This is a genomic window from Streptomyces sp. NPDC003032 (genome assembly GCF_053591415.1).
The window spans coordinates 57672-115342 of record NZ_JBSFTT010000020.1 but is presented as its reverse complement, the minus strand read 5'-3'; the positions used below and the strand labels follow the sequence as shown (position 1 = coordinate 115342).

39 protein-coding genes and 2 pseudogenes (2 of these 41 cut by a window edge) are annotated in these 57671 nt (G+C 71.3%); 29 read left to right on the top strand and 12 right to left on the bottom strand.

Translation table 11 applies throughout. The features are described from left to right. From ACWDZ7_RS26470 to ACWDZ7_RS26460, 3 genes are all read left to right on the top strand, one after another. Positions 1 to 2751 carry the 3' portion of an SDR family NAD(P)-dependent oxidoreductase gene (locus ACWDZ7_RS26470; protein ID WP_451800331.1) on the top strand. 4140 nt of this gene lie to the left of the window's left edge, so the window shows 2751 of its 6891 coding nt (coding positions 4141-6891); its start codon lies beyond the left edge, outside the window; the stop codon is at positions 2749 to 2751. A gap of 63 nt (positions 2752 to 2814) precedes the next feature. Further along, positions 2815 to 9654: a type I polyketide synthase gene (locus ACWDZ7_RS26465; RefSeq protein WP_451800378.1), complete on the top strand. Its 6840-nt coding sequence runs from the start codon at positions 2815 to 2817 to the stop codon at positions 9652 to 9654. A 21-nt stretch (positions 9655 to 9675) separates the two neighbouring features. Next, on the top strand, positions 9676 to 10371 hold the full coding sequence (locus tag ACWDZ7_RS26460; RefSeq protein ID WP_451800329.1) for a class I SAM-dependent methyltransferase: 696 nt from the start codon (positions 9676 to 9678) through the stop codon (positions 10369 to 10371). A 28-nt stretch (positions 10372 to 10399) separates the two neighbouring features. On the opposite strand, the gene ACWDZ7_RS26455 is transcribed toward ACWDZ7_RS26460, so the two are convergent. Beyond that, positions 10400 to 12646 (bottom strand): MMPL family transporter, encoded by a 2247-nt coding sequence (locus ACWDZ7_RS26455; RefSeq protein ID WP_451800327.1) that lies wholly within the window; start codon positions 12644 to 12646, stop codon positions 10400 to 10402. A 318-nt stretch (positions 12647 to 12964) separates the two neighbouring features. Between ACWDZ7_RS26455 and ACWDZ7_RS26450 the strand changes: the two genes are divergently transcribed. From ACWDZ7_RS26450 to ACWDZ7_RS26380, 15 genes are all read left to right on the top strand, one after another. Continuing rightward, positions 12965 to 13372 (top strand): hypothetical protein, encoded by a 408-nt coding sequence (locus ACWDZ7_RS26450; RefSeq protein ID WP_451800325.1) that lies wholly within the window; start codon positions 12965 to 12967, stop codon positions 13370 to 13372. An 81-nt stretch (positions 13373 to 13453) separates the two neighbouring features. Further along, the gene (locus tag ACWDZ7_RS26445; RefSeq protein ID WP_451800324.1) at positions 13454 to 14026 is read left to right on the top strand and encodes a phage tail tube protein; all 573 of its coding nucleotides are present in this window, start codon (positions 13454 to 13456) and stop codon (positions 14024 to 14026) included. An 82-nt stretch (positions 14027 to 14108) separates the two neighbouring features. Further along, positions 14109 to 14402, top strand: coding sequence for a hypothetical protein (locus ACWDZ7_RS26440; protein WP_451800322.1), 294 nt, complete (start codon positions 14109 to 14111; stop codon positions 14400 to 14402). 14 nt (positions 14403 to 14416) lie between these two features. Continuing rightward, entirely contained in the window at positions 14417 to 14800 is a 384-nt protein-coding gene (locus ACWDZ7_RS26435) for a hypothetical protein (RefSeq protein ID WP_451800321.1), read from the top strand. 67 nt (positions 14801 to 14867) lie between these two features. Continuing rightward, complete coding sequence (locus ACWDZ7_RS26430; protein ID WP_451800320.1) at positions 14868 to 15356, top strand: hypothetical protein; 489 nt, start codon at positions 14868 to 14870, stop codon at positions 15354 to 15356. A 29-nt stretch (positions 15357 to 15385) separates the two neighbouring features. Then, a complete protein-coding gene (locus ACWDZ7_RS26425) occupies positions 15386 to 16555 on the top strand; it encodes a hypothetical protein (protein WP_451800319.1) in 1170 nt (389 codons plus the stop codon). Between the two features lie 36 nt (positions 16556 to 16591). After that, positions 16592 to 17530 (top strand): phage distal tail protein, encoded by a 939-nt coding sequence (locus ACWDZ7_RS26420; RefSeq protein ID WP_451800318.1) that lies wholly within the window; start codon positions 16592 to 16594, stop codon positions 17528 to 17530. Positions 17531 to 17567: 37 nt separating this feature from the next. Beyond that, on the top strand, positions 17568 to 18614 hold the full coding sequence (locus ACWDZ7_RS26415; protein WP_451800316.1) for a hypothetical protein: 1047 nt from the start codon (positions 17568 to 17570) through the stop codon (positions 18612 to 18614). A 5-nt stretch (positions 18615 to 18619) separates the two neighbouring features. Then, positions 18620 to 19711, top strand: a complete 1092-nt coding sequence (locus ACWDZ7_RS26410; RefSeq protein ID WP_451800315.1) for a hypothetical protein — start codon at positions 18620 to 18622, stop codon at positions 19709 to 19711. Then, a complete protein-coding gene (locus ACWDZ7_RS26405) occupies positions 19711 to 19929 on the top strand; it encodes a hypothetical protein (RefSeq protein WP_451800313.1) in 219 nt (72 codons plus the stop codon). The genes ACWDZ7_RS26410 and ACWDZ7_RS26405 overlap by 1 nt, the downstream gene beginning before the upstream one ends. Before the next feature lie 637 nt (positions 19930 to 20566). Then, on the top strand, positions 20567 to 23230 hold the full coding sequence (gene lanL / locus ACWDZ7_RS26400; RefSeq protein ID WP_451800312.1) for a class IV lanthionine synthetase LanL: 2664 nt from the start codon (positions 20567 to 20569) through the stop codon (positions 23228 to 23230). 45 nt (positions 23231 to 23275) lie between these two features. Next, positions 23276 to 23428, top strand: coding sequence for a VenA family class IV lanthipeptide (locus ACWDZ7_RS26395; RefSeq protein ID WP_451800310.1), 153 nt, complete (start codon positions 23276 to 23278; stop codon positions 23426 to 23428). A gap of 288 nt (positions 23429 to 23716) precedes the next feature. Next, positions 23717 to 23935: a hypothetical protein gene (locus ACWDZ7_RS26390; protein WP_451800309.1), complete on the top strand. Its 219-nt coding sequence runs from the start codon at positions 23717 to 23719 to the stop codon at positions 23933 to 23935. Beyond that, a complete protein-coding gene (locus ACWDZ7_RS26385; RefSeq protein ID WP_451800307.1) occupies positions 23932 to 24999 on the top strand; it encodes an ATP-binding cassette domain-containing protein in 1068 nt (355 codons plus the stop codon). The genes ACWDZ7_RS26390 and ACWDZ7_RS26385 overlap by 4 nt, the downstream gene beginning before the upstream one ends. After that, complete coding sequence (locus tag ACWDZ7_RS26380) at positions 24996 to 25850, top strand: ABC transporter permease (RefSeq protein ID WP_451800305.1); 855 nt, start codon at positions 24996 to 24998, stop codon at positions 25848 to 25850. The genes ACWDZ7_RS26385 and ACWDZ7_RS26380 overlap by 4 nt, the downstream gene beginning before the upstream one ends. 33 nt (positions 25851 to 25883) lie before the next feature. Here ACWDZ7_RS26380 and ACWDZ7_RS26375 read toward each other — a convergent pair whose 3' ends face one another. Further along, positions 25884 to 26042 carry a hypothetical protein gene (locus ACWDZ7_RS26375; protein WP_451800304.1) on the bottom strand — a complete coding sequence of 53 codons (159 nt, stop codon included), beginning with the start codon at positions 26040 to 26042 and terminating at the stop codon, positions 25884 to 25886. Between the two features lie 74 nt (positions 26043 to 26116). On the opposite strand from ACWDZ7_RS26375, the pseudogene ACWDZ7_RS26370 reads away from it, so the two are divergent. Next, a pseudogene (locus ACWDZ7_RS26370) lies at positions 26117 to 26626 on the top strand (helix-turn-helix transcriptional regulator); the annotation flags it as partial. Positions 26627 to 26723: 97 nt separating this feature from the next. Here ACWDZ7_RS26370 and ACWDZ7_RS26365 read toward each other — a convergent pair. Together ACWDZ7_RS26365 and ACWDZ7_RS26360 are read right to left on the bottom strand one after the other, a co-directional pair. Further along, on the bottom strand, positions 26724 to 27146 hold the full coding sequence (locus ACWDZ7_RS26365) for a DUF6003 family protein (RefSeq protein WP_451800302.1): 423 nt from the start codon (positions 27144 to 27146) through the stop codon (positions 26724 to 26726). A 125-nt stretch (positions 27147 to 27271) separates the two neighbouring features. Further along, positions 27272 to 28264, bottom strand: coding sequence for a LysR family transcriptional regulator (locus tag ACWDZ7_RS26360; RefSeq protein ID WP_451800301.1), 993 nt, complete (start codon positions 28262 to 28264; stop codon positions 27272 to 27274). Between the two features lie 71 nt (positions 28265 to 28335). Here ACWDZ7_RS26360 and ACWDZ7_RS26355 point away from each other — a divergent pair, with 71 nt between their 5' ends. Continuing rightward, complete coding sequence (locus ACWDZ7_RS26355; protein WP_451800300.1) at positions 28336 to 29232, top strand: 4-hydroxy-tetrahydrodipicolinate synthase family protein; 897 nt, start codon at positions 28336 to 28338, stop codon at positions 29230 to 29232. A 481-nt stretch (positions 29233 to 29713) separates the two neighbouring features. After that, positions 29714 to 31519, top strand: coding sequence for a B12-binding domain-containing radical SAM protein (locus tag ACWDZ7_RS26350; RefSeq protein WP_451800299.1), 1806 nt, complete (start codon positions 29714 to 29716; stop codon positions 31517 to 31519). 40 nt (positions 31520 to 31559) lie between these two features. Here ACWDZ7_RS26350 and yddG read toward each other — a convergent pair whose 3' ends face one another. Next, positions 31560 to 32504: an aromatic amino acid exporter YddG gene (gene yddG, locus ACWDZ7_RS26345; RefSeq protein WP_451800297.1), complete on the bottom strand. Its 945-nt coding sequence runs from the start codon at positions 32502 to 32504 to the stop codon at positions 31560 to 31562. A gap of 274 nt (positions 32505 to 32778) precedes the next feature. Between yddG and gdhA the strand changes: the two genes are divergently transcribed. Further along, a complete protein-coding gene (gene gdhA / locus ACWDZ7_RS26340) occupies positions 32779 to 34149 on the top strand; it encodes an NADP-specific glutamate dehydrogenase (RefSeq protein WP_451800295.1) in 1371 nt (456 codons plus the stop codon). A 152-nt stretch (positions 34150 to 34301) separates the two neighbouring features. Here the strand turns inward: gdhA and ACWDZ7_RS26335 are convergent, their stop codons facing one another. Further along, on the bottom strand, positions 34302 to 35216 hold the full coding sequence (locus ACWDZ7_RS26335) for an NAD-dependent protein deacetylase (RefSeq protein ID WP_451800294.1): 915 nt from the start codon (positions 35214 to 35216) through the stop codon (positions 34302 to 34304). Between the two features lie 100 nt (positions 35217 to 35316). Here ACWDZ7_RS26335 and ACWDZ7_RS26330 point away from each other — a divergent pair, with 100 nt between their 5' ends. Further along, the gene (locus tag ACWDZ7_RS26330; RefSeq protein ID WP_451800292.1) at positions 35317 to 35970 is read left to right on the top strand and encodes a DUF6629 family protein; all 654 of its coding nucleotides are present in this window, start codon (positions 35317 to 35319) and stop codon (positions 35968 to 35970) included. A gap of 46 nt (positions 35971 to 36016) precedes the next feature. Here the strand turns inward: ACWDZ7_RS26330 and ACWDZ7_RS26325 are convergent, their stop codons facing one another. Together ACWDZ7_RS26325 and ACWDZ7_RS26320 are read right to left on the bottom strand one after the other, a co-directional pair. Beyond that, the gene (locus ACWDZ7_RS26325; RefSeq protein ID WP_451800376.1) at positions 36017 to 36421 is read right to left on the bottom strand and encodes a GntR family transcriptional regulator; all 405 of its coding nucleotides are present in this window, start codon (positions 36419 to 36421) and stop codon (positions 36017 to 36019) included. A gap of 48 nt (positions 36422 to 36469) precedes the next feature. Next, positions 36470 to 37641 (bottom strand): annotated as a pseudogene (locus ACWDZ7_RS26320) (ATP-binding cassette domain-containing protein). 186 nt (positions 37642 to 37827) lie between these two features. On the opposite strand from ACWDZ7_RS26320, the gene ACWDZ7_RS26315 reads away from it, so the two are divergent. After that, positions 37828 to 41019, top strand: coding sequence for an ATP-binding protein (locus ACWDZ7_RS26315; protein ID WP_451800290.1), 3192 nt, complete (start codon positions 37828 to 37830; stop codon positions 41017 to 41019). 51 nt (positions 41020 to 41070) lie between these two features. On the opposite strand, the gene ACWDZ7_RS26310 is transcribed toward ACWDZ7_RS26315, so the two are convergent. Both ACWDZ7_RS26310 and ACWDZ7_RS26305 read right to left on the bottom strand, forming a co-directional pair. Next, complete coding sequence (locus tag ACWDZ7_RS26310) at positions 41071 to 41562, bottom strand: hypothetical protein (RefSeq protein WP_451800289.1); 492 nt, start codon at positions 41560 to 41562, stop codon at positions 41071 to 41073. After that, positions 41543 to 42508: a hypothetical protein gene (locus ACWDZ7_RS26305; RefSeq protein ID WP_451800287.1), complete on the bottom strand. Its 966-nt coding sequence runs from the start codon at positions 42506 to 42508 to the stop codon at positions 41543 to 41545. Before ACWDZ7_RS26305 ends, ACWDZ7_RS26310 begins: the two co-directional genes overlap by 20 nt. Positions 42509 to 42711: 203 nt before the next feature. Between ACWDZ7_RS26305 and ACWDZ7_RS26300 the strand changes: the two genes are divergently transcribed. After that, positions 42712 to 44397: a carboxylesterase/lipase family protein gene (locus ACWDZ7_RS26300; RefSeq protein WP_451800285.1), complete on the top strand. Its 1686-nt coding sequence runs from the start codon at positions 42712 to 42714 to the stop codon at positions 44395 to 44397. 14 nt (positions 44398 to 44411) lie between these two features. Here ACWDZ7_RS26300 and ACWDZ7_RS26295 read toward each other — a convergent pair whose 3' ends face one another. Beyond that, positions 44412 to 45833, bottom strand: a complete 1422-nt coding sequence (locus ACWDZ7_RS26295) for a hypothetical protein (protein WP_451800283.1) — start codon at positions 45831 to 45833, stop codon at positions 44412 to 44414. Positions 45834 to 46085: 252 nt separating this feature from the next. Here ACWDZ7_RS26295 and ACWDZ7_RS26290 point away from each other — a divergent pair, with 252 nt between their 5' ends. Further along, on the top strand, positions 46086 to 46820 hold the full coding sequence (locus ACWDZ7_RS26290; RefSeq protein WP_451800282.1) for an alpha/beta hydrolase: 735 nt from the start codon (positions 46086 to 46088) through the stop codon (positions 46818 to 46820). 231 nt (positions 46821 to 47051) lie between these two features. Here ACWDZ7_RS26290 and ACWDZ7_RS26285 read toward each other — a convergent pair whose 3' ends face one another. Beyond that, positions 47052 to 47582: a VOC family protein gene (locus ACWDZ7_RS26285; RefSeq protein ID WP_451800280.1), complete on the bottom strand. Its 531-nt coding sequence runs from the start codon at positions 47580 to 47582 to the stop codon at positions 47052 to 47054. A gap of 1048 nt (positions 47583 to 48630) precedes the next feature. On the opposite strand from ACWDZ7_RS26285, the gene ACWDZ7_RS26280 reads away from it, so the two are divergent. From ACWDZ7_RS26280 to ACWDZ7_RS26270, 3 genes are all read left to right on the top strand, one after another. Continuing rightward, the gene (locus tag ACWDZ7_RS26280; RefSeq protein WP_451800279.1) at positions 48631 to 49554 is read left to right on the top strand and encodes an APH(6)-I family aminoglycoside O-phosphotransferase; all 924 of its coding nucleotides are present in this window, start codon (positions 48631 to 48633) and stop codon (positions 49552 to 49554) included. Between the two features lie 727 nt (positions 49555 to 50281). After that, the gene (locus ACWDZ7_RS26275; RefSeq protein ID WP_451800277.1) at positions 50282 to 57298 is read left to right on the top strand and encodes a SpvB/TcaC N-terminal domain-containing protein; all 7017 of its coding nucleotides are present in this window, start codon (positions 50282 to 50284) and stop codon (positions 57296 to 57298) included. Between the two features lie 58 nt (positions 57299 to 57356). Continuing rightward, positions 57357 to 57671, top strand: partial view of a Tc toxin subunit A-related protein gene (locus ACWDZ7_RS26270; RefSeq protein WP_451800275.1) — the 5' end (the start) only. It continues 8982 nt past the right edge of the window; only the first 315 of its 9297 coding nucleotides appear in the window; its start codon is at positions 57357 to 57359; its stop codon lies beyond the right edge, outside the window.

The window sequence follows — 57671 nt, the reverse complement described above, 5'->3', positions numbered from 1 at the left end:
TCCGTGCTCGACGTGCTGCAAACCTGGCTCGCGGACGCCCGACTGCGCTCCTCCCGGCTCGTCCTCCTGACCCGCGGAGCGATGCCCGTCACCGCAGACGAGCGGATCACCGACATGTCGGCCGCCGCGGTCTGGGGCCTTGTACGCGCGGCCCAGAGGGAGCACCCGGGGAGGTTCCTCCTCATCGACGTGGACGCGCGGGCGGAATCGGCGGCCGCACTGATCGGGGCGGCGGCCACGGCCACGGACGAACCCCAACTCGCACTCCGCGCGGGCCGGACCCTCCTCCCCAGGCTGGCCCGCGGCACACCGCCCGGAACCCTCGTGCCCCCCGCGGGAGTGCGGGAGTGGCGGATCGACCTGGCGGGCGGCGGCACCGTCGACGATCTGCTCCTCGCCCCCTGCCCGGAGGCCGCGGCCCCGCTCCCGCCGGGGAAGGTCCGGGTCGCGGTACGCGCCGCCGGCCTCAACTTCCGGGACGTCGTCATGGCCCTCGGCATGGTGCCCGACCAGCGGGCGCTGGGCGGCGAGATGGCGGGGGTCGTCACCGAGGCAGGGCCGGACGTCGCCGGACTCGCCCCCGGGGACCGGGTGTTCGGCCTCGCGACCGGATGCCTCGGACCGGTGGCGGTCGTCGACCACCGCTTGATCGCGCGGATTCCGCAGGGCTGGTCGTACGTACAGGCAGCGTCCGTTCCCGTCGCGTTCCTCACCGCGTACGAGGGCCTGGTGGACCTGGCCGACGTGCGGCCCGGAGAAGCGGTGCTGGTGCACGCGGCGGCCGGTGGCGTGGGGATGGCCGCCGTGCAGCTGGCGCGCCACCTCGGCGCCGAGGTGTACGCGACGGCCGGCCCCGGCAAGTGGGAGGCGGTGCGTGCCCTCGGCATCGACGACGCGCACCTCGCCTCCTCCCGCACCGCCGAGTTCGAGGAGCGGTTCGCCGCGGCGGGCGGTGACCGTCCCGGCCCGCGCGGACGCCGCATCGACGTGGTGCTGAACTCACTGGTGCGGGAGCTGGTGGACGCGTCGCTGCGCCTGGTGCGGCCGGGCGGCCGGTTCATCGAGATGGGCAAGACCGACATCCGTGACGCCGGCGAGGTCACCGCCCGGTACGGGGTCGCCTACCGCGCGTTCGACCTGATGGACGCCGGCCCCGAGCGCGTCGCCGGGATGCTGGCGGAGATCGTCGACTTGTTCGAGCGCGGGCGGCTGCGGCCGGTCCCGGTGACGGCGTGGGACGTGCGGCAGGCGCCCGCCGCCTTCCGGTACCTGGCGCAGGCCCGGCACGTGGGCAAGGTCGTCCTGACGATGCCGCCCGAGTGGAACCCCGCCGGGACGACCCTGATCACCGGCGCTTCCGGGGCACTCGGTGCGGAGGTCGCCCGCCATCTGGTACGCGCCCACCGGGTGGCGCACCTCGTGCTCGCCGGGCGCCGCGGACCGGACGCCCAGGGCATGGCGGAACTGGTCGCCGAGCTGACCGCCGCGGGCGCGACGACGGTGCGGGCCGTGGCGTGCGACGTGGCCGACCGGGCGGCGGTCGCGGACCTGCTCGCGTCGGTGCCCGCTGAGCACCCGTTGACGGCCGTGGTGCACGCGGCCGGGGTACTCGACGACGGCGTCCTGGAGTCGATGACGCCCGGTCGGCTGGACGCGGTCTTCCGGCCCAAGGCCGACGGTGCCTGGCACCTCCACGAACTGACGCGAGACGCGGATCTGGCCGCGTTCGTCGTCTTCTCCTCCGCCGCGGGCACCGTCGGCGCCCCCGGCCAGGCGAACTACGCCGCCGCCAACGCCTTCCTCGACGCGCTCGCCGCGCACCGCCACGACATGGGCCTTCCCGCGACATCCCTGGCCTGGGGCCGATGGGCCGAGACCGCGGCGTCACAGGCAGCGCAGACGGAACGGACAGCCGCTGACCAGGCACCCTCCGGGCAGACACCCTTCGGGCAGGCGTCTCCCGGCCGGGCAACCCCGCGCCCGGCAGGGCACACCAGTGCCGGCGGCCTCACCACCGAGGAAGGCCTCGCATTGTTCGACGACGCGCTCGTCACCGGTCGACCCGTGTGGGTGCCGACGCGCCTCGACCCGAGGGAACTGCGCGTCGCCACCGAGAACGGCACGCTCCCCCCACTGCTGCGCGGCCTGGTCCACGTCCCCGAGGCAGCGGCGGAGCCGGGCGCGGCGGACGCACTCCGGGAACGCCTGGCAACCCTTGCACCCGAGGACCGCGGCGCGGCCGTCCTGGAGCTGGTGCGCGGACAAGTCGCCCTCGTACTGGGCCACACGGCACCCGGGAACGTGGATCCGCAACGCCCCTTCCAAGAGCTCGGCTTCGACTCCCTCACCGCCGTGGAGCTGCGCAACCGCCTGGGCGCCGCGACCGGTCTGACCCTGCCCACCACGCTGGTGTTCGACCGCCCGACCCCCGCCGCGCTGAGCGAGCACGTCGAAGCCGCGCTCGTGTCAGGGCTGGGCTCACCGGTCGACTCGGTCCTCTCCCGCCTCGGCGACTGGGCCGCGCACCTCGCGGCGACGCCCCTCGACGACGGTGAACGGCAGCGCGTGGCGGACCGACTGCGCGCGCTCGCCCAGCGCTACGGCGAGCGGGCACCCGCACAGAACGGGACAGCAGGCCCAGGCCCAGGCACGGGCACACAGGACGACGGAGGGACCGTCGCGGTCGAGCTGGACCTGGCGAGTGACGAGGAGGTCATCGACTTCATCGGCAAGGAGCTGGGCATCTCCTGACCCCGGGCAGGGGCCCGCGAGCGAGTGGGCAGCGGTGACGTCTCGACGAGGTGGTTGCACATGGTGACGGACGACCAGATTCGGTACTACCTCAAGCGGGTCACCGCCGACCTGCACGAGACCCGGGGGCGCCTGCGGCAGCTGGAGGACGCCGCCGCGGAGCCGATCGCGGTGGTGGCGATGGGCTGCCGCTTTCCGGGAGACGTCCGATCGCCGGAGGACCTGTGGCAGTTGGTCGTCTCAGGGAAGGACGCGATCACGCGGTTCCCCGAGGACCGCGGCTGGGACATCGACGGCCTCTACGACCCCGACCCGGACCGGTCGGGGAAGAGCTACGCGCGTGAGGGCGGCTTCCTCTCCGACGTGGCATCGTTCGACGCCGCCCTGTTCGGAGTGAGCCCGCGTGAGGCGCTGACGCTCGACCCGCAGCAACGCCTGCTCCTGGAGGTGTCCTGGGAGACCTTCGAGCGCGCCGGCCTCCCACCGTCCTGCCTGCGGGGCAGCCACACAGGTGTCTTCGTCGGCACCAGCAGCCAGGAGTACGCGCTCCTGGCCCAGAACGCCCGGGAAACCTTCGAGGGCTACTCCACCGGCTTCCTCGCCAGTGTGCTGTCGGGCCGCCTCGCCTATACGTTCGGTCTGGAAGGCCCGGCGATGACCGTCGACACGGCGTGCTCGGCATCACTGACCGCCCTGCACCTGGCCGTGCAGGCGCTGCGCCGACGGGAATGCTCCATGGCCCTGGCGGGCGGAGCGTCGGTGATGACGACCCCGGGCATGTTCGTGGAGTTCAGCCGTCAGCGCGGGCTCGCGGCGGACGGGCGGTGCAAGGCGTTCGCGGCCGCGGCGGACGGTACGGGGTGGGGGGAGGGTGTGGGGCTCGTACTGTTGGAGTGTTTGTCGCAGGCGCGACGCAACGGGCATCCGGTGCTTGCCGTGGTGCGTGGTTCGGCGGTGAATCAGGATGGTGCGTCGAATGGTCTGACGGCTCCGAATGGTCCGTCGCAGCAGCGGGTGATCCGGCAGGCACTGGCGTCGGCCCGGCTGTCGGCGGACCTGGTGGACGCGGTGGAGGCGCACGGGACCGGCACGACGCTCGGAGACCCCATCGAGGCGCAGGCACTGCTCGCGACGTACGGCCAACAGCGCCCGAGCGACCGCCCGTTGTGGCTGGGCTCGATCAAATCGAACCTGGGACACACCCAGGCGGCGGCAGGCATCGGCGGTGTCATCAAGACGGTGATGGCGCTGCGCCGGGGCGTACTGCCACGCACCCTGCACGTGGACGAGCCGACCCCGCACGTGGACTGGTCCTCGGGCGCGGTGCGGTTGCTGACCGAGGCGCGGGACTGGCCGCAGTACGACCGTCCGCGGCGGGCCGGTGTCTCCTCTTTCGGCATCAGCGGCACCAACGCGCATGTGATCCTGGAGGAGTCTCAGGACGACACGTTCCCCGCGCTCCCTGCCGCACCGGACGTCGCGGACGCCACCGCGCACGATTCCACCGACGGCGACGGCGACGGCGACGGCGACAGCGCCGGGCTTCTGCCCTGGCTGATCACTGCGAGGAACAGTCGCGGGCTGCGCGAGCAGGCGGCCCGCCTGCGTGATCACGTACGCGCCCGGCCGGAGCTGGCACCGGCCGACATCGCCCACTCGCTCCTCACCTCGCGCACCCTCTTCGACCACCGGGCCGTCGTGCTGGCCGGCGACCGGGAGGCGTACTGCGCGGGCCTCGAAGCGGTGGTCGAGGGCAAGAGCGCCGCCGGTGTCGTGACGGGCGTCGCGCGCGACCCCGGAAAGCCGGTGTTCGTCTTCCCGGGCCAGGGAGCCCAGTGGGAGGGCATGGCAGCGGACCTCTGCCGCGAATCGGCGGTCTTCCGCGAGCGGCTGCACGAGTGCGCCGAAGCCGTGTCGCCGCACGTCGACTTCTCGCTCGTCGACGTCGTCCGCGGTGTCGAGGGCGCGGCACCGCTCGACCGCGTCGACGTGGTCCAGCCCGCGCTGTGGGCCATGATGGTGTCGCTCGCCGCGCTGTGGCGCTCCCACGGCGTGGCACCCGGCGCCGTGGTGGGCCACTCCCAGGGCGAGATCGCCGCCGCGTGTGTCGCGGGCGCCCTGTCCCTGGAGGACGGGGCACGGATCGTGGCACGGCGCTCGCGCCTCGTCGCCGAACGCCTCGCCGGCAGCGGGGGCATGGCGTTCCTCGCACTCCCCGCGGACCAGGCACGCGCCCGGCTGTCGGCGTGGGGGACACGCCTCGCCGTCGCCGCGGTCAACGCGCCCTCGTCCGTCGTGGCGTCGGGGGATGCCCAGGCACTCGACGAGCTTTTGCACGCCGCCGAGCAGGAAGGCGTACGGGCGATCCGCGTCGCGGTGGACTACGCCTCGCACTCGGCGCAGGTCGAGACGCTGGAGGGCGAACTCGCCACGGCGCTCGCGGGCCTCGCACCGCGGACGGCCGCGATCCCGTTCTTCTCGACGGTCCTGGGCGGCCCGGTCGACACCTCGGAGCTCGACGCCGCCTACTGGTACCGGAACGTGCGCGAGACAGTCCTCTTTGAATCGACCGTGCGGGAGCTTCTGGCGGCCGGGCACCACACGTACGTGGAGATGAGCCCGCACCCGGTGCTCGCGGTGTCCTTGCACGAGATCACCGAGAGCACGGCAAGCACCGTAAGCACGGCAAGCACCGTAAGCACAGCAGGCACAGCAGGCACAGCGCGAACGATGGGCGTCGCCGCCGAAGCCACGGTGCTGACCTCACTGCGGCGGGCCGAAGGCCACCTCCACCGTTTCCTGACCTCCGTGGCGGAGGCACACGTGCAGGGCGTCCCGGTGGACTGGTCGTCCCACATCGGGCCACGGGCCCGCCTGGTGGACCTGCCGACCCTCGCGTTCCAGCGCCGCCGCTACTGGCCCGACGCGCTGCCCGCCGCCACCCCGCTCCGCGAGGGCGACGACAGCGCGGCCGCCCTGCTCCGGCGGCGCCTCGCGGAACTCCCGGAGAGCGGCAGGAGGAACCTGGTCCTGGAGACGGTGTGCGAGCACGCCGCCGCCGTGCTCAACCGCAGCTCCCCGGCGGACATCAACGTCACTCAGGCCTTCACCGATCTCGGGTTCGTCTCGCTGACGGCGATGGAGATGCGCAACCGGCTCGCCACGGCCACCGGTGTCCGCCTCTCCCCGGCCGCGGTATTCGACCATCCGACACCCGAGCGGCTCTCCACCCACCTCCTGGCCCGCCTGACGGGTGCTCATGAGCGGACCGACGAGCCGGTGGCGGCGGCCGCGACCGGTGAGCCGATCGCGATTGTCGCGATGGGCTGCCGCTACCCCGGCGACGTGGCCTCGCCCGAACAGCTGTGGGACCTGGTCGCCTCGGGGCGGGACGCCACCTCCCCCTTCCCGGCCAACCGCGGCTGGGACACGGCCGGGCTGTACGACCCGGACCCAGGCCGGTCCGGGCGTACGTACGTCCGACGAGGTGGCTTCCTCCACGACGCCGATCAGTTCGATCCCCTCCTGTTCGGCATCAGCCCGCGGGAGGCACTGGCGATGGACCCGCAACAGCGCCTCCTCCTGGAGGTGGCGTGGGAAGTCCTGGAACGGGCGCGGCTGTCGCCCGACGCCGTCGGCGGCAGCCGTACCGGCGTGTTCGTGGGCGTCAGCGGCCAGGACTACCTGCCGCTGCTGACCGCGGACCCCGATGGCGGCGCCGGGCACTTGATGACCGGTACCTCGACGAGCGTCGCCTCGGGGCGTCTCGCCTACACGTTCGGACTCGAAGGCCCCGCGGTGACGGTCGACACCGCCTGCTCCTCATCCTTGGTCGCCCTTCACCTGGCCGTGCAGGCGCTGCGGCAGGGCGACTGCACGGCCGCCCTGGTGGGCGGGGCGACGATTCTCTCGACGCCGGGAGCGTTCATCGAGTTCAGCCGTCAGGGCGCGCTGGCGCCGAACGGGCGGTGCAAGGCGTTCGCCGCGCAGGCGGACGGCACCGGCTGGGGCGAGGGCGTCGGCATGCTCCTGGTCGAACCGCTGTCGGTGGCCCGTAGCGCCGGGCACCCGGTCCTCGCTCTGATCCGCGGCACCGCGACCAACCAGGACGGGGCGAGCAACGGCCTGGCAGCGCCCAACGGCCTCGCCCAGCAGCGCGTCATCCGGCAGGCTCTGGCCCAGGCAGGTCTCACCGCGCGGGACGTGGATGCCGTCGAGGCGCACGGGACGGGCACCACGCTCGGCGACCCCATCGAGGCGGAGGCACTGCTCGCCACATACGGCCAAGGACGTCCGGGCCACGCTCCCTTGTGGCTGGGCTCGCTGAAGTCCAACATCGGCCACACCGCAGCCGCGGCCGGCGTCGGCGGCGTGATCAAGACGGTGATGGCGCTGCGCCGGGGCGTGCTGCCGCGCACCCTGCACGTGGATGAACCGACGCCGCACGTGGACTGGTCCTCGGGCGCGGTGGAGCTGCTGACCGAGGCCCGGCCATGGCCGGACACGGGCCGGGCACGGCGTGCCGGTGTCTCGTCCTTCGGGATCAGCGGGACCAACGCGCATGTGGTCCTTGAGCACGCACCGGAGGCACCGCCGCACGCCCTGGACACCCTCGCCACCCTCCCCGTGGTGCCCTGGACGCTGTCGGGCGGGACCGAGGAGGCGCTGCGCACGCAGGCCGACCGGTTGCGCCGGTTCGTCGAGGAGCGCGCGGAGCTCGTACCGGCCGACGTCGCGCGCTCGCTGGCGGCGACCCGGGCCGGTCTGGAGCACCGTGCCGTACTCCTCGGCGAGGACCGGCACGCCCTCTTGACCTCGCTGTCGGCGCTGGCGCGGGGCGCGTCCGCCCCGGGCCTGGTCCGCGGCACCGCACGCGCCCGCGACCGGGTCGCGTTCCTGTTCTCCGGCCCGTGCCCCGAACAGGCCGGGCAACAGGCCGGAGAATGGACTCAGGAACAGGCCGGGCCGGTGCAGGAGTTGTCCGTACGGATTCCGCTGTTCGCGTCGGCCCTGGATGAGGCCGCCACCGCAGTCGCGGCGCAACTGGACCGCCCTCGAGAAGACCTGCTGCCCCTGGCCGGAGCAGAGCCACCCGGTGACCCGGCCCTGGCCCGAGGAGCGCTGTTCGCCGGGGAAGTGGCACTCTTCCGTCTCCTTGAGCACTGGGGGGTCAGCCCCGGCTTCCTCCTCGGCCGGTCCGCCGGTGAGGTCACCGCCGCGCACTGCGCCGGCGTCCTGTCCCTGACCGACGCGGCGGCACTTCTCGTAGCCCTCGGTCAGGCGGACAGCATCCGACAGACAGTCAAGAACCTGACGTTCCGGCCACCCACGGCTCCTCTCCTCTCCGGCCGCACCGGCCGACCGGTGCCGTACGAGGAACTGTCCTCACCGGAGCACTGGTTGCGGCTCGCACAGCAGGACGGCACACCGGCCGACGCCGCCCGGTGGCTCAGCTCCCAAGGAGTGCGCACGTGCCTCCGGATGTGCCCCGGCAGCGAGGTGGAGGCACTCCTCGGCGCACTGGCCCATCTGCACGTCAGCGGGGTCCCGGTGGGATGGGACAGGATGCTCGCCGACTGCGGCGCACGCCTGGTGGACCTGCCCACGTACGCCTTCCAGCACCAGCGGTACTGGCCCGAGGTCACCGGACTGCCGATGGGCGCGGCCCGCACCCCGGACGAGCACGGACCGACGCGGGCGGACCAGGTCCGGCAGGTCAGGGAGCGCCTGGCGGCGGCGGACGCGGACGAGCGGGCCCGGCTCGTCGCCACCTTGGTCCGTACGCACGTCGCAGCGGTCCTGAGACTGGCGGACCCGGACGCCGTCGACGACGACCGGCCACTGCCCGAGCTGGGGTTCGACTCGCTGACAGCGGTGGACCTGCGCAACCGGCTCGGCGCGGACACCGGCCTGCGCCTCACACCAGGTCTCGTCTTCCAGCACCCCACCGTCGCCTCCCTCGCCGGGCACTTGGTAGCGGAGTGGCAGGACGCGACGTATCCGCATGAAACGGCGGACGGCGTGGACGCGGCACACTCCAGCGAGAGCGACGGGAAGGGCTTCACCCTCGGGCCCCTGCTCGCCCGCGCCGCTGCACTGGGCCGGACCGACGAGTTCCGCGAACTGGTGCGACACGTCGCGCGGTTCCGCCCCACCTTCGACACCCCCGAGCAGCGGCTGCGGCCCCCGCACGTCAGGCTCGCACGCGGTTCGGCCGCCCGCCTCGTCTGCTTCCCGACGTTCGCCGCCGGCGCGGGAGCGTCTCAGTACGCCCGGCTCGCCGCCGCGTCCGGGGGCGAGTACGACGTCTGGGCCCTGCCGGTGCCCGGCTTCAACTGGCAGGAGCCGCTACCCGCGTCCGTGGACGTCCTGGCGGAACTCCAAGCAGACGCTGTCGCACAGTGCGGCGGCGGCGACGGCGGCGGTCCCGTCGTCCTGCTCGGGTACTCGGCGGGCGGCTGGATCGCCCACGCCACCGCGGCCGCCCTCGAAGCCCGTGGAGCCGGTCCCGACGCTGTCGTGCTCCTGGACAGCCACTGGCCGCGCAGCGCGGTGCTCCCACACCTCCACGCCCGGATCGAACAGGCCCGTATCGAACAGGCCCAGAAGCCCCAAGCGGCGGACGGTCTGTGGACGCGGGATGCGGAGGACGACGCCTGCCTCACGGCTCAGGCGCACTACACCGGCCTCTTCCAGGCGTGGACTCCACGCGAGATCAGCGCGCCGACCTTGCTGGTGCGGGCCTCGCAGGCAGGCTTCGACGAGGCGCCCGAGGACTGGCGGCCCCACTGGCAACTCCCGCACACGGCCGCCGACACGCCCGGAACCCACTTCTCCATCATCCGCGAGCACAGCGAGCCCGCTCTGCGCGCTGTGGACCACTGGCTCAACAGCCTGCGCTGAGATCCCCCAAGGAGAATGACGATGTCCGAAGACGTCAACGGCGGCAAGCCCTTCGACCACCTCGACCAGGCTGTCATCGACGGGCAGGCCGGATACTCGAAGCCGTTCCTCAACCTCTACGACCTCATGGTGTACCGCGGCACCGGCCCCCTTCTCTGGCGCTGCCCGCCGGCGGTCTCCCGACGCCTGTACGACACCAGCGTGGGCGCGCGCCACATGGACATAGGTGTGGGCAGCGGCTACCTGCTCGACCACGCGCGGTTTCCCGTGCCCGAGCCGCGGATCACGCTGGTCGACCTGAACCCCAACTCCCTGGCCCACACGGCGCACCGTCTCCGCCGCCACGAAATCGTCACGGTCCGTGCGAACGTACTGGAACCCCTGCCCATACCGACGCACTCCCACGATTCGGTGGGAATGAGCTATCTGCTGCACTGCGTCCCGGGAAGCCTGAGGGAGAAGGGGATCGCGCTGGCGCACGCCGCGGCCGTGGTCCGCCCCGGGGGCATCGTCTTCGGCACCACGGTCCTGTCGGCCGGAGTGCCGGTGTCCTTCGCCGCCCGCCGGACGATGCGGATGCTCAACAGGCGGGGCATGTTCCACAACGACGGCGACGCACTCGACGACCTCCGCGCGCGGCTCGACCAGCACTTCGACCGCCACGAGCTGTCCGTACACGGCTGCGTCGGCGTCTTCCGCGCGTGGACGGCCGCCTGAGCCACCAGGTAGGCCACGTACACCCGTCCTACCCGGACTGGTCCGTCGCCTGGGCGTTGGTGTTGACCGGGACATGAGCCGAGGCGGCCGTGCCACCACCGCCCTCCCTGAGGCCGATGCGCTGGTGCAGCCGGGCCAGCGGTCCAGGAGCCCACCAGTTGAACCGGCCGGCCAGCCGCATGAAGGCGGGGACCAGCACGCCGCGCACCAAGGTGGCGTCCATGAGAACCGCGAGGGCAAGGCCCAGGCCCAGCAGCTTCATGTTGGTGATGCCGGAGACCAGGAAGGAGAGGAAGACCAGGGCGATGAGCACGGCCGCGGCAGTGACCAGACCCCCGGTGCGTTCCAGGCCCAAGGCGACGGAGCGGGTGTTGTCGCCGGTGGCGTCGTACTCCTCCTTGATCCGGGAGAGCAGGAACACCTCGTAGTCCATGGAGAGGCCGAAGGCGACGCAGAACAGCATGACCGGGGTGGCCGCGACGATGCCTCCGGTGACGGTGAACTCCCCGGTGAGCCACTGCAGATGGCCCTCTTGGAAGACCCAGACCATGGCGCCGAAGGTGGCGGTGAGGCTGAGCAGGTTGAGGACGAGCGCCTTGACGGGCATCAGGACGCTGCCGGTCAGCAGGAAGAGCAGGACGAACGTACTGACCGCGATCAGCATGAGGCTGTAGGGCATGCGGTCGGTCAGGGAGTCCATCGTGTCGCGGAAGGCGGGAGCGGTCCCGGCGACCTTGGTGTCGAAGGGCGCCCTGGCCGCGCGGACGTCGCGCACCAGTTCCTGGCCCTCGTCGCTGTACGAGCCGACCGAGGGGACCACCGACAGCCAGGTGCCGTCCTTGGCCGCGTAGCGCTGGTTGACGACACCGGCCGGAGCGATCTTCTTGCCGTCGGTGTAGGAGCCGGTGAGGCCGTCCACCCGGGAGACGTTCTGGAGCCCGGACAGACGCTTGGCGTACGCCTCGATGTCCGCGGTGTGGCTCCGCGGTGCTCCCGACTTGTCGGCGACGACCAGGAGCGGCTCCAACTCCCGCGCCGAGTAGTCGCGGGTGAGGACGCTGCTGACCTGGTGCGCCTCGGCGTCGGCGGGCAGCGTGCGCTCGTCGGCGAGGTTGAGTTTGATGCCGAGGAACGGCGAGCCGAGCAGCAGCAGGACGGCGATGACAGCGGTGGCCATCGGAACCGGCCTGCGCATGACGACCATGGCCAGGCGGTGCCAGAAGCCGCTCTCGACCGGCTTGGTCTTCTTCCTCCTCCAGGACCACTTGTTGATGCGCGGCCCGATGGTGGCCAACAGGGCGGGCAGCAGCACCAGGGCGGAGAGCGCCGCGAACGCGACGACGGCGATGCCGGCGTAGGCGAACGAGCGCAGAAAATACATCGGGAAGAGCAGCAGCGCGGACAGCGACAGGGCGACGGTGATCGCCGAGTAGAAGATGGTGCGTCCGGCGGTGCCCAGGCTGACGGCGATGGCGTCGTTGACGGCAGCGCCCTTGCCCAGCTCTTCCCGGTACCTGCTGACGACGAAGAGGCTGTAGTCGATGCCCAGTCCGAGGCCCAGTCCTGTGGCGAGGTTCATCGCGAACACCGACACGTCGGCGACTTCCACCAGCAGACGCAGCACGGCGAGCGTGCCGATGATCGCGACGACGCCCAGGGCGAGCGGCAGCAGCGCCGCGATCACGCCGCGAAAGACGAAGATGAGGAGAATCAGCGTGACGGGGAAGATCAGGGACTCGGCGAGCAGCAGATCGTTCCGCGTCTGCTCGTTCAACTCCCGATAGGCCTCGGCCCGGCCGCCGAACCATACCTCCAGACCCTGGTACCCCTCCTCGAAATGAGGCCGGATCTTGTCCAGGTGCTCGCCGACCTCGTCCTCGTCGCCCTTGAGATGGGCGAGGACCAAAGCCGAACCGGCTTTCTCACCGCGCAGCGAGGGAGCTCTGCCCAGGGTCCAGTACGAGACCGCCTCCTGAACTCCCGTCTCGGCGGCCAGCTTGTTCGTCAGCTCGGTCCCCTTGCGGACGGTGTCGGCGTCGTCGGCCCCCTCGGGGGTCGTGACGAGCAGCACCAGATTGGGCTCACCGGTCCCGAACCGCTTGCTGAGAATGTCATTGGCCTGAGTGGACTGGGCGCTCGGTACGTCGTATCCACCCGTCGACAGCTTCGTACCGACGGAGGCACCCAGGCCACCGGCCACGACGCAGAAGAGCAGGCTCAGCACGAGTACGAGCTTCCTGCGGCCGGTCGCCAACGCGGACAGCTTGTTGAACATGGGAGGCCTCCGTCGTCATGCCGGTTGGATCTGCGAGCGATGTGATGGATGTACGACAGTCACCACGCCCTGCTCAACGGCGAAACGAACAACAAGTCACTCGCCGAGTCACTCGACAGAGAACCGCCGTTGCCCTGAAGGCGCCCGCGGACTGTTGAGGTCCATTCCTGCGCGCCTGCCCCCAATCAGGCCTCGTAACACGCCAGTTGACGGAGCATCACGTTCCCGTACAAAGTCCCCGCGTCTCCTCGCAGGCACATTGCACCCACCGCGCGCGAGCGCCACAATGAGCGTCCCGCACCACGCAAGGAGTTGCGTGTGAGTGACCCGCCGATCATGTTCCCGGACGTCGAACGCCTCGTCGTCGACTATCTCAAGAGCCGGCCCGAGCTGGCCGGAGTCATCGTCGACAACCGCACTCCCCAGGGATTCGACGGCACCCAGAAGGCCGTCCTGGTGTCCCGGGCGGGCGGGGTGTGGGTCGACGACCAGCGCCTCGACCAGCCCCTGATCGACCTGGAGGTCTACGGCCCCGACAAGCCGACGGCCCACACCGTGGCCACCGCGGCCCGTACGGCGCTGCTGACCGTGCGCAACACCACGTACGGCAGCGCCTACGTCACCGACGCCGTCGAGGCGGACGGGCCGCGCTGGCTGCCCGACTACAACCGGCAGGCCGCCAGCCGCTATCTGTCCACCACCCGGCTCTCGATCCGCCCGGCCTGACATGCCCGTACGCCGGCCGGGCGCGGCCGGGAAGCAGCCCGGAGGAGCCACAAGAGCCACGAGGAGCCAAGAGGAGTCAGCATGCCCGGAATGAACCCGAACGAGATCCGCGTCGCCGGTACGGGACGCGTCCTCACCGCCCAGCTCGGTACGCCGGTGCCCTCCGACGTGACCGCCGGCTGGGACGCCGCTTGGCGCGACTTGGGCTACACCAGCACCGACGGCATCAAGTTCAACAAGAAGGACAAGATCGACCCGGTGGACACCTGGCAGTCGGTCAGCCCGGCCCGGTTCGTGTACTCCGACCGCGACCTCACCGTGAAGTTCGCACTGCTCCAGCTCAACGAGGACACACTGCCGTTCTTCTTCGGCGGTGACACGGTCAAGGAGACCGCGCAGGGCTCCAAGCTCTACACGTACAAGGTGGCGGCCGAGCCCAAGATGGACGAGCGGATGCTCGGGGTGGAGTTCGCGGACGGCGACGCCATCAAGTACCGCTTCGTCATCGCGCGCGGCCAGGTCACCGAGACCGAGGAGTTCCAGCTCACCCGCACCGCGTCGGTCAAACTCGGCCTCACCTTCACCGCGCTCGCGGTGGACAACGCCGCGCCGCTCGCCACCTGGCTGATGAACGACCCCGCGTTCGCGAAGTAAGCGGAGCGTCCGCGGAGCCGCCGTGGCAGCCACCGCCGCCGTCACCGCTACCGCCACAGCCACCGTTCGACCTAGGAGCCCCATGTCCGCGCCTTTCAACGTCAACGCCGCCCGCGCCCAGCGGCTCGAATCGCTGGGGCTGCACTGGGAGTTCGAGGTGGACGGCGAGACGTTCTCGCTGCCCACCGAGATCCCGCGCCGCTCCGCCCAGGCCCTCGCCGCCCTGGACGACAACGACCTGGACGGGCTCCTTGCCCTGCTGATGGGCGACGAGCAGTACAAGCGGTTCGCCGAGTACGACGTCAGCGTCCAGGACGTGGCCGCCGTCCTGAACGCCTACGGCGAGGCGACAGGGCTGAGCGTGGGGGAAGGCTGAGCCTCGGCGCGCTCGTGGAGGAGCACGCCGAGGCGCTGGAGGCGGACCTGCTGCGCCACTACGGCGTCGACCTGCTCGGCTGGCACCGCGGTGAGCTGTCCTCGCGGCGGCTCGCTGTGCTGGTCCGGCACTTGCCGCGGGACAGCGCGTTCCGGTCGGCGCACGACGGGGAGGCGGCGGAGTGGTCGCTGACCGACCACCTGCTCGCCGCGGTGGTCGACCACCTGGCCATCGCCAACTGGATGTTCGCCTCCGTCAACCGCGACGAGGACGAGGCGGCCCCGGAGGCGCCGCAGCCGGTGCCCCGGCCGGGGGCGAACGAGGGCGCCCCCGCCGGTTCCGCCCCACCCCCGACCGACGCGCCGGGGCCCGCCGAACTGGCCCGCTTCTTCGGCTGACGGCCCCCAGTTCGACCGAAAGTCCCTGTTTCGGATGAAAGACTTTCGACCAGCAACGGAGAACCGTATGGCAGGCGTGGATGACCGGCTGAAGAAACTGGAGTCGGAGCACCAGACGTTCACCTTGAAGCTGGAGCGCGGCCTGGCGAAGGTCGACGCGGTCGCATCGGTCACCGAAGTCACCGCGATGAAGAAGGAGTTCGCGGCGGTGACCAGCAGCGTCAAGCTGGCCAGCTTCGACTTCAACCTGCTCGAGCACCTGCAGAAGGGGCTGCAGGAGCAGCGGGACCGGGCGGCCGGCTTGCGGCCCGATGATCTCAAGGCGTCCATCACGGATACCCGCAGGGCACTCGGCCGTGCCTTCGAGATCGCCAACATGGCACGCGGCGAAGCCAAGAGGGCGCACCGACGCCTGGACGCCCTGAGGGCCAGGGCCACCGGCACCCCGCCGCCCCAGCGGGCCAGCCTGGCCAACACGGGAACCTTCACCGAGACGGCCGCCCAGATCAACCGCCTCGAGGCTCGCATCAACAGCCTCGTCCGCTCCCTCGGATGACGGCCCCATAAGCCCGCAGGAGGCACCCCATGTCACTCGTACAAGCCCTCAACCGCTCAGCCTCCGGTTTCCGCGGTCTGCGGACCAACGCGGGGCAGGCCGAGTCCGGGGTCGGCAAGCTGCGTGCGGCCGTGCAGCAGGCGGACCGGGCCGTCGGCCGGATCAAGGGTGGTCTCGACCGCACGGCCAGTTCCTTCCGCGGAGTCAAGACGCAGGCGGACGCCGCGGCCCGCAGCGCCCGGCAGGCCGACCGGGCCATGGACGGCGCAGGGAAGTCGGCCACGCGCGGCGGCGGGCTCATGGGGCGGATGAAGACGGGCCTCCAGGGTGTCACCACCGCCCAACGGGGCCTGAACACCGCCATGAAGGCGAACATCTTCGGCGCGATCATGGCGCTGCTGCTCCCGCTGATCACCAAGCTCATCGACATGGCGATGCAGTCCAAGACCGTACAGCGCATCGTGCGGACGGCGTTCCGGATCATCGGGCAGGTGATCGGTACGACGATGCGGGTGGCCCGGCAGGTCGTACAGGCCACCTGGAACGGCATCAAGGTCGCCTTCCAGGTCGTTCTGAAGGTGATCTGGACCGTCGTCAAGACGTACTTCACGATCTACAAGACCATCATCACGACCGTGATCCGCGCGATCCTGGCGGTGATCAGACCGGCGCTGAACTTCCTCCGGGAGCGCATCCCGGCCGCGTTCCGTGCCGTACGCGACGGTCTGCACCGGGCCTGGAACGGCCTGGCGAACTTCACCAAGGGCGTCTTCAACAGCGTGCTGAGCGCCGTGAAGGGGCCCATCAACGCGGTGATCGGCCTGGTCAACTCGGCGATCCGGGCGCTCAACAAGGTGAAGGTGACCATCCCGGGCTGGGTGCCGGGCGTCGGAGGCAAGTCCTTCGGCGTCAACCTCCCGACGATCCCCACCCTCGCACAGGGCGGCATCGTGCTGCCGCGCACCGGTGGCACGCTCGCCCTGCTCGGCGAGGCGGGGCAGGCCGAGGCCGTGCTGCCGCTGAACAGGCTGGAGGCGCTGCTCGCGCGAGGCGCGCGGCCGGGCGCGGGGCCGGTCCGCGCGCTGGGGCCGCAGCAGCGCGGCGGCGGTGTGGTGATCGAGAACTACTACGAGGCGCGCGGCGGCAGCGCCCGGCAGACCGCGGAGGACCTGATGTTCCTGATGAAGGCCAGGGGCTGACGCCCTGATGAAGGCCGAGGGTGGGGTGGTGAGCGGATGACCGCGGGGATGAGGCACGGCACCGGCGCGGCGGATGTCGCCGCCGCCGAGCCCGGGGCGCTGATCAACAAGGACGGGCAGGTGCAGTGGGCGGATCTGCTGCTCGGCCCCGACACCGTCCACTGGGTCGCCGCCGAGGGCCTCACCGGCTGGGAGGAGTTGCCGGGCCTGGAGTCGTCGGACGCCAACCGCCCAGCGGGACACGGCGGCTGGCCGGGCACCCAGTGGGCGCAGCCCCGCACCGTCACCGCACAGCTGTGGCTCGCGCCCGACCCGGACGGCGGCCCCGAAGCGGCCCTCGCCGCCCTGCGCGCGCTGCGCTCGGCCACCGCGGTACGGGACGAGGAGGAGTGGCTCGCGGTGCGCCTGTACGGCGAGACGCTGGCCGTCAAGGCGCGGGTCACCCAGCGCGTGGTGCCCACGGACCGCCAGTTCCTCGCGAGCCGGCTCGCGAAGGCGACGCTCCAGTGGAAGGCCATGGACCCGCGGCGCTACGAGAGCGTCGCGCGCCGCGCCACGATCGGACTGCCGCGCCGGGAGCCGGGCCTGACCTGGCCGCTGACCTGGCCGTTGAACTGGGGGACCCCGGGCGCCATCGGCGAGGTGACGGTGGAGAACACGGGCAGCGCCCCCACTCATCCGCTGATCACCTTCACCGGGCCGTGTGTCGGCCCGCGCCTGGCCAACCACGACGACGGCACCTGGCTGGAGTACCGCCTGTCCCTGTCGCTCGGCGATGTGCTGGAGGTCGACACGGCCGAAGGCTCCGTGGTGCTCAACGGGACCGCGTCACGCCGCCACACCGCGGTCGTCGGCAGTGTCCCCGAGGAATTGTTCACCCTGGCCCCCGGTGCCTCCCGGCTGTCCTTCCGGGCCGAGTCCGGCACCGTGGAGCAGGCGTCGGCCACCGTCACCTGGCGCTCGGCCGAGTGGTGAGCGACCGACCCATCGACCGGCGATCTTGGAGAGTTCCATGACGACACGTTCCGCATGGCATCTGCCCACCGGACAGACCCGGGAGGACACCCGGCTCGCCATGAGCCTCGGAATGGCCTCCTCCGGGCCGCTGACCGCCCGTGGTGGCTGCGCCGTGGGCGGACTCCAGCTGACCGGCACCGCGGCCACCAGCATGCAGGCCCGGCTGTCCCCCGGCAGGCTGTGGGTGCCCGGTGCCTCCGCGGCCGCGCAGGGCGGCTACCCGGTCACCGTGGACGCCGACGCGCAGCTCCTCTTCGCCGACGGCCACGCGACGCTGCCGCGCATCGACGCGCTCGTGGTGCGGGTGTACGACGCGGACTACGACGCCTCGGGCCGCTACGAGGCCGTCCTGGAGATCGTCCAGGGCACCCCGGCGAGCGCGCCGGTGCCGCCCGTGCTGCCGAAGAACGCCGAGCTGCTGTACGAGGTGTCGGTCGGTGCGGGCGCCTCGGCCGCGCGGGGCATCACCTGGGCGACGGCGGTCGCCGACCGGCGCCGCTACACCGCCGCGCTCGGCGGCATCCTGCCCGCCGGGGGCGGCCATGGCGCGCGGGGCAGTTACGTCGGCGAGTACCGGGACGTCAACGGACGCCTGGAGCGCTGGGACGGCGCCCGGTGGCTGCTGTACACACCGAACGCCATGCTCAAGCACACCCCCGACCGTGGCTTCACCACCTCCGCGGCCTACACCGAGACCCTCACCGACGTCGTCTCCAACCCCTTCGGCCTCACCTTCGTCGCACCGGCGTCGGGCTGGGTGCACATCGCCATCGGCGCCCATATGTGGGGCGCGGGCGGAAAAGAGGCGTTCATGTCGGTGAACGTGCGTCCCGCGGCGGGCGGCACCCCCCTGCTCAGCGCCACCGACGACCGGGCGGCCTCCCACAACGGGGCCGGTTCGGCCTCCACGTGCAGCAACTTCCCGCTCGGCCCGCTCACCGCGGGCACCTCGTACACCGCCATCGCCGCCTTCAGATCGGGTACCGCAGGTAACGAAGCCTCCTTCGACAACCTCTTCGTCCGCGTCGACCCGGTGGTCTGACCCCGATGGACAGCCCCTACCTCGCCGTCTTCGCCGACCTGCGCACCAACGCCCCCATCGACGTCCTTCCGCTGCAGGGCCTGGAGTTCGACGACTACATCGGCAAGCCGGGCTCCCTCAGCGCCACCCTGCCGGTGCCCAACCGGCGGATGGCCCGGCGCGTCAGGGAGCTCGTGGAGGGCCGTACCGCCGTCTACCTCGAACGCGGCGACCAGGTGTGCTGGGGCGGCATCGTGTGGACGCTCACCCCGGCCATGGACGAGCAGGGCATGGTCACCGTCGCCCTCCAGGCCGCCACCTTCGACTCGTACGCGGGCCGGCGCCACATCCGGCGGCGCCTCACGTACACGGACACCGACGACCTGACCATCGTACGAGGCCTCTGGGAGCACATCCAGTCGGTGCCCGGCGGTGACATCGGCGTCGGCTTCGCGCCCGCGCCGCCGGGCACCCGGCGCACGGTGACGTACCTGGACGGCGACGAGACGCTGGTGGAGGAGGCGATCTCGCAACTGGCCGCCATGGAACCGGGCTTCGAGTATCTCGTGAGCGTCCACCGCGACCCGTCGACCGGCCAGCGCGCCAAACGGCTGCTGTTCGGCGTCCCGCGCATCCAGGTCGGAGAGGGCACCACGGTCCTGGACCTGCCGGGTGACATCCTCACGTACTCCTTCCCCCGGGACGCGACCCGCGGCGGCACCACCGCGCGGGCCCGCGGGGGCACACCCGAAGGCGCGGAGCGCCCCGTCATCTCGGACGAACACGTGGCGCACGCTCTCATCGGCGCCGGTTTCCCGCGCCTGGACACCACGTCCGACCACAGCAACGTCACCGACAAGGCGGCCCTGGACGCACTGGCCCGCACCGAACTCGCCGCGCTCGGCGGGCCGGTCGTGATCCCCGCCGTCCGTGTCCGCCTCGACGCGGACACCACGCCCTCACTCCTCGGGACGACCGTCCGGCTGCGCATCCACGACGTGTGGTTCAGCGAGGGCCTGGACGCGTCGTACCGCGTCATCGGAGTCAAGGTCACCGCCCCGGAGCGGGGCCGCGCGGAGACGGCGGAACTCTTCCTCGAAGGCCTGGAGGCCCTGTGATGCCGAATCTTCCCGAGGACATCGTGGACCGCGTCAAGAACCTGGAACGGCAGGTACGGCGGCTGACCACGTACGTCAACACGCGCGCTGCGGCCCCCGCGGGAACGGCGGGGGCCGCGACCGGCGAGAGTGCGGGCGAGGGCAGGCGTACGGATGGGGGCGAGGAGGACGAGCAGACGGGGCAGGGCGAGCAGGGCGAGCAGGGCGGGCAGGCGTAGTGAACCGCCGTGCGTCGCGATGACGCGACCCCGTGCCGGCGTGAAATCGTGACCGCATCTCCGGCCCCACGCGGGCCGAACACGAGGAACTGGCCCGGCTGTTGCCGACCCAAGCCCAGCGAGCGTGAGGTCTGGATGTCGCAGAAGGCGGGGCCGGTGATCGATGTCGGCCTGATCCACGAGGACGGCTCGTACGGCCCGATCACGGCCGGGGTCCCGGACGGCGAGACCCCCGTCGGCTGGTCGGCTGGCCTCAACAGGCCGACGTACATATGGCTGGCGTCGCTGCCCACCGACCCCGACGTCCTGCTCCGGCGGCTCACCACCGAGATCACCCGTGATCAGCGTTCGCGCGACACCCCGGCCGAGGACCGGGTCGGGACCGGGCCCAGGACGCCCCGGGACACCACCATGGGTAAGAAGGGCACCCTGCTCAGGCAGTCGGCGGTCCTGGAGCGCGCGGTCGTCAACGCCCTCCGCGAGAGGCCCTCTTCCTGCGCCGGGCGCGCGCTCCCCAGGGTGCGAGTACGTGGCTATACGCTTACCGGATGGGATGAATCCGACCTGGTGTGGTTGGAATGTCCTTGCCGTCGGGCACGTCCCCGTCAGCGGTTCTCGCCGTTGAGAGGGGACACGCATGACGAGTCACGTCACCGAAGCCGAACTACAGGGCCTCCTCGACCAAGCGCTGCACGCCGCAGGAACAGGCGGCCGCTGGAGGGTCGACACGGACAAGATGTGGTGCCACGTCGCGCCGGCGACGGGGCCACGGCGCGAGCAGGGCTGGAAGCTGCACCTGTCGGCAACGGTCGCCTCCGCGCCGACGGTCCTGGCAAAAGCTCTGGACGTGCTGCTGCGGGAGGACTCGGCGTTCAAGTTCGCCCGGTCGATCGACCAGGTGGGCGCGCTCAATTCCCGCGCCACGCCCCGGGGAAGCTCGGGCAAGTTCATCACCGTTTACCCGCGCTCCGACGCCGACGCCGCCAGGCTCGCCCAGGAGTTGCACGGGGCCACGGCGGGGCTGACCGGCCCTCGGATCCTGTCCGACCAGCCCTACGCCGAACACAGCCTGGTGCATTACCGGTACGGCTCATTCGTCGGCCGACGGCGCCTGGCGGACAACGGCCTGCTGGTGTGGTTCATCGAGGACCCTGACGGCAATCCCGTGGAGGACAAACGCACCGGCCAGTATTCTCCGCCCTCTTGGGCGGTCTGCCCGTTTCCCGCCGCGGTGCCCGTCCCGCCGAGTACCGGGGATGCGGCAAGCGGTCCGGTGGTGATCGGCGGCCGCTTCGCGGTGCGGGAGGCGATCCGGCACACGAACAAGGGCGGCGTCTATCGGGGCGCTGACGTCCGCACGGGCGCCTCTGTAGTGATCAAGGAGGCACGGCCGCACGTGGAGGCCGACGCCTGCGGCCGCGATGTCCGTGACTGGCTGCGCACCGAGGCCCGGACGCTGGAGAGGCTCAAGGGCCTGGGGCTGGCTCCGAAGCCGCTGGCGCTTTTCGAACACGGCGGCCACCTGTTCCTGGCCCAGGAGCAGGTCCCCGGTATCGCCCTGCGCACCTGGGTCGTCGAGCGCTTACGCGATGTCGGAGGCGAGCGCTACCGCGCCGACGCACTGGCCATGGTCGGACGCCTGGTGGACCTGGTCGCGGCGGCTCACGCCCACGGCTGCGTCCTCAGGGACTTCACGCCCGGCAACGTCATGGTCCGCCCGGACGGCGAACTGCGCCTGATCGACCTGGAACTCGCCGTCCTGGAGGACGACTCTCCTCTGCCGACCCGACTGGGGACCCCGGGGTTCAGTGCGCCCGAACGGCTGACCGACGCACCTGTATCGCCGACGGCCGACTACTACAGCCTCGGCGCCACCGCGTGCTTCGTCCTGACCGGGAAGGTGCCGAACCTGCTGCCCGAGGAGCCTGCCACCAGGGCCGCGGAACAGCGGCTCGCCGCCTGGCTGACCGCCTGCGTCGGACCGCTGCGCCTGCCGCACGGCCTGGCGGACATGGTCCTCGCGCTGATGAAGGACGATCCCGCCGAGCGCTGGGACCCGCCCAGGGCTCGCGAGGCTCTCCGCCAGGCCATCCCGGCGCGACTGGCATACGGCGCCGCCACCCGCCCGGCACGGGACGACGAGCCTCACGATCAGGTGGCCCCGCTTGTCGACCACCTCATCGACTCGATGACCCCGGGGAGTGATCGACGGCTGTGGCCCGTGTCCACTGCGGCCGGGGAGAGCGACCCCTGCACCGTGCAGCAGGGCGCGGCCGGAGTCCTGGCCGTACTGACACGGTACTTCGAACGCACAGGCGATCCCCGTCTGCCCGAGCTGATCTCCACAGCGGGCCATTGGATCGCACGCCGCACCGACACCGACTCGACGCGCCCCGGCCTGCATTTCGGAGGTCGTGGAACGGCCTGGGCCCTGTACGACGCCGGACGTGCCGTCGAGGACCACCGGCTCACCGACCACGCGCTTGGCATGGCCCTGGCACCGCAACAGTCGACGGCCAGCCACGACATCACCCACGGCACCGCGGGCAGCGGACTCGCCGCCCTCCACCTGTGGCACCGCACCGGTGACCCGCGCTTCGCCGAACTGGCCGTCGACGCCGCCGATCGGCTGATCGCCGCCGCCCAGCATGACCGATCCGGCGTCAGCTGGGCGGTTCCCGCCGAAGCCGTGTCCCCGTCGGCCGGCAAACGCTACCTCGGCTTCGCCCACGGAACGGCCGGCATCGGCTGTTTCCTCCTCGCCGCCGCGCTCGTCTCGCAGCGTCCCAGGCACATGGAGCTGGCCGTGGAGGCCGGCGAGCAACTGGTGGCCCACGCGGTACTCACCGGCGCGTCAGCCCACTGGACCGCCCAGCCCACGGACGCCCCCACGGCTCCGTACTGGTGCCACGGCGCCGCGGGCATCGGCACCTTCCTCATCCAGCTGTGGCAGGTCACCGGCGACGACCGGTTCCATGACCTCGCCCACCGCGCTACGCACGCGGTGACCGAACACGCCTCCCGCGCCGCCCTCACCCAGTGCCACGGACTGGCGGGCAACGGCGACTTCCTCCTCGACATGGCCGCGGCCACAGAGGAGCCCGCCTACCGCGCCATGGCCGAAGACCTGGCCCGCCTCATCCTCGCCGAGCGAGCCCACCGCCACGGCCACGTGGTCTTCCCCAACGAGTACGGGGACGTGTCCACCAGCTGGAGCGACGGATCCGCCGGAATTCTGGCCTTCCTTCTCCGGCTCCGCCACGCCGAACCCCGGCACTGGATGGTCCAGTCGCCGGCCTGAGCGGCAGTACCTCTGCCGCCGCCCCGCACAAAGAAGGAGAAACCCATGGAAAACCAGGACATCGAACTGCTGGCCCGGCTCCACGCCCTCCCAGAGACCGACCCTGTCGACATCGACGGAACGCCGTTCGCCGCCACCTGCGGATGCGCCGGCATTCTGACCCTTCTGAACACCATCTGCATCGGCGTCACCTGCTAGGTGGCTCTGCTGGTGCGACCGTCCGGTCGGCGGCTGTCGCCAACAGCCGCCGACCGGTGCGACGGCCGTCTCGGACGCGGCCGTCCGCGGCTTCGCTCCGCACGCGCACCGCAAGCGGTGCTGCCACCTCCCAACAGCCAGTCACCGCCTCCACACAAGGCATCCCGGCCGTGTCATCCGACCACCGACTCCACGACCGCGCTGACGCCCACTGCTCTGCGAGCGGCCACCCTGCGCGCCGGCGGGATGACTCGCGTACCCCACGACCTGGAAGGCTGACGGAACGACATGAGCCCCATGGCCCCGCGCCCGCGCATCGACACCACTGCGACCGCCGAGAAAACGGCCCCGCTCAGCCGGCGCACCGGCACCGACCGGCAGACGAGCCAGGCCGCCGCCCCAGCCCCCATCACCGCGATGGTGGCGGGCCACCGCTGGGCCGGACCGGACCCGACCACAGGCAGCTGCACGCCGGTGACGGCCGTCGCACCCGAGCAGTCCTCATGACAGCCCCCACCACCAGGCCGCACACCGCACACCACCCACCTGAGCCCGCGTACGCCATCCGCACTCGCGGGCTGGGCAAGAGCTACCCGGGCCCTCATGGCACCATCACCCACGCCGTACGCGACCTGGACCTGGACGTGCCACAGGGCGAAACCTTCGCCTTCCTCGGCCCCAACGGCGCCGGGAAGTCCACCACCATCGCCCTGCTGTGTACCCTGGCCCGCCCCACCACCGGACACGCCACGGTGGCAGGCGCGGACGTCCTCACCCACCCCCGCCAGGTACGGCGGCAGATCGGCATGCTCTTCCAGCACAGCGCCCTGGACCCGGACCTGACAGCCGACCAGAACCTCCACATCCACGCCCGCCTCTACGGGCTGCGCCGCCGCTACGCCCGCCGACGCGCCACCGAGGTACTGGAGATGGTCGGTCTGACCGACCGGCGGCACTGCCCGGTACGCACTCTGTCAGGCGGCATGCGACGCCGCCTGGAAATCGCCCGCGGACTGCTGCACGCCCCCCGAGTGCTGTTCCTGGACGAACCGACCACCGGACTCGACCCCCACGCCCGCGCCCAGGTCTGGCAGCACCTGCGCGCACTGCGCGACCAGCATGGCAGCACGCTCTTCGTCACCACCCACTATCTGGACGAGGCGGAGAACTGCGACCGCATCGCCATCATCGACCGCGGACGCCTGGTGGCACAGGGCGCGCCCTTCGCTCTCAAGACCGCCATCGGAGACGACCAGGTGATGGTGCACACCAGCGACGACAGGACGGCACAACAGGTGGTACGCCGGATGGCGCCGTCGGACCGCGTCATCACCGTGGACGCGAACGGTATCTGCCTGCGGGCGCCCGACGGCAGCGCCTTCATTCCACGCCTGTGCGCGGCACTGGAAGGCCACGGCATCGCCGTGCACGCTGCGTCCGCCACCCCACCCACGCTCGACGACGTCTTCTTCCACCACACCGGACGCAGCCTCCACGTCACCCACCCCGGCCAGGGACCGACCGCCCCGGCCTCGTGCGGCATGGCGGCAGAAGTCGGCGGCGGCCGATGACCGCCCTCACCCAGGAGACCTCGGACATCTCCGGCAGCGAACGGCCGGCCGCCCTGCGGCACGAACTGCGCGCGATCCACGCCCTGGTCTACCGCGACCTGCTGCGCCTGGCCGGACAGCGCACCCAGACGGCACTGATGCTGCTCCACCCCGCGCTCTACCTGCTGATCCTGGGAGGCGGACTCGCCGCCCTCATCCCCAGCGCCTCTCTAGGCGTCGGCTACCAGGCGTACCTCTTCCCTGGAATGTTGATGATGACGGTGCAGATGCCGGCCATCACCGTCGGCGTCCGCCTGATGGCCGACCGGGAAAGAGGCTACCTGCGCGAACTCCTGATGGCCCCGGTCAGCCGCTCCACGCTGCTCCTGGGGAGCTGCACCGGCGGCACCCTGGTCGCCACGGCGCAGGGCGCCGTACTGCTCGGCCTGGCCGGGGCCGTCGGCCTGCCCTTCGACCCACTCCTGCTGGTGCTGCTCCTCGCCGGCATGATCCTGGCCTCCTTCACCCTCACCGCCCTGGCCCTGGCTCTGGCCGTGAGCCTGCGCAGTGCCGAAACATTCCACATGCTGCTCGGCCTGGTGATGATGCCGCTGCTGTTCCTCTCCGGCGCCTTCTTCCCGCTGCAGAGCATGCCCGGCTGGATCCACGCACTGGCCGGTGCCAATCCACTGGCCTACGGAGTGGACCTGCTCCGCCGCTGCATCGCCCTACGGCTACCGGACAAGGCAGCCACCGGCGGCATCACATGGGGCGACTGGCAACTCCCGCTGCTCCTCGAAGCCGCCCTCCTCCTGACCATTGGCGCAACAGCCCTCCTGTGGGCCACCCACCGCTTCAGCCGCCCCGAGTGACACACCAAACGTCAAGCCGAAGTGCCTTCAGGCTCACCAGGCTCCCTGTGCGGCGGCGGTGCGGGCGTAGTCGGTGAAATCCCGGGGCGGGCGGCCCAACGCCTTCTCCACGTCGCCGGTGAGCGTGTTCAGGGCGCCGGAGCGGACATCGACGTACAGGCCGATGGCCAGTTGTACCCACTCCTCGGGCATGCCGTAGGCGCGCTGGCGTCGGCGAACGACATCAGCCGCGGGCCGCTTAGCTCGTACGCCTCATCACCCGGCGCCCGGTCTTGCCGGTGGCGCCGGTCACCAGAATCGTCTCGTTGCTCATGCCTTGCCGCGCTGCCCCCGCTCGCCCGGCCCCGGGCCGGCAGATCCTCCTGGACCGGATGCTGGACCTCATGCTCATCACCGCCCTGCGCGCCTGGTTCACCCGCCCCGGCGCCGAAGCACCCACGTGGTACCGCGCGCACATTGACCCCGTGGTCGGACAGGCGCTGCGGCTGCTCGACGCCGACCCGGCCCGTCCGTGGACGGTCGAGACCCTGGCGGCGAAGACCGGGGTGTCCCGCGCGGCCCTGGCCCGACGCTTCACCGCCCTGGTCGGCCAGCCCTCCATGACCTATCTGCGCGAGCGCGGGATCGCCAAGGCCGCCGAGCCGCTGCGCGAACCCGGCGCGACGGTCGGCGCCGTCGCGGGACGCGTCGGCTTCTCCAGCGCCTTCGCTCTGAGCGCCGCGTTCAAGAGGGTCCGCGGCGTCAGCCCGACCGAACACCGGACAGGCGAGGACTGACCACCCGCCGCGCACCTGGCGACTGTGGTGGGACGTGGTGCCTCGCTCGCCAGGACGAGGGGCAGCGCGCCGGTCAGCGGGTCAGCCAGTCGGCCGGTCAGCCGGTCAGGCGGCCGATTTCCTGTGGGTCTAGGCCGGTCAGCCGGGCGATGCGCCGCACGGGTATCCCCGCGGTCAGGGCCCGATGCACGAGAGCCTCCCAGTCCTGGGTCGTCTCCCGGAATTCGAGCAGTTCGCTCTCCATGTCCGTGACCGCCTGAGGCGCGCATTCCTGCTGGACCTTCAGCGCTTCCTCCTCGCTCAACGGCACCGGCAGCCGCTCGGCGTCCTCCGGGATGAGCGTCTCCGCCTCGGCGGGCAGGATCCTGACCTGTTCCGAGGACGCGGAGACCTCGTGGGCCTGCAACCAGCCGTGCACGGCAGGGGTTTCCGTGCATTCGAGGGGGCCGACGGCGGCGAGGGCCGCTCCCCGTCGAGGGTGCCGGTCAGGAAGGAGGAACAGGTATGCGTCATCGGCCATCGCGGGAAATCGCCTTCTCGTTCGGATGTATGGGGACTTATTCGGACGTATTCAGACGTGTTCGGACGTCAGCCGGGCACCGATATGTGAGGCCCAGGCAGACAGGTTCCCGGCGGTCGGCCGGTTCACTCAAAGCTTCCGACCCGGCCTCCTGAACTCGCCATGCGATCGACCGCCGTCGCCGCCGCCGCCACAAAAGCGGCGATCGCCGGATGGGCACCGCCACCCGCACGGAACGCGACCTTCGAGCGACGGAACAACGGCAGCTTCGTGAGCACCACGCCCGAGGGGCTCGGCACGGCGGCCATCTCCGGTACGAACCCGGCCCCTTGTCCGGCGGCGACCAGAGCCAGCACGGTGCGGAAGTCGTTGACCTGGTGGCGGATCCTGGGCTGGAACCCGGCGGCCTGGCAGGCGCGTACGGCCATCGCGTGACCGGTCGTGCCGTCCCGCGCGGTGATCCACGGAACCTCGGCGAAGGGCCCGAGCAGCGCTGCCAGCGTGTCACCGTGGCCGGAGTTCGCGGCCGCGGTCGCGGTTGTGCTCGCGCTCGCGTCCGTGCCCGCCTCGCCCGTGTCCTCGCTCATGGCATGGGTGACGAGGTACATCGGCTCTTCGAGCAGGGGCACCTCGTCCACGGTCGTATCCGGGGTGGCGGGCACGAAGTCGTAGTCATGGACGAGGGCCACGTCCAGCTCACCGGCGCGCAGGCCGTCGGAGACGCGCGCGGAGTCGATCTCCCGCACCATCGGTTCCAACGCGGGGTGCCCGCGCGCCAGTTCGGCCAGCGCGGCGGGAACGATGGTGTGGCCGCCGGAGGGGAACGTACCGATACGCAGCGGCCCGCCGACGCCGTCCCGTGCGCCGGCCAGCTCGGCGACCGCCTGTTCGAGGCGGTTCAGCACCGCGTCGGCGTGCGCGACGAGGGAGCGGCCCGCGGGCGTGAGGATCACGCGCCTGCCGCTGCGCTCCAGCAGGGGCACGCCCGCCTCCCTCTCCAGCACCCCGAGCTGCTGGGAGACGGCGGACGCGGTGAAGGTCAGCGCTTCGGCCACGGCGGCGATGGTGCCCCGCCGGTCCAGTTCGCGGAGCAGATGAAGACGACGGACATCGAGCATAAGTTCAGCTTAGGTGTGAAGGCAGAAATCAGAAATGGAACTACCGGGTGGGTGTGGGTCAGGGTTGGAGCATGAACCCCGAACCGCTCTTCAACGGCCTGTACGTCCCTCTGGTGACTCCGTTCACCGACGATCTGCGCCTGGCTCCCGACGCACTGACCCGAGTCGCCGACGAGGCGCTGTCGACCGGCGCCTCCGGGCTCGTCGCCCTCGGTACGACCGCCGAAACCGCCACGTTGACGGTGGAGGAGAGAGACACGGTGGTGCGCGTCTGCTCGGCCGCCTGCCGGGCACACGGGGCACCGCTCATCGTGGGGGTCGGCACCAACGACACCGCCGCCGCCATCACGTCGCTGCGACAGCTGGCGGCCAAGGGTGACGTCGCCGCCGCGCTGGTTCCCGCGCCGCCGTACATCCGCCCCGGAGCAGCGGGGACCCTGGCGCATTTCACCGCGCTGGCCGAGCACGGCGGCCTCCCCTTGATCGTGTACGACATTCCCTACCGCACCGGGCAGACTCTCGGCGCCGACACGATCGCCGCGCTGGGCCGCCTGCCGGGGGTCGTCGGCATCAAGCACGCGACCGGCGCGATCGACGCGACCACCATGGAGTTGCTCGACTCGCCCCTGCCCGGCTTCGCCATGCTGGGCGGTGACGACATCGTCCTCTCACCGCTCGTCGCGGCGGGCGCCCACGGCGGAATCGTCGCGTCGGCCAATGTCCGCACCGCCGACTACGCCGAAATGATCGCGCTGTGGCGACGCGGCTCCGCCACGGCCGCCCGCAGCCTCGGAGCCGAGCTGGCCCGGCTGTCCGCCGCCCTTCTCATCGAACCGAACCCGACGGTGATCAAGGGAGTCCTCCACGCTCAGAACCGCATCCCCAGCCCGGCCGTTCGCCTGCCGCTGCTGGCCGCCTCTGCCGATTCGGTCCGCCGAGCGGCACTCCTGGCCGAGAGCCGCGAATGAGATACTGCGCACCAATGCCGTGAGGGGGCCGGCCGATGAAGTGGTTCCAGCGAGATCGGGCCGAGCGGCACACGAACGCGGTGCCACTTCACGGCGGAGGCCCGGGGATCGCGTCTCTCCGCTACGAGGAGACCCACGCCGCGTCCAAGATCGCCGCAGCGAAGAACAGGGCAAGGGCCACGTTCTCACTGGCGGTCCTGCTGAATCTCATCGACGCCATCTGGCATCTCTCGGGCCCTGTGTGGTTCACGGTTCACACGGTGACCGCCTGGAGCATCCGCCGCCGACCGCTCCGGCGCGACGATCGACCACGTCCACCCCGGCACCGCATACGGCGTCAGAGGCACTGAATTAGCTGCACACAGCCATCAAGTCGCAGTTCACGCCATTTCCCGCGGAACGCTGTCCTCACGGTGTGAGGGAGGTCACGATCTGAACGCATTCTCCGTTCGGATCGGAGGATCGGTCAGATGGAGCTCCCATGACACGAACTGTTCCGCATGCGCCCGTGCTCATAGAAAGCCCCTCCGTCAAGTTCTCCAGTGCTCCACAGCGCCCACCGCTGCGGCACCTGGGCACCCCTTCCCTGCGTACGTCGCGGTCCGGCGCCCGGCGGCGGGCCCGCGGGGAGGCGCCGCGTGTGCTGCTCCTCGTACCCTCGTACACCCGGGTCGTGGAGCCCTCCCCGCAAGGGAGCAGCTTCCGGACGCTCGGCCTGGACACCTTCGAGGTCATGAAGCGGGCGGGCACCCCGATCGGTCTGCTGCGCATCGCGGCGAACGCCCGCCTTTCCGGATTCGACGTACGCATCGTCGACTCGCCCTTCGCCGGCTGGGAGCAGGAGCGTCGGCTCGTCGACCTCGGGGGCGGCGGCAGCCTGGAGCGCTATGGACTGGACGATTCGCAACTGCGTGCGCTGATCGAGGAGTTCGAGCCGGACGTCGTCGGCGTCCAGTGCATCTACACCGTCCAGTGGGGCAACGCGCGCGCCCTCGCCGACCTGGTCAAGGACATCGACCCGGGGATCGTGACCGTCACCGGCGGCGCCCACCCCAGTGGCGACTGGAAGTACGCCGTGCCGGACTCGCCCTTCGATCACGTGGTCATCAACGAGGCCGACCAGACCTTCACCGCTCTCCTGCGGGCGCTGACCGAGGAGGGCGGCGACATCGACGCCGTGCCCGGCCTCGCCTACCGGCGGGCGGACGGGGCCGTGGTGCGGACGACCGCCACATCGCCGTACATGCGGATCCTGCCCAAGCGGCAAGGACTTGACCAGCGCCTCGGCATGATGCCGCTGCCCGACTTCGGGATGCTGGACATGCGCCAGTACGAGCAGGGCTACCACTCGTCGGGCAAGCGGGTGCGCGACCACGGCTCCTGGGCGCAGATCTTCTCGACCATCGGCTGCAACGTCGGCTGCGACTTCTGCTACATCCCGATGGTGAACGGCCCCTGGCGGGCCCTTGGAACCGACTGGTTCGATCTGCACCTCACCGAGATACGCAAGCAGGGCGTGACCGAGGTCCTCATCGAGGACGACCACCTGATGCACGACCCGCTGTACGCGATGGAGATCTTCAAGCTCCTGCGAAAGCACGACCTGCCGTGGGTCGAGGAGGGCGGCCTGAGCCTGTTCAACCTCGTCCTGCTGCACCTGGGCACCGAGTTCGCGGACACCATGGACGAGAGCGAGCGGCGCAACCCCAACTTCCGCAACATTCTCGCGGCGATGCGGGGCGGGCTCACCTGCCGGGCCCTGATCAAGGCCATGGCCGACGGCGGCTGTTACAGCGTCTACCTCGCGGTGGAGAGCGCCAACGAGGACAGCCTGGTCGAGTCGGGCAAACCCCGGCTCAACTCCTTCCAGCAGGCGACCGGCGAGATCGTGGAGATGTTCACCGAGTACGGCATCCAGGTCACCGGCGGTTTCATGCTCGGCTTCGTCAACCCGCCCGAGCGGCCCGGGGCCAAGCCGTACATCGAGTCGCTGGAGCAGATCGAGAAGACCATCGACTACGCGGTCACGCTCATGGACCACGGCATGGCGTACGCGAACCCCTTCATCGTCACCCCGCTGCCCGGCACGAAGATGTGGGACTTCCAGAAGGACTACGTCGTACGCAACTACGACAACGGCTGGTCGCACGAGAAGGCGACCATGGCCACCGACCAGTGGACCGCCGAGGACATCGAGCGGATGCGTCTGGAACTCCTTGTGCGGGCCAACGGTGCCGACAAGGTGGTGGAAATGGTCCGCCGCGGGACCTGGCCGGTGGACGCCTGACCCGGCCGGGCCCAGCCCCCGCGCGGCGGCGGGGCCCGGCTCAGTCCCGGCGGCGCGCCGCTCGCAGGGCGTCCACCGAGGCCAGCGCGGCGCCCCCGGCGATCAGCACGCCGGCGACGGCGACGGGCCAGCTCGCGTCGGCCCGCCCGGTCACGACGAGCAGCGCGGTGGAGAGCAGCGGGGCGAAGTACGAGAAGGTGCCGAGGAGCTGGATGTCGCCGTGCTTGGTGCCGTGGTCCCAGACGTAGAAGGCGCCGCCGACCGGGCCGAGGCCCAGGGCGAGCACGGCGAGCCACTGCCAGCCGTCGGGCCGGACGGTGGTTTCGAACAGCAGATGGCAGACGGCCGCGAGCGCCGCCGTGGCCAGGCAGAAGAACGCGACCATGTCCGTGGAGACCTGCGGGTAGCGGCGGTTGGCCACCGAGTACGTCGACCACACCAGCGCGCAGACGACGGCCGCCACATATCCGAGCAGGTACTCACCGCGGAGCTGTAGACCTTGGCCGCCGATGACCAGGACGAAGGTGCCGCCGAGTCCGAGCAGCGCGCCCGCGGTGTGCCACCAGCGCAGCCGCTCGCCGGGCAGCAGGGCGGAGAACACGACGATCAGCAGCGGCCACAGGTAGGCGATGAGGCCGGCGTCCACGGCGGGCGCGTTGCGCAGGGCCACGAAGTAGAAGAAGTGGTAGCCGAACAGGCCGCCGATACCGAGCGCCCAGGCGCCGCCGGGCAGCCCTCGGGCGATTGCCGCGCCGCCGCGGATCGCCCGGGGCAGCCCGATGATCCCGCCGACCGTGAACGCCATCGCGGTGAGCTGGAACGGCGGAATGCGCCCGGTCAGCGTGGTGACCAGCGCCAGCGCCGCCCACAGCAGGACGGCCACCGCGCCGATCGCGGTGGCCCTCAGCTGATGCGCCGGGCGTCCGGTCGCGCCGCGCTCGTTCCCCGACACGGTGACGTCGGCTCGAGTGTCCCCCGCGTCCACCAATCCCTCACTTCTTCACGGTTGGTAACGGCACGTCAGGTCTCGGGTACCGGGACATGGTAAGGCGCGCCGCGAGAAGAGAGCACCCGTGCTTTCTGGACAGCCATGAGGGGCAGCCATGAGGGGCAGCCATGCGGGGCAGCCGGGTCTCGCATAGTGGTCACTCTCTGGACCCGAGGGCTGGTCACTGTGTTTACATGCGCGTAATGCTTGAGCGGCGCCCCATACCGGATCACCGGTGTCAGCCGTGCCAGCCGTGCCAGAAAGGGCCCCCTTGACCACGCGACCCGATACGAAGACAGCGGCGCTGCCGGCGCTCTCGCAGCTGCTCACTGAGATCGAGCACCGCAACCCGGCCCAGCCGGAGTTCCACCAGGCCGCCCGCGAGGTCCTTGAGACACTGGCGCCGGTCATCGCGGCTCGCCCCGAGTACGCCGAAGCCGGACTGATCGAGCGACTGTGCGAACCGGAGCGGCAGATCGTCTTCCGGGTGCCGTGGCAGGACGACCACGGCCGGGTGCGGGTCAACCGCGGCTTTCGGGTGGAGTTCAACAGCGCGCTCGGCCCGTACAAGGGCGGCCTGCGCTTCCACCCGTCGGTGAACCTCGGCGTCATCAAGTTCCTGGGCTTCGAGCAGATCTTCAAGAACGCGCTGACGGGCCTCGGTATCGGCGGCGGCAAGGGCGGCAGCGACTTCGACCCGCGCGGCCGCAGCGATACGGAAGTCATGCGCTTCTGCCAGTCGTTCATGACGGAGCTGTACCGGCACATCGGCGAGCACACGGACGTGCCCGCGGGTGACATCGGCGTCGGCGGCCGGGAGATCGGCTACCTGTTCGGCCAGTACCGGCGCATCACCAACCGCTGGGAGGCGGGCGTCCTCACCGGCAAGGGCCGGAACTGGGGCGGCTCCCTGATCCGTCCGGAGGCGACCGGATACGGCAACGTCCTCTTCACGGCGGCGATGCTGCGCGAGCGCGGCGAGGCCCTCGACGGGCGGACGGCGGTCGTCTCCGGCTCCGGGAACGTCGCCATCTACACCATTCAGAAGCTGGCCGCGCTGGGCGCCAACGCCGTGACCTGTTCGGATTCCTCCGGCTATGTGGTCGACGAGAAGGGCATCGACCTGGACCTCCTCAAGCAGGTCAAGGAGGTCGAACGCGCCCGGGTGGACACCTACGCCCGGCGCCGCGGTGGCTCGGCGCGCTTCGTGCCGGGCAGGCGCGTCTGGGAGGTGCCGGCCGACATCGCGCTGCCGTCGGCCACGCAGAACGAGCTGGACGGCGGCGACGCCACCGCTCTGATCCGCAACGGTGTGAAGGTGGTCTCCGAGGGCGCCAACATGCCGACGACCCCCGACGCCGTACGCCTGTTCCAGCAGGCGGGCGTCTCTTTCGGGCCCGGCAAGGCGGCCAACGCGGGCGGCGTCGCGGTCAGCGCGTTGGAGATGGCTCAGAACCACGCTCGTACGTCGTGGTCGGCGGAGCGTGTCGAGGAGGAACTGACGCGCATCATGAACGACATCCACAGCACGTGCCACGAGACCGCCGAACGCTATGGCGCCCCGGGGGACTATGTGACGGGTGCGAACATCGCCGGCTTCGAGCGGGTGGCGGACGCGATGTCCGCCCAGGGCGTCATCTGATCCGAAGCTCCGCGACAGGGGAAGAGCGGGGGGGCACGCACTCGCCACGTCCCGCCCGGCGAGTGCCCACATTCGTACGCCGAAGCCGCGAGGCGGATGCGGGGACGCTGTATCAGGTCAGGTCAGGTCAGGTCAGGTCAGGTCGGGTCAGGTCACGTCGGGCGCCCGGTGTCCTCGGCCTCTCCCTCGACGGCGATGCCCAGCCGGTCGGCCACGGAGGTGAGCGCCGGTCCCAGCGGCAGCGCGACCCGTGTGACGGCGTAACGGTCGCCCCGGGTGGCATCCCGGTTGACGATCACCACTGGCTTGCCGGCCTCGGCCGCCTGGCGGACGAACCGCAGCCCGGACATCACCGTCAGCGAGGAGCCGAGGACCAGGAGCGAAGCCGCCTCACGGACCGATTCGCGGCAGCGCTCGACCCGCTCCGGCGGAACCGTCTCGCCGAAGAACACCACGTCCGGCTTGAGGATGCCGCCGCAGACCGTGCAGGGCAGCACGCGGAAGCCTCCGACCTGTTCGTCGGTGAGGTCCGCGTCGCCGTCCGGGTTGATGCCGGCGGCCACCGGCGCATAGCCCGGATTGGCCTCCTCCAGCCGCTGAGCCAGCTCACGGCGCGGGCTGAAGGTGCCGCAGGACAGGCAGACGACCCGGCCCAGGCTTCCGTGGAGTTCCACGGCGTCCCCGCTGCCCGCGGCCTGGTGGAGGCCGTCGACGTTCTGGGTGATCACACCGGCGAGCAGGCCGTGCCGCGCGAACGCGGCCACGGCCCGGTGCCCGGCATTGGGCCGGGCCCGGCCGAAGGTGCGCCAGCCGAGGTGACCGCGCGCCCAGTACCGACGCCGGGCCTCATGGTCGGCGGTGAACTCCTGGTAGGTCATCGGGGTGTGCCGACTCAGGCTTCCGCCCTCGCCCCGGTAGTCAGGAATGCCCGACTCCGTGGAGATGCCCGCGCCGCTGAGCACCAGCACACCACCGGCGCCCAGGACATCGACGACCGGCCCCGGATCGGTCGTACCCGGCGGCAGGTCCTCGGTGGGAGTCCAGCTCAGAGTAGGACGCATACGCATGCCGCCAGGGTACGGAAATCGGGCTGGCAGGAGAGACCCGGCGTACCCCCGAAGGCCCGCCGGACGCGCCCCCGCGCCGAGTCGGCCGTAGCGTTGCGCCATGTGCTGGAGCGCGACGGCCGATCTCGTGGCGGGCACGGGCATCGCCGCCGTGGGGGTCGCCAGTGTGATCCTCGCGGCCCGGCACCCCCGTGACCTGCCGCTGGCCGCGCTTCCGCTCCTCCTCGGCGCCCACCAGATCATCGAGTCCGCGGTCTGGCGCAACGACGGCGGCACGGGGCCCGCCACCGTCGCCTGGGCCACGATCGCGCTCCCGCTGCTCGCACTGTGGGTTCCGGTGGGTGTGCTGTGCGCGGCGCCGCCGAGCGCCCGCCGCCGTCTGCTGATCCCACTCGCCGCGGGGGCCGCGACGGCGGCGGCGCTCGCGTACGTACTGGCGACCCGCACCGTGACGGCCGAGATCCGTGGTCACACGGTCGGTTACTCCCTCGGTCTGCCGCGACCGGAGCTGATCATCGCCGGCTACCTGCTCGCCACCATCGGCTCCCTCCTTCTGTCCGGCGACCGCGGCCTCGTCCTGTTCGGCGTGCTGGTCGCCGCCGGGGCCGTGGTGTCCGTGGCGCTGTGGCGCCAGGAGTACATCTCCACGTGGTGCGCGTTCGCCGCCGTGTGCTCGGTGGTCCTGCTGCTCTGGGCCAGAAGGCGCCGTCCCCCAGCTCCACGGCCCTCAGGGCGAGGCTGGCGAGCAGCGTGAACCCAGACCCCGAGTGGCACCCGAGCGAGCCTCGGGCCGGGTGCCGTCAGTCTTGCGCGGCGGTCTCGAACACCGCCGCGTGGACCGCCTCGAACAGTGCCGTCACGTCCTGGCCGGTGAGCCCCGCCGACCGCGCCTGACGCATCCATTCCGTCAGTCCGGTCTGCAGCGGTGAGTCCGGCCCGGCCTGGGGACGGGCGAGGGAGCGGGTGATGAACGTGCCGGCTCCTTGGCGGACCTCGGCGAGCCCGGCGCGCTCCAGCTCGCGGTACGCCTTGAGCGTCGTGTTCGGATTGACCTTGGTCGCCGCCGCTACCTGGGCCGCGGTGGGCAGCCGGTCGCCCTCCACCAAGGCGCCCATGCGCAGGGCCTGTTCGACCTGCCGCACGATCTGCAGATACGTGGCCACGCCGCTGCGCCGGTCGATACGGAATTCGACCACTGTCCCCACTCTCTGCTCGTCTGCCGACACCTTACGTACCTGCTGTCTCCGCTCGCTCTAGAGGGGCCGCCGCGTCGCCCACCACAGGATGAAGACGGCCACGACGGCGGTGCCGCCGAGCAGCAGGGCGGCGCCGGTCCACTGCATGCCGGGCATCTGGTCGTAACCGAAGTACTCCACGACGTTGTTGACGATGCCGTTCTGCTTGATGCAGGCGCCGGAGGCCCGCTCGGTCTGCTCGGCGCAGGTGCCCCATCCGAAGAGCTGTCCGTCCGCGCCGCCGATCCACCGGTCGGACTCGACCGCCTGGTCGAGGAAGGCCGGGGCATCCCCGTTCAGCGGGTAGGTGAACAGGCGCGGAGTGGCCAGATGCACGCGGAGCTGCCCCCAGGCCAGCTCGACGGCCACGGAGAAGACGAAGGTGGCCGTCATCGCCGGAAGAGCCCGGCGCATCAGCATGCCGATCGCGATGCCGCAGGTGGTGAGGAAGAGGGAGAGCGCCGTCGGCATCGGACCCGTGGCGTCGAACACCTCGCCCTGCATCCAGTCCGCGGGCAGGACTTCGCGGTACGGCTCCCACCACCAGGTGAACAGCGCGCCGAGCACCGCCGTGGACACGAGCACGACCGAGAGGCAGCCGATCAGCTTCGCCGCCAGCCAGCGGCGGCGCGGCACCGACTGGGTGGTGACCAGCTGCGCGGTTCCGTGCTCCTGGTCGCCCGCGATCAGCGGTGCGCCCAGGAAGACGCCGAGACAGCAGCCGAAGGCGAGGGCGAACGCGACGCGGGTGCGCTGCCCGCCGGAGAGCGTGCCGACCTTGGCGTCCATGGGCACCGGCCCCGCACGTACGATCCGCTCCGCCACGGCCATGTCCCAGCCGGGGTTGAGGTCGCGCCCATCCGCAGCGTCTCGGCCACGGTGAACCGCTTGAACAGCGGCTTGTCCTGAGAGAGGAACGCGTACCGGGGCATCGCGGCCGGATCGTCCACCGGCACGCCGAAGACACGCAGTTCGCCCTCGGTAGGGGTCACCAGGCGGGTCGCGAGCCCCAACAGGGTGCTCTTTCCGGCGCCGTTGGGGCCGACGAGACCGCAGATCCGCCCGGCGGGCAGCCGGAAGGAGCAGTCGCGCAGCGCCCAGCCGCGTCCGTAGCGCTTGCCCAGGCCGCGGGCCTCGAGCGCGGTGGCGTTCAAGGGGTCGCCGACCCCGGTGATGTCGGCAGGGGGCATGTGCACCAAGCGCCTCTCTCGATTCCATTAAACATTTAATGGAATAATGGTCTGAGTGGGCCGACCCGTCAATGGCGGCAAGTTGATCCGGTTTTCGAACAAGCCCTACGCTTCCCTACGTTGTTCTGCGGGATGTGGTGAGGGCATGACCTGTACCGAAGACGCCTGCCGGGGCCGGGGGCAGCCGTGACCGTGCCATCGCCCGAGGACCCCGAGGACGGAGCCGGGCAGGCGTTGCTCGGGCGGGACGATTCCCTGCGCTCGGTGCGTGCTCGGTTGGAGCGGGCGAGTGAGGGCCACGGCGGTCTGCTGCTGATCGCCGGCGAGGCCGGCATCGGCAAGACGACTCTCACCGGTCGCGCGGTCCATGAGGCGGGGCGCGGCGGCATGGCCGTGCTGCGCGGGTCGTGCTGGGGCGCCGACGGCACCCCCGGCTACTGGCCCTGGACGCAGGTCATACGGGGTCTGCGCAGGTCCTTGCGGGCAGAGGCGTGGGAGGCCGCGTCGGAGGCTGCCGGTGTGGTGCGGCAGGTGCTGCTGGGCGGCGGGGGCAAGGCGGAGGAGGTAGGTCAGTTCGAGCTGTTCGACGCGGTCACGACCATGCTGGTCACCGCCGCGCAGCACCGGCCGGTGCTGGTCGTGCTGGAGGACGCGCACTGGGCCGACACGGCGTCGGTCGCCCTCCTGGAGTTCGCGGCCCAGCATGTGTCGCTGGAGCGGGTGCTGATCGTGGCGACATGCAGGCTCGTGGAGGTCGAGCGGCCGGACCACCCTCTGCGTGACCGGCTTCGATCGCTGGTGACCCGGGCCACGACGCTCACGCTGACAGGGCTGGAAGCCGCCGACGTCGCCGAGCTGATGCGCCGTACGGCGGGGAGCGCACCGGACGGCGAACTCGTGGCCGAGGTGCTGCGCCGGACGGGAGGCAACCCCTTCTTCGTGCAGGAGACAGCGCGCCTGTGGGCGGGCGGTCACGAAGTGAGCGGGATGTCACCGGGTCTGTACGCCTCTCTCCGGCAGAGGCTGCACCTGCTGGACGGCGCCGTGGCGGACTGCCTGGGTGCGGCGTCCGTACTGGGACGGCGGTTCCGCACCGACACACTGGCGAGCGTCATGGGCGCCTCACCCCAGGAGGTGCGCCGGTGGCTGGCCCAGGCCGCGGACGCCCAGCTGGTGGCACACGAGCGCTCCGAGGAGACGCTCTTCAAACATGACCTCGTACGAGAGACGCTGTACGGCGGCCTGGACGCGCAGCTCGTACGCCGACTGCACGCGGCCGCCGTATGCGCGCTGCGGAGTACGGCGGCCGCGCGGGACGCGACTCTTCCGGTGGAGCTGGCCCGCCATGCCCATTTCGCCTTCGAGGAGCTGGACCGCGACGAGGCCGTGGATCTGCTGCTGTCCGCGGCACGGCATGCGGAGAGCCGCATGGCGCACGAGGAGGCGGCGGGTCACTACGAGCGCGCTGTGGACCGCCTCGGTGACGCGGCCCCGGCGCGCCGGGTTCTGGTCGGGCTCCACTTCGGGACGGCGCTCCAGATGACCGGTGAACACGAGCGTTCCTGGCGGGTGTTCGCCGACGCGGCCGTCCTGGCGAGGGGGCTGGGCGATCCGCTGCTGCTGGGGCGGACCGCGCTGACTCTGTACGGCTCCGACGGGCGGGGCGACACCGCGCTTCTCAAGCCACGCGTCCTGCGCTGGGCGTACGACCAACAGCGCGCCGTCTCCGACGATTCGTCGCTGTCGCAGACCTCCCTGGCCCGGCAGGTGGCGGCCGCGGTGGTCGCCGGGGCCCGCGCGGCGGGCGATGACGACACATTGCACATCGGGCTGTGGGCGCGACTCCAGTCGGAGTCGGGACCGCGGGCGGTGGGCGACCGGCGGGCTCTGGCGGCAGAGCTTGTCGCGGTGTCCCGGCGCCGCGGCGACCGGTGGACGGAGCATGTGGCGATGTCCATGCGCTGGGTCGCCGCGCTCGAATCGGGCGACCCGCGGTTCATGGAGGACTTCCACACCATGGTGGCCCTGGGCGCCGCCGACGGCTCGGCCCGCCTGCGACTGCACACCGTGATCGACCGCAGCATCGTCCACGCCCTGACCGGCAGGTTCGCCGAGGCGACAGAGCTGCTCGACGTCTCGGAGTCCATGAACACCCAAGGCGCCAACTACTACCGCTACTTCGTCTCCCACCACCGCTGGACCCTGCTCGTACTGCGGGGCAGGTTCACCGAGGCGAGGCAGCTGCTGGTTGCGCTGCGGGCCCAACAGCACCCGTACGTCGACCTCGTCGAGGCCCTGACCGACCTGGAAGCCGGCGAACGCCGAGGCGTGCCCGTCCCCCGGCCGGGGGCGGGTGCCGGCGGTGACACGGTGCTCCATCGCAGCGTCACCCCGCTGTGGCTGCGCTACCAGGCCCAGGCTGCCGCCGCGTCGGGCGACCCGGCCTGGTGCGACAACGCCCGCGCCGCGCTGGGCCCGTACACCGGCCAGTGGCTGGTCTCCCTCTTCGGGTGGGACATCGGCGGCCCTGCTGCTCTCTGGACGGGCATCCTCGACGCCGCGCAGCAGCGGTGGGACTCCGCCGTGCGGCATCTCACCGAGGCACACCGGGCGGCCGACCGGTTGCACGCACCGCCCTGGTCACTGCGGGCCCGTCTCGAACTGGCCGTCGCGCTCTCGGCGCGGGGCGCCGACGACGAGCGGTACGTGGCCACCCTGCTCAGCGAGGCGGCGTCACAGGCGCGTGAGCTCGGCATGACGCATCTGCTCGCCCGCGTCGAGCATGTGGGCGGACACCACCTGGGCGCGCGGCCCGGCCAGGACGGCTCGTCCCACGCGTACGAGTTCCGCCGCGACGGCGAGGTGTGGCGGCTGACGTACGGGGGCCGCACCGTGCACATGCCCGACGCGAAAGGCCTGCGCGATGTGCACTGCCTGCTGGGCCTGCCCGGCCAGGACATCGCGGCCGTCCGGCTGCTGAACCCGGACGACGACACCGTCGCCACCGTGCAGGGCATGGGGGCCGACGAGGTGCTGGACGCCGAGGCCCGCAGCCGGTACCGCCGTCACCTGGAGCGGCTGGAGGCGGAGATCGACCGGGCGGCCGAACAGGGGGACGACCGGCGCGTGGCCGCCTACGACCAGGAGCGCGCCGAGCTGCTGGAGGAGCTGCGCCGCCACGCGGGACTCGGAGGCCGTCCGCGCCGCCTGGGCGACTCGCGCGAGCGCGCCCGCAAGAATGTCACCGCCCGTATGCGCGACACTTTGCGCAAGTTGGACCAGCTGCATCCCGAGCTGGCGGCCCACCTGCGCCGCACTCTCTCCACCGGCACGATGTGCCGCTACACCCCCGAGCGGGATCTTCGATGGAAGCTGTGACTGGCTGTGGCCGGCTGCGGCTTCCCCGTCGGTCAGGTGTGCGCGGCCGGGTCACATCGGTTGCCAGTCGTGCCAGGTGCCGCCGGGCTGGTGCTGCCAGCGGTGGTGGACGCCGCGGGGGTTGTTCGCGAAGATCTCCAGCCGGCCGTCGCGGTTGCGCAGGGCCTGGATGAAGTAGCCCCCGCCGCCGAAGTCCTGCCAGGTGCGCCAGGCACCGGAAGCGTCGACCTGGTAGTTGTGCTGGAGGACGTCGTCGTTCATGGCGAACACTTCAATGCGCTCGTCGTGCGACTCCACCACGGCAAGACGCGCACCCGCCGGACCACCCAACGGTCGCCAGTCATGCCAGTCACCGGCCGGCAGGTTCTGCCAACGGTGGTGCACGCCGGCCGAGTTGGTGGCGAATGCCTCCAACCGTCCGTCACGGTTCCTCGCCACCGCCAGGTGCTCACCGCCCAGGCCGAAGTCGACCCACTGCCGCCAGGTCCCCGACAGATCGGTCTGACACGCATGACGGAAGATGTCATCGGTCAGAGCGAACACCTCGATGCGTCCGTCCGACGCGGATCCGACAGCCAGACGTGCGCTCGCAGGACCCCCCCAACGGTCGCCAGTCGTGCCACGTTCCACCCGGCGTGTTGTGCCAACGATGGTGCACCCCGCCCGCGTTGGAGGCGAAGACCTCCAACCGGCCGTCATGGTTGCGCCCCACCGCCAGATGATCCCCACCACCACCGAACGCATACCAGTCAGCCCACTCCCCGGACACCTTCGCCTGGTACCGATGGACGAACGTGTCCGCGTTCATGGCGAACAGCTCCAACCGCCCGTCCGGCGCGGCCGACAACGCGATCGTCGCCGACGCCGGTCCACCGAAGGCACGCCACCCCGACCACGTACCACCCGGCTGATGCTGATACGTGTGGTAGATCTGGTCGACCGCCGCATGGAACACCTCCACACGGCCGTCGGCGGACATCCCCACCGCCAACCGCTGCCGCCGATCCGGCACCACCGGGCCTTTCCACCAGCTGGTCTCCTTGCGGGCGCCGGCCCACGAGAAGCTGAAGTGGATGTGGTTGGTGTGCGGGTTGGCGCCCCGGTACGGCTGCCAGCCGGCGTCCGGGCGATTGGCCATCCAGATGCGCCGGTTCCAGATCATGTACATGATGCCGAAGCGGCGGGCGAGGGCGTGCGGGTTGCCGTGCCGGTCGGTGGCGTGCAGCCAGTTGATCAGGTCGTCGGCCAGCTGCCCCTGACCCTGTACGTTCACGCCCCAGTCCCAGGCCCGGCCCTCCTTGTGCTCGCTCTGGCCTCCGCTGCCGCAGGCCCTGCTGATGCCCATGTTGGTCGTACCGGGATAGGCGGCGAGCACCAGGTCGCGGAAGCCGAGCAGGCCGGGCTTGGCGGCGGGGTCGCAGTCGCGCTGCGGTTCGTAGGGCGCGTAGGGGTCGATGTCAGGACCGAAATCAGGTGCGGTGGGTGCCATGTCCGGCTCCTTCAGCCTGGCCCCTCGCCCGGTGCGAGGGGGTCGTCGTATCCGTATGGCGCGTGATCGGAACGCGCGGCCGCCGGACGCGATCACGCGCCCGCCCCGTGGCGAGGGCCCGTCCGGTCGGGCTCGTGCCTCGATCAGGTCGTCTCCGGTGCGTCCGCGCGCGGGGACAGGCGTCCACGAGGAAGGCTTCCGTCGTGACCCATCGCAGAAATCCCCATCGGGCGGCCGTCGCAGCGACGGCCGCGGCCCTGACGTTCACCGTGCTGGTATCCGCTCCGGTCGCCGCCACGGCGGGACCCGGTCCGGCACCGGTCACCGAGGACCGGCACGGCACACCGGCCGGTGTCGCCACCGACGGGACGGTGCGCACCGACGCGGGCCTGGTCCGCGGCGCCCGGTCGGGCGCGCACCGGATCTTCCAGGGCATCCCCTACGCGGGCGCCCCCAAGGGGCGCCACCGCTGGGCGCCGCCCCGCCCGGTACAACCGTGGAAGGGAGTCAGGGACGCCACGAAGCCCGGGCCGCTGTGCCCGCAGGTGCCGTCCCCGTACGCGCGGATCTCCAGCACGGAGGAGGACTGCCTGGCCCTGAACGTCACGACGCCGCCGGCCGCGGACCGGCGTCGGCGGGCCGCGCCCGTGCTCGTATGGATCCACGGAGACGGCTCCGTGGGCGGGGGCGCCTTCTTCGACGGACGCCGCCTGGCCGAGCGGGGCCTGGTGGTCGTCACCGTCAACTACCGTCTCGGCGTCTTCGGCGGCCTCGCCCTGCCGGGTCTGCAAGGGTCCGCCACCTTCGGCCTCCAGGACCAGCGGGCCGCCCTCACCTGGGTGAGGAACAACGCCCGCGCCTTCGGCGGCGACCCCGGCAACGTCACCGTGGCCGGTGTGTCGTTCGGCGCGTCCGCCGTGGCCGGACACCTGACGTCGCCCGCCGCCAAGGGCCTGTTCCACCGCGCCGTCATGGCGAGCGGTGAGGCCGTGATGGACATGCCGGCCGGCGCGATGGGACCGGGTGTACCGGGATACCCGTGGTACGTGTGGCGGACGGGGCGCGAGATGGAGGACATCACCACCGAGATGACCTCGTCCCTCGGCTGCCGGAACCGCCGCCCGGAGCGCACGCTCGCCTGCCTGCGCGCCCTGCCCGTGAAGACGATCCTCAAGGTGCCGCACATCATGAACGCCTTCCAGGCGTTCGGATACGGCAACGCCACCCTGCCCGAGCTGCCGCCGACGGCCCTGCGCACCGGACGCTTCCACCGCGTGCCCGTCCTGTCGGGCGCGACCCGGGACGAACACCGCACGTTCGTCGGGATGATGTACGACGCGGTGGGGAGAAGGTTCACCGAGGCCGACTACGGCCAGGCGCTGCGCACCGCGTTCGGCAAGCGGCCGGCGAAGCGGGTGCGGGCCGAGTACCCCACGGCCGCGTACCCGTCTCCCGCGCTGGCGTGGGCCACGGTGATCACCGACCGCATGTGGGCACGCGGCACACGGGACCAGCACGAGGCGCTGGCACGACACACCCCGGTGTACGCCTACGAGTTCGCCGACCGCGACGCGCCGATGTTCCTGCCGCTGCTCGGCGACTTCGACTTCGGCGCCTTCCACGCGGGAGACATCCCGTACCTGTTCGAGGACGAGACGGCAGAGCCACGGTTCACCCCGGCACAGCGCCGCCTGTCCGCCACGATGAGCGGATACTGGGCCGCTTTCGCCCGCACCGGCACACCGCGCGGCGCCGGCCTGCCCGCCTGGCGGCCCTACCGGCCGGGCCACGTCGGCCGACCGTACACACAGTCACTGGCACCGCACCGGATCGGCCCCGTCGACTACTACCGTGAACACAACCTCGGCTTCTGGAACCGTAGGCCCTGACGATCGTCGGCGGCTCAGCGCAGGGTGCGCACGAAGACATCTCCGATCAGGTTGGTGTCGTCGGGGACCAGACCCGGGTGGTAGGAGTCGAGGACGACCGTCGACTCGTCGGCGCTCAGTGCCGCTCGGCCCACGGTGACGGGCTTGCCGTCCTGTCCCGGTGAGAGCAACTCCTCGTGGCCGGTGCGCGGATCGCGCAGGATCAGCCCCAGCGTCCCGCGGTCCGCGTCGGCCGTGTTGAGGAGCAGCTTCGAGCCGTTCGCCGACAGATCCGACACCAGGGTGACGTCGGTGGGGGAGTGGCCGTCGTACCGCTGAAGTGTGCCGGTGCGCAGGTCGCGGACGAAGGCGTTCCAGGACGTGCTGGTGTCCCCGTTGGGGTCGGTGCCCGGGACCAGGTTCGTGGCCACGGAGTCGAAGCCGACCTTGGAGCCGTCGGCGCTCAGCACCGGAGAGAGCGCCGACCTGTCGGCCGGTGCCCCGTTGTGGGTGACATCGGCCTGCACGGTCTTCCGGGTCACACGGTCGTACACCATGATGTCCGCTTTGTCGTCATCGGACGGTCCCGAGTAGCCGACCCGGTAGGCCACCTTGCGGCCGTCGGCGCTCATGGAGATGTCCTGGCAATCGCGGTTCGTGGGCGGGCCGGCCCGCCACAGCTGCTGGGTCCGGCGGTCCCGGAGCACGATGCGGCAGTGGGACACCCCGTCCTCGTCGGCGGCGGTCTTGGCCACGAAGGCGACGTACCGTCCGTCCGCACTGAGCGGGGCGGCGCCGTAGTACGCGCGGTAGCCGCCCTCCAGCGCGGGCGCCACGGGCTCGACGCGCCCGGTGCGCAGGTCCATCACGTGGACGGAGTACTGCTGGGTCGTGGCCGAGTACGAGGTGAACGTCAGGTGGCGCCCCGAATCGGACACCCGGGGCAACATCGTCGACTCACCAGGCAGCACCACACGCTTGAGGGGTGTACCGGGAGCCGTCCGGTAGAAGACGCTGGTGGGCACGTCCGTTCCTGGCACCAGATTGTTCGCCGACGACATGAAGGCGACGACGCGTCCGTCCGCGCTGACGGTCGGATCCACCGAGTGGTGGTCGCCGTCGGTGCCGTCGGGCGCCACGCTGATGCGTTCGGTGCGCGGGACCCGGTCGTCGCCCGCCGCCCCCGCCGTCCCCGCGGGCCAGGCGAGACAGGCGAGGGCGGCCGCCAGGGCGGCGGTCATGGAGATGCGCAAGGAAGGTCTCACAGGTGTTTCCCCCTTCGGCCGAGGACGGTCCAGGTCCTGCGGCTGCCGGTAGTAGGCGGCCGGGTGGTCGGCGCGGTCGCCGTGCCCGGACAGATCGACGGCGTACGAGCGGTGCCCGTGCAGGGCCAGCTCGTTCTGCAACGGCCCCCAGTGCGCGGATGACCAGATGCCGACGAATGCTCGGGTCGGCACCGGGTCCGGGACACCGAACGGATGCGCAAGGACTGCCAGTTGTGCGTGACCGTGTACATGATCGAGACTCTAGGCGCGAAAACCCGTTGGCGGACCACGGCGGCCACTGCTACTTTTCCGGAGGCCGTGCGAGAGAACGAGGAGGTGGTACCCGTGAACGAAGTATCGACATGGGTGCTCCCCTCCGGGGTCACGGTCGGGCGATAGGTCGTCCGGGAGCGCCGTTCAAGCGCACTCCTGAAAGGCACGACCATGCGATTCACTTCCGAACAGCGCCTCGACGACGGCGTCCTCGAACGCGAATTCATTCTCGGCGAGATCCCTGGCACCCTGTGGACGCCTGAACCCGCCGGTCCCGCCGCACCGGCGGCCCCGCTGATCCTGATGGCCCACAACAACGGCCTGCCCAAGAGGGAATCCCGGCTGGTGGCCCGGGCCCGGCACTCCGCGGCGTACGGCTACGCGGTGGCCACCATCGACGCCGCCGGGTGCGGTGACCGGCCCCGCTCCGCCGCCGACGAGCAGGCCCGCGCCGACCTCCGCCGGGCGATGCAGGCCGGCGATCCGGTCGACGAGCACTTCGAGTCCGTCGTCGGCCCGCTGGTCGAAAAGGCGGTCCCGGAATGGCGGACCACCCTGGACGCCCTCCTTCCGCTGCCCGAGATCGGCGGCCCGGTCGGATACTCGGGGTGGACAGCCGTCGGCATCGGCCTTGCGGCGGTCGAGCCGCGCATCGCGGCCGCCGGCTTCTTCGCCGGGGGTTATGTGCCCCGCGCCCAGCGCGAGGAGGCCCGGCAGGTCACCATTCCGCTGCTGTTCCTGCTGCAGTGGGACGACGAAGGCAACCCCCGGCAGCGGGCCCTGGACCTGTTCGACGCCTTCGGCACCAAGGAGAAAACGCTGCACGCCAATCTGGGCGGGCATACCGGTACCCCCTGGTTCGAGGCGGAGGACGCGGGCCGGTTCTACGACCGGCACCTGAAGTGAGGCCGGACCGTCAGGCGAGCACCAGCGGGTAAGCGGCGTCGGCCATGATGCCGCCATCGAGGAGGGCAGGCCCCGTCCCTCCTCGATGGCGATGGCCAGTAGACGCACAACCACCGTCTCTGGATGTCTTTTCTGCGGCCCGTGCTGCCACGCTGCCACGCCGGACGAGGACGGGGGGAGGTCCGAAGCCGGGCGCTGTCCTTGGCGTTGGCGTGGCTGTCCGCGGCAGTGTCAGCGCCAGTGGTTGTTGCTGGTGTGGTCGCCGTCGAGCCAGCGGGCGAGTTCGGCGTGCGCCGTCGCGCGCCGCTCGGTGTCGATCTTCTCCGCGTCCGGGTGGTCGACGGTGAATTCGAGCATCAGCCCGTTGGGGTCCGTGATGTACAGCGAAACACAGAATCCGTGGTCCGTGACGAACGTATCCGGCTCCGTGTAGCCGGCCTCGCCGATGCGCTTCCGCATGGCCTCTTGGGTGTCCTGCTCGACCTTGAAGGCGATGTGACGAAAGGGGGTGAAGTCGACATCAGTCTTGAACTCCTTCTGGTCCTCGGGATCGGCGAACTGGAAAAAGGCCAGGGCGCCGCCATCGGCCAGGCCGTAGAAGGTGTGGCAGTAGGCGCGCTCGGCACCGGATATCACGGCGCTCTCGGTCCACGTGGCCACCAGGGGCAGGCCGAGTACGTCCTCGTAGAAACGCCGGTTGGTTTCCTGGTCGTCGGTCAGCCACGCGTGGTGGTGGAGGCGAAGAGGGAGGGCTTGGCTCATATCGGATCATCTCCTCTGTCGGGACAGAACATTGGGTCGGCGGCCAGGTGGCTGCCCGGTTCCCTACCCAGGATGACCCATTCAGTTGAACGTTAAACCACTTCAGGCCATTGCCCGCACGCGCCTGCCTGCGCGGGCCTTCCACAGGCCGACCTGCGAGAACGGGAGCCAAACGGCGAGCACCGGCCTGGACGGCATACCTTCACGCGAGTCACGCGAGGCTCACCTCCCCCCTCGGCGGGCCACGTGACCTGGCAACACCCCAAGATGAGGAAGAGTTCGCCGGTGGCGTGCCGATGTGTCCGCATCTGAGTAGTGTGGCCGGGCGCAAAGGTGGCCACGCCTCCTACGAACTCCGTCCCTGTTCTGCCTGAGGCACTCCGACCGGGTTGCCGCGATGCTGCTGATGCGCGGGCCACTCGTTGGTGATTGGCGTACCGGGGACCGAGCGGAGCGCGGCCGTCGTATGTCCGCAGCGCACGGAGGCACGGTAGCGTCGCCCGGTCAACTGAACCATGATGGGGTGAAATTGGTCAGGAAGGGCACACGGACCCGCTCGATGAGCACCTCGCAGAGCTGCGCGCGTGCCTGCCCGCGCGAACGGAGCTTCTCGGCGGGGCCGACGATCCCCGCCCTGTGTCGGCACTTGCATCACTTGCGTTCCGACTCGCTACTCCCCGGGCCCTTGCACAAGCGGTCGGTGACGTAGTCGGGACGGCCTCGCTCGTTCACCGCGGAGGTCTCCGGGGCCGGTCCGGACGGAAAGGCCGCGGAGGACACGGTGACCGACGTCAGCAGGGCGGCTGTGGCCGCGCCTCACCGACGCGCGCACCGCCTGTCCCGCCGCGCCGCATTGACCGGCCCTCCGGTTCGGCGGTCCGGAAACGCTGCCGGCATCGCTCAACTCCCCTGGGAAGGAGACCTCGTGAAGGCGGCGACGGCGTCGGCCCCCGATGGCGGCCGCACCACCGTGTCCGGCGGCGATGGCGCCCGCCGATGTCGGGTAGCTTGCGGCGGGTAACACAACTTCCGTTGAAGGATTCGCGATATGGGCACGTCAGAAGCGATCGAGATCCCGGAACACCTGGCGGCGTCGTACGCCAGGGGGTTCGGCGAGGAGGGGAGGGCCTGGATCGCAGGGCTGCCGACTCTGGCCGCGGCGTTCCTGGACCGGTGGGAGCTGGTGCGTGACGGCGCGGCCGGGGCCGGGGAAGCCTCACTGGTGCTGCCGGTGTTACGCAAGGACGGCACGCGCGCCGTCCTCAAGCTGCAGCTGCCCCGGGAGGAGACCGCCGCCGCCCTCACCGGCCTGCGTACATGGAACGGCGCCGGCATGGTACGGCTGCTCGACCACGATCCCGGCTCCAGCATCATGCTGCTGGAGCGGCTGGACGGGGCCCGCACCCTGGCCTCGCTCGACGACGACGACGTCGCCACGGGCATCCTCGCCGAGCTGCTGGCGCGGCTGGTCGCCGTCCCCGCGCCGAAGGGCCTGCGCGGTCTCGGGGACATCGCCGCCGACATGCTGGAGCGGGTGCCGCGCGCGGTCGCGGCCCTGACCGACCCGGCCGACCGGCAGCTGCTGCGGGGCTGGGCGTCGGCGGTGGCCGAGCTGATCGAGGAGCCCGGCGACCGGATGCTGCACTGGGACCTGCACTACGACAACGTGCTCGCCGCGGAGCGTGAGCCGTGGCTCGCCATCGACCCCGAACCGCTCGCGGGGGACCCCGGCTTCGACCTGTGGCCCGCCCTGGACAGCCGCTGGGACGACGTCGTCGCCAGGGGTGACGCCCAGCGTGTGGTGCGGCGCCGCTTCGACCAGCTCACCGAGGTCCTCGGGCTGGACCCCGCGCGGGCGGCCGGCTGGACGCTGGGGCGGCTGCTGCAGAACGAGCTGTGGGACATCGAGGACGGCAGCACCGCACTCGCCCCGTCATCGGTCGCGATGGCGAAGGCGCTCCACAACCGCTGACCCGGAGCCCGGGGCGGAGCCAACCCGTACCCGGCTGGGTGAGCTGCTCAATCGGCGGTGCCGCGTGGCACCGCCGATTCGTTCGACGTCATCTCGTCGGGGTCGGGGTCGGGGTCCGGGTCCGGGTCCGGGTACCTCACGTCCGTCCGACAACCCGCCCGCCGGCTGCCGCCGGTGCACAGCGGTGCACGGGGCTGCTGATCCGGTCGGCGCACCCGACGCCGTCGGGCTCGTGAGCATGGTGCTCGCGATGCACGCCGACTCGCTCGATCTGGAGATCTACCGAGCCGGTGCACACGGTCGCCGGTGCCTGGGACGCGCGGAGCATCCGGCCCGCGGTGTGGGCGTGCGGCTGGCGGCCGCGTCGATCCGATGTCGAGGCACAACCAGTCACTGCGCGGACTCCTGCTGACCCGCAGGGCGGGACCGCCGGCCAGAGTGCTCCTGGAGGGTGGACACGGTGGGTTTCAGGGTGGAGGGGGCGCCCGCCTCACCCGCGTCGTTTTCCCAACAGGCGGCTTGTCAAGGGGAGTTGGCAGGCTTCACTCTTTCGACGGGTATACGTCCCGCCGAGCGGATCCGCCCTCGCATTCTCGACGGCCACTGACGAGGATTGACCGGGGGCCGCGCCAAGCGCAGGGGAAGCGGGGGAGCCTTGTCCGCAATCAGCAGAGTCGATGACCGCACTTCCAGTAGCGGAGGAAGGGCCGGCGACTCGACCGGCGTCGTGAACGGTCCCGAGGCCGCTTCCGGCCTGCCCTCCGGGCAGGCGGAGCACACACCCTCGTCGGCGGGCCGGGATCTGCCATCGCTGTCCTTGCCCACAGCCGGGGGTGCCCTGCGCGGGATGGGGGAGAAGTTCGCCGCCAATCCGGTCACCGGAACCGCGACCGTCTCGGTGCAGCTTCCCCTCACATCCGTGCGTGGCGCCGAACCCGACCTGACGCTCGGTTACGACTCAGGGGCCGGCAACTCACCTTGGGGCCTTGGCTGGTCGCTCGGTGTGCCGTCCATCGTGCGGGGGACCGACAAGGGGCTCCCGCGCTATCTGGACACAGACGTCTTCCAGCTGTCGGGCGCCGAAGACCTGGTCCCCGCAGCCGTGCCGCCGCCCCGGTCCGACGGCGCCTACGAGATCACCGCCTACCGCCCCCGTACCGAGGGCGCGTTCGTGCGCGTCGAGCAGTGGCGGCACCGCACCACCGGCGAGCTGCACTGGCGCGTCACCTCGACGGACAACGTCATCGGCGTGTACGGCCGCGACCCCCACGCGCGCATCGCCGACCCCGCCGACCCGGCGCACCGCGTGTTCAGTTGGCTGCTCCAGGAGACGTCCGACGACCGCGGGAACCTCACCCGCTACGAGTACAAGAGCGAGGACCGGGCCGGCGTCGACACCACGGCGCCCGAGGAACGCAACCGCTCGCACGTCGCCAACCGCTATCTCAAGCGCGTCCGCTACGGAAACGTCGAGCCCGGTGTGGCCGCCGACTTCTGCTGCGAAGTCGTCTTCGACTACGGCGAGCACGACGAACACGAGCCCACGCCGGACGAGGCCCGCCCGTGGCCCGTGCGCGGAGATCCGTTCTCCACCCGCCGACCGGCCTTTGAAGTCCGTACGTACCGGCTCTGCCGCCGGGTACTGATGTTCCACCGCATCCCCGAACTCGGGCCCGCACCCCAGCTCGTGAACGCTGTGCTGCTCGGCCACGACGAGCAGCCCGCGGCCACCAGGCTCGTACGCCTCACCCATCGCGGTTATGTGCCCGCGCGACGGGGCCGAGGCTATGACCATGCCGACCTGCCCGCCCTCACCTTCGGCTACACGGAGCGCACCGTCTCCGGCACGACCGGAACCCTGACCTCCGAGGACGGCGCCGTCCGGCTCGACGGGCCCTACCGATGGGCCGACCTCGACGGCGAGGGGATCGCCGGCATCCTCTGCGAACAAGGCGACGCCTGGCACTACCGGCGCAATCTCGGCGGCGGGCGGTTCGGACCGCCGCGCGCCGTCGACCCGCTGCCCGCAGGAGCCGGCGGACGGCAGCTGCTCGACCTCGACGGCGACGGACGCCCGGCCGTCGCCGACCTCGACGGTGCCCACCCGGGTTACCACGAGCGCACAGCGGAGCGTGGCTGGGCCGACTTCGCGGCCTTCAGCCGCTTGCCGACGCTCGACTGGAACGATGCCGATCTGCGGTTCGTCGATCTGACCGGTGACGGCCTCGCCGATGTCCTCGTCACCGCCGACGACGGTCTGACCTGGTATCCGTCCCAAGGCCCCGACGGGTTCGGCGACAGCGAGACGGTCCCTGCGGGCAGCGATGAGGAACGCGGTCCGCGACTGCTGTTCGCGGACGCCGAGCAGAGCGTCCATCTCGCGGACATGACCGGCGACGGGCTGACCGACCTGGTGCGGATCGGCAACGGCGAGATCGCGTACTGGCCGAATCTCGGCCGAGGGCGCTTCGGGCCGAAGACCACCATGTCCGGCGCTCCCGTGTTCGACCACCCGGACCGCTTCGACCAGCGGCGGATCCGGCTCGCCGACATCGACGGCAGCGCCCCCACCGACATCCTGTACCTGGGGCCGGACGCGGTACGGCTGTGGTTCAACCAGGCGGGCAACTCCTTCAGCCCGCCCGAAGTCCTGGACGGCGTCCGCCACCCCGACGTCTCCGCCACCACCGTTGCCGACGTGCTGGGCCGGGGCACAGCCTGCCTCGTCGTCCCCGAGCCCCGCCCCGACGGCGAGCCCCAGGTGCGGTACGTCGACCTGATGGCCGACGGCAAGCCACATCTGATGAACCGCGTGGAGAACGGCACGGGCGCGCGGACCACCGTCCGGTACGCGTCCTCCACCGACTTCTACCTGGCCGACGAGGCGGCCGGGGACCCCTGGCTGACCCGGCTGCCGTTCCCCGTCCAAGTGATCGCCGCGACCGTCGCGCACGACAGCGTCGCCGGCACCGCCGTGCACGCCGCCTACCGCTACCGGCACGGCTATTTCGACGGCGTCGAGCGCGAGTTCCGCGGCTTCGGGTACGTCGAGCAGCGCGACGCCCTGACCACCTCCACCGGCGAGCTCCATCAGCCGCCGGCCGTGGTCAAGCGATGGCAGCACCTCGGCTGGTGCCCTAGCCGGGACCGGCTCGGGACACCGTACGCGGACGAGTACGGCGGCCCGCCGCTGCTCCCGGGTGCCCAATTGCCGGCCGGGCTCACCCCGGCCGAGGAGCACGAGGCCGCGCGGGCGCTGCGCGGACAGCCGCTGCGCACGGAGACCTACGCGCGGGACGGCACGCCGAAGGAGCACCTCTCGTACCGCATCGTCGAGTCGAGCCCCCGGCTGCGCCTCGTCCAACGCCGGGGAACGGCCCGCCATGCCGTGCTGTACGTCCACCCGGGCGAGAGCCTGACCGTGTACACCGAGCGCCAAGTGGACGACCCGCGCACCGTCCACGAACTCACCCTCGACGTCGACGCGTGGGGCAACGTGCTCCGCACCGCGCGGATCGCCTACCCGCGCAAGTCACCCGCCGACGCGGAACAGGGCCGGTTGAGGATATCCGTGGGGGAGCGGACGGTCGCCAATGTGACCGATGCCGCGGACCGTTGGCGGATCGGCGTGCCCGTCGAGAGCCGTGACTACGAGATCGGGGGCTTGGCCCCCCAGGGCCCCGGTGAGCCGTTCGCCGTGGAGCACCTCCTCACCGGTCTGGCCCAGGCCGCCCGCCACGAGGTTCCCTACCACGAGGAGCTGTCCCTCCTCGAACCGCAGCGCCGGCTCGTCGCCCGCACCCTCAACACGTACACGTCCGACGACTTGAGCGATGAGCTTCCGCTCGGCGTCACCGGGTTGCGCGCCCTGCCCTGGCGCAGCTACCGGCTCGCCCTGGGACCCGGCCAGACGGCGGCCCTGTACGGCGACCGGGTCACCGACGCCGATCTGCGCGAGGCCGGGTATGTGCGGCGGGCGGAAGGGCCCGGGTGGTGGGCGCCGTCCGCGCGGCAGGTGCCCGACGCCGGGGAGTTCTACCTGCCGACGCTGTACGTCGATCCGTTCGACGCCGAGTGGGAGACCGAGTACGACCCTCACCATCTGATGCCGGTACGGGTCCACGACCCGCTCCGCAACACGGTCGAGGCCCGTCCGCACTACCGCGTGCTGCGGCCGTGGCTGCTGACCGACCCCAACGGCAACCGCAGCGCGGTGCGCTTCGACGCGCTCGGGATGGTCGTCGCGACCGCCGTCATGGGCAAGGAGGGCAGTACCGACGGCGACGTGCTCGACACCGGCACCGCGGAGGCCGCCGACGGCGACGACCCGACCGCCACCGTGGCATACGACCTGCGGCAGGTGCCCGTACGGTTCCACACGCGCGCCCGCGAGCGGCACCGCGATCCCAGCTCGCCCTGGCAGGACACCTGGAGCTACCTGGACGGGTCCGGTCGCGTCATGCTGAGCAAGGTGCGGGCCGAGCCGGCGCGAGGGCAGAGCGCCGAGCGCTGGATCGGCACCGGGCGCACGGTCTGGGACAACAAGGGCAACCCTGTCAAGCAGTACGAACCCTACTTCGCGCCCGACAGCGGCTTCGACACCGAGGACGAGCTGGTCCGGCGCGGCGTCACCGCCCTCCTGCGCTACGACCCGCTGGGCCGGCTGGTGGGCACGGACTTCCCCGACGGCACCCGGTCCGAGGTGGTCTTCGACGCGTGGGAGCAGCAGGACCGGGACCGCAACGACACAGTGCGGGACAGCCGTTGGTATGCCGAGCGGGCCGGGCTGCCCGACAGCGACCCGCAAGGCAGGGCCGCGCGGCAGACACTGGCGCACGCGGACACGGCCACCGAGACCCGCTTCGACACCCTCGGCCGGCCGCACCTCGCCGTGCGGGACAACGGATCCGGGCAGCGCCTCACCACCGAGGTGCTCCGCGACATCCAGGGCCACGAGCGCGCGGTCGTCGACGCCCGCGGCGTCACCGTCCTCGCCCAGGACTTCGACATGCTGGGCCATCCCGCGCACACCGCCGCCGCCGATGCGGGCGAGCGGTGGAGCCTGGTGGACGTGGCCGGCGAACCGGTGCGCGGCTGGGACGGCCGGGGAAGCCTGCTGTGGTGGTCCTACGACGTGCTGCGGCGACCGCTGGCCTCCAGCGCCGCCGCGCCGGGGGAGCGGACCGAGCGGACACGAGTGCGCTACTACTACGGTGAGGCCCTGGCCGACGGCAGGGCGCGTAACCTCCTCACCCGTCTCTGCCTGGTCTTCGACGGCGCCGGGGCGGTGCGCACCGAGGCCGTCGACTTCAAGGGCAACACGCTGGCCGGCGAGCGTCGGCTGCCGGCCGACGCGACGGCCGAGCCCGACTGGGCCCGGCTGGCACCAGTGACCGATCCCGCGGCGGCCCTCTCGCTCGCCGCCCCGCTCCTGGAGGCGGCCGGCCACCGCTCAGCGACCGCGTACGACGCCCTCAACCGGCCCACTCTGATCACCGGCCCGGACGGCAGCCGTACCGCTCCGGCGTACAACGCGGCCGGTCTGCTGGAGCGGATGCAGGCGAAGGCGCGCTCCGGCACATGGACCGACATCGTGCGGGACATCGACTACAACGAACGCGGCCGGCGGACGCGGATCGAGCTGGGCTGCGGGGCGGTCACGGCCTTCGCGTACGAACGGGAGACCTTCCGGCTGGCCACCGCACACACCACGGCGGCCGACGGCACGGCGTGGCAGCGACTCGCGTACGCCTACGACCCGGTGGGCAATGTCGTCATCGTCGACGATCCGTCCCAGGACACCGTGTTCTTCCGGAACACCGCCGTCGGCGCGCGCCGGACGTATGTCTATGACCCGGTGTACCGACTGGTGTCGGCGACCGGGCGCGAGCACATCGGACAGACGGCCCAACCGGGCCCGGCCGACGCGCCGTTCGCGCCGCTGCCGCACGCCAACGACAGCTCCGCGCTGCGCCCGTACACGCAGACGTACGACTACGACGAAGCCGGCAACATCCGCACGGTGACCCACCGGGCGAGCACCGGCAACTGGACCCGGCGACACGACACCGCACCCGACAGCAACCGCCTGCTCGGCAACAGCCTGCCCGGAGACCCGGAGGGCACATACAGCGCCCGCTACCCGCACGACGCCCACGGCAACATCACGGCGATGCCGCATCTGGCCGTACTGGACTGGGACGTGGAGAACCGGCTCACGCACGCGGACCTCGGGGGCGGCGGCCACGTGTACTACCAGTACGACCACACGGGCCGGCGGGTGCGGGCCACCGTCCGGCAGGGCGGGACGACACAGACGCGAACCTACCTGGGGATATGTGAACGCTATGTACATGTCGCGGGCGGGCAGACGGTGGAGGAACGCGAGACGCTGCACGCCACCGACGGCACCCGGCGGGTGGCTCTGCTGGAGACGGTCACGGTCCGCGACGGCCGTCCGGTGCCGGCGCCCACGCCCGTCGTCCGCTACCAGCTCGCCGACCATCTGGGCAGCTCGGCCGTGGAGATCGACCAGGCCGGAGCGGTGCTGTCCTACGAGGAGTACCACCCGTACGGCACGACGTCCTTCCACGCGAAGACCGGCGCGGCCGGCCGCAAACGGTATCGCTTCACCGGGAAGGAGCGGGACGAGGAGACCGGCTTTACCTACCATGGGGCGCGGTACTACGCGCCGTGGCTGGGGCGGTGGGTGAGCCCGGATCCGGCGGGGTTGGCCGACGGGCCGAACCGGTATGTGTACGCGAGCGATCGCCCCACGGTCATGGTCGACCCGAGCGGGCTCGAGGACACCAAGCCCAACGGGCCGGACACCATCCTCAACCCGCGCTCCCGGTCCAAACCCGTCGCGGACTTCCTCACAAGCGTCGCCACGAACGCCACGAAGGACCCGGGCACCTACATGGCGGCCCTCGACACCGTCCGCGACTTCTACGTCCGGCACGAGCACACCAAGAACCTCGTCACCTACGACATCGACACACAAGGACTGACGGAAGCAGGGGTCTCGGCCGAGGACATCAGCGAACTCGACAGGGTCTTCAGCGAGACCGGCTTCGCCCCCGTCGGCAGGAACGCGGGCGGCGCGTTGATCGACGACGGCACCGGGAACGCCCTGCTGCTCCGCGACGTGACCGCGGAGGAGGCGGACCAGGCCCAGGACGCGTTCCTGGCACAACACCAGGCGAAGGCGAGGGCACAGGCCGGCGAGCTGATCTGGTCGCTGCTCGGCGCCATGGCCGGGGTGCAGCGGGAGAAGCTGCGCTTCCAGTCCGTGGGCCCGCAGAGCCGGCTCATCCGTTGGGGGCAGGGCAACGACGTCCAGGGCCGGGACGTCGAGGAAGCGACCCGGAACGTCCACGCCGGTACGAAACTGAACGGCAACCGCAAGGACATCGACCGCGTCGTCTACGGCCCGGGCGGGGAGAACGCCCCGGCCAAGGAGATCGGACAGACCAAGTCCCTTGACTTCACCCGTCCTTCCTACACCGCCAATCCCGGGCGCATCAGAACCAGAGTCGTCGGCGCGGCCGGCAACCTGGCCACGGTCAACGGCGAACTGGTGGGCAGCGCTCCCAAAGTCCGTGTCGACGCCTCCACCGCGCGGGTCCTGGACGTGGCCACGCCCGACAAGCCGAAGACCCCGGAGCAACTACGGGCCTTCGAGGAGGCGGCCGAACTGGCCGCGGAAATCGGCGTGCTCGTCAGGTATATGCGGCTGAGGTAGCCGCCCACCCGTACGACGCAGCGCCCGTTCCCGACGGAACCGATGGGAAAGAAGACACATGTCCGTCCCGCACACCAACGCCACCCAGCCAGAGCAGCCCGCAGCGCACACCCTCACCGGCACGGTGACCCGCCACGACGGATCGCCCGCCGCTGGTGCCGTGGTGACCGTCGCCTGGCGGCGGCTGCGGTCCGAGGCACCGGCCGGACAGGTCACCACCGGCCCCGATGGCACGTACCGCCTCTCCTGCCCGGCTCCGGACACCCCCGCGGACCTCGTCGTCCGCGCCTGCCGGCCGCGCCCCGGCGGGGGCGAGCTGACCGCGGAACTGCTGCGCACCGCCCCCGGACCACGTGAGCGCGTGGACCTGACG

Excerpts from the sequence above, each read along its gene's own strand:
- ACWDZ7_RS26395 (WP_451800310.1), top strand. The coding sequence starts at position 23,276 with ATGGAAAACCAGGACATCGAACTGCTGGCCCGGCTCCACGCCCTCCCA.
- lanL (WP_451800312.1), top strand. The coding sequence starts at position 20,567 with ATGACGAGTCACGTCACCGAAGCCGAACTACAGGGCCTCCTCGACCAA.
- ACWDZ7_RS26360 (WP_451800301.1), bottom strand. The coding sequence starts at position 28,264 with ATGCTCGATGTCCGTCGTCTTCATCTGCTCCGCGAACTGGACCGGCGG.
- ACWDZ7_RS26430 (WP_451800320.1), top strand. The coding sequence starts at position 14,868 with ATGGCAGGCGTGGATGACCGGCTGAAGAAACTGGAGTCGGAGCACCAG.
- ACWDZ7_RS26415 (WP_451800316.1), top strand. The coding sequence starts at position 17,568 with ATGACGACACGTTCCGCATGGCATCTGCCCACCGGACAGACCCGGGAG.
- ACWDZ7_RS26330 (WP_451800292.1), top strand. The coding sequence starts at position 35,317 with ATGTGCTGGAGCGCGACGGCCGATCTCGTGGCGGGCACGGGCATCGCC.
- ACWDZ7_RS26280 (WP_451800279.1), top strand. The coding sequence starts at position 48,631 with ATGGGCACGTCAGAAGCGATCGAGATCCCGGAACACCTGGCGGCGTCG.
- ACWDZ7_RS26460 (WP_451800329.1), top strand. The coding sequence starts at position 9,676 with ATGTCCGAAGACGTCAACGGCGGCAAGCCCTTCGACCACCTCGACCAG.
- ACWDZ7_RS26355 (WP_451800300.1), top strand. The coding sequence starts at position 28,336 with ATGAACCCCGAACCGCTCTTCAACGGCCTGTACGTCCCTCTGGTGACT.
- ACWDZ7_RS26305 (WP_451800287.1), bottom strand. The coding sequence starts at position 42,508 with ATGGCACCCACCGCACCTGATTTCGGTCCTGACATCGACCCCTACGCG.
- ACWDZ7_RS26375 (WP_451800304.1), bottom strand. The coding sequence starts at position 26,042 with ATGCCCGAGGAGTGGGTACAACTGGCCATCGGCCTGTACGTCGATGTC.
- ACWDZ7_RS26365 (WP_451800302.1), bottom strand. The coding sequence starts at position 27,146 with ATGGCCGATGACGCATACCTGTTCCTCCTTCCTGACCGGCACCCTCGA.
- ACWDZ7_RS26410 (WP_451800315.1), top strand. The coding sequence starts at position 18,620 with ATGGACAGCCCCTACCTCGCCGTCTTCGCCGACCTGCGCACCAACGCC.
- ACWDZ7_RS26440 (WP_451800322.1), top strand. The coding sequence starts at position 14,109 with ATGTCCGCGCCTTTCAACGTCAACGCCGCCCGCGCCCAGCGGCTCGAA.
- ACWDZ7_RS26335 (WP_451800294.1), bottom strand. The coding sequence starts at position 35,216 with ATGCGTATGCGTCCTACTCTGAGCTGGACTCCCACCGAGGACCTGCCG.
- ACWDZ7_RS26380 (WP_451800305.1), top strand. The coding sequence starts at position 24,996 with ATGACCGCCCTCACCCAGGAGACCTCGGACATCTCCGGCAGCGAACGG.
- ACWDZ7_RS26405 (WP_451800313.1), top strand. The coding sequence starts at position 19,711 with ATGCCGAATCTTCCCGAGGACATCGTGGACCGCGTCAAGAACCTGGAA.
- ACWDZ7_RS26290 (WP_451800282.1), top strand. The coding sequence starts at position 46,086 with ATGCGATTCACTTCCGAACAGCGCCTCGACGACGGCGTCCTCGAACGC.
- ACWDZ7_RS26285 (WP_451800280.1), bottom strand. The coding sequence starts at position 47,582 with ATGAGCCAAGCCCTCCCTCTTCGCCTCCACCACCACGCGTGGCTGACC.
- ACWDZ7_RS26385 (WP_451800307.1), top strand. The coding sequence starts at position 23,932 with ATGACAGCCCCCACCACCAGGCCGCACACCGCACACCACCCACCTGAG.
- ACWDZ7_RS26425 (WP_451800319.1), top strand. The coding sequence starts at position 15,386 with ATGTCACTCGTACAAGCCCTCAACCGCTCAGCCTCCGGTTTCCGCGGT.
- ACWDZ7_RS26445 (WP_451800324.1), top strand. The coding sequence starts at position 13,454 with ATGCCCGGAATGAACCCGAACGAGATCCGCGTCGCCGGTACGGGACGC.
- ACWDZ7_RS26420 (WP_451800318.1), top strand. The coding sequence starts at position 16,592 with ATGACCGCGGGGATGAGGCACGGCACCGGCGCGGCGGATGTCGCCGCC.
- ACWDZ7_RS26390 (WP_451800309.1), top strand. The coding sequence starts at position 23,717 with ATGAGCCCCATGGCCCCGCGCCCGCGCATCGACACCACTGCGACCGCC.
- ACWDZ7_RS26455 (WP_451800327.1), bottom strand. The coding sequence starts at position 12,646 with ATGTTCAACAAGCTGTCCGCGTTGGCGACCGGCCGCAGGAAGCTCGTA.
- ACWDZ7_RS26350 (WP_451800299.1), top strand. The coding sequence starts at position 29,714 with ATGACACGAACTGTTCCGCATGCGCCCGTGCTCATAGAAAGCCCCTCC.